The following is a 44,359-nucleotide window of genomic DNA, read 5'->3' as shown; positions in this document are numbered from 1 at the left end:
CCCCCCCCCCCCCCCCCCCCCCCCCCCCCCCCCCCCCCCCCCCCCCCCCCCCCCCCCCCCCCCCCCCCCCCCCCCCCCCGGTGCCGGCCGGCAGCGGCTCGGCGTCGGCGAGCGCGTCGACGTCGTGCTCGTCCGGGCCGCCGGGGTCGACGGTGACCTGGAACGGCCGCCCGGCCTTCCCGCCCTTGACGCCCCAGCAGGACAGGATCGAGCGGTCGGCGATCGACATGAAGTGCGCGTCGCGCAGCACCCGTATGTGCTTCTCGTAGCCGCAGCCGCCGCGGTAGCGGCCCGGCCCGCCGGAGTCCAGGGCCAGGCCCAGCCGCTCGACGCGCAGCGGGAAGCGGGACTCGGTGAACTCGGTGGGCAGGTTCCGCGAGTCCGGGACGACGTGGATGGTGTCCTCGCCGTCGGCGTAGTACCGCCCGCCCGAGCCGCCGCCGAGCACCTCGCGCATGAGGTAGGGGTTGCCGTCGAGGTCGGTGCCGTAGACGCCGGTGTAGCGGATCGTCTCCTGGTCGGCGGGCATCCGGCCGCCGGTGGCCTTGGCCAGCACGCCGGCCAGCACGCCGAGCAGCCGCAGGATGACGAACGTGCGGGCGTTGGTGGGCGCCGGGAAGACCGGCGTGAGCAGCGTGCCCTTCTCCGGGAAGCGCATCTCGATGAGCGGGACGACGCCCTCGTTGACGTCGAGCTCGGCCATCCGCTCGGGCGTCTCGGCCAGGTTGCGCAGGATCGGCGCCAGCCACTTCTTGAGGAAGTTGCCGTCGGCGTAGTCGCCGCAGTGGTTGATCGGGCCCTTCGCCTGCGGGCCGGTGCCGGTGAAGTCGATGACCAGCGGGGTCTCCCTCGAGGAGTCCATGGTCAGCGTGATCCGCTGGCGGTGGAGCTGGGGCTCCTCGACGCCGTCGTGCTCGGCGTAGTCCTCCCAGACGTAGGTGCCGTCGGGGATCTGCGACAGGATCTCCCGCCGGTAGACCTCGGTGGAGTTGGCCAGGATCGCGTCGAAGCACGCCTCGACGGCGGGCACGCCGTACCGGTCGAACAGCTCGCCCAGGCGCCGGGCGCCGGCCAGGCACGCGGAGCACTCGGCGTCGAGGTCGGCGGCCAGCGAGTCGGGCATCCGGGAGTTGCGGGTCATGATCTTCAGCGCCGACTCGTTGGGCACGCCGCGGTCCCACAGCTTGATCGGGGGGACCATCAGGCCCTCCTCGTACACGCTGGTGGCCGCGCTCGGCATGGACCCGGGCACCGCGCCGCCGATGTCGTCGTGGTGGCCGAACGCCTGGATGAAGGCCACGACCTCCGGCTCGCCGGTCTCCGGGGAGGCGGCGAACACGGGCACCGTCACGCACAGGTCGGGCAGGTGGCCGATCCCGCCCTCGGACAGGTAGACGTCGTTGTGGAAGAAGACGTCGCCCACGTTCATGGTCTCGATCGGGTAGTCGCGCACCACCGGGTGCACGAGCGCCGAGTACGAGCGGCCGGTGAGCTTGCGCAGCTGCCGGTCGTGGATGCCGGCACGGAAGTCGTGCGCGTCGCGGATCATCGGCGACCGGGAGGTGCGCCCGATGGAGGTCTCGACCTCCTTCTCGATCGCGGCCAGCGTGCCGGCGACGATCTCGACGAGGACCGGGTCCGCCTCGACCTTGCCGTTCGTCAGGGTCATCAGGACTCCTTGGTGAGCAGCAGGTTGCCGTGGGCGTCGACCGTGGCGGCGAAGCTGGGGTGCACCGGGACGGTGGAGCCGAACTCCTCGATGACCGCCGGACCGCTGACCACGTCACCGGCGCCCAGCCGGGTGCGGTCGTAGGTCGGGGTGTCCACCCAGTCGTCGAAGAAGACCCGGCGGGAGCCCGTGACGGCCCGGTCCGTCCCGCCGTCCCGCTCGGGCAGCCGCACGACGTCCGGGCGGCGGATCGGCCCGATGCCGCTGACCCGCAGGTTGACCCACTCGACGGCCTGGCGCGGGTCGTCGGCGAAGTCGTAGCCGTAGAGCCGGCGGTGCGCGGCGTGGAAGGCCTGCGCGACGTCCTCCGCGGCGGCGCGGTCGAGCCCGCCGTCGGCCACCGGGACGCGCACCTCGAACGCCTGGCCCACGTAGCGCAGGTCGGCGGTCCGCTGCATCCGCTGCTGGTCGCGCCCGAAGCCCTCGCCGTCGAGGGCGGTCTGCGCCTGCGCCTCGAGGTCGCCGAACACCGACTGCACGCGCCCCAGGTCGAGGTCGAGGTGCCGGGAGACGACGGTCTGCACGTAGTCGTTGCGGACGTCGACGGTGAGCAGCCCGAACGCGCTGACGTTGCCCGGGTTCGGCGGCACCAGCGTGCGGGGCAGGGTGAGGATGTCCATCAGCCGGCAGGCCAGCAGCGAGCCCGAGCCGCCGAACGTGGTGAGCGTGAAGTCGCGGACGTCGAGGCCCCGGGCGACCGTCACCTGGCGCAGCGCGTTGGCCTGGTTCCAGGCGGAGATCTCCAGGATGCCGGTCGCGGTGCGCTCGAGGTCCATGTCGAGCTTCGCCCCGAGCTGCTGGAGGCCCTCGCGCGCGGCGTCGACCGACAGCGGGATCTCGCCGCCGAGCAGGTGCGGGGGGATCCGGCCGAGGACGACGTGGGCGTCGGTCACCGTCGGCTGGTCGCCGCCGTCGGGATAGCACATCGGGCCGGGGTCGGCGCCGGCCGACCTCGGGCCGACCTTGAGCGTGCCCTCGGGCGACAACCAGGCGATCGAGCCGCCGCCGGCGCCCACGGTGACGACGTCGATCATCGGGATCTTCGACGGGTAGTCGCCGACCGAGCCCTCGGTGGTCAGCGCGGGCTCGCCGTCGATGACCACCGTGACGTCGGTGGAGGTGCCGCCGCCGTCGCAGGTGAGCACGCGGTCGAAGCCCGCCGTCCCGGCGATCAGCGCTGCGCCCAGGGCGCCGGCCGCAGGGCCGGAGAGCATCGTGGTGATCGGCTGGTGCACGACCTCGCCGGCCGACAGCACGCCGCCGTTGCTCTTCATGACGTAGAAGGGCACGCCCGGCGCGATCTCGTCGAGGCGGGTGCGGATGTTGGTGACGTAGGCGCCGACCTTCGGCTTCACGGCGGCGTCGACGAGCGTGGTCACCGAGCGCTCGTACTCGCGGTACTCGCGCAGCACCTGCGAGCTGATCGACACGACGGCGTCCGGGTGCTCCTCGCGCAGCACCTCGAGCATGGCCCGTTCGTGCGCGTCGTCGGCGTAGGAGTGCAGGAAGCAGACGCCGATCGTGGTGATGCCGGCGTCGCGGAAGAAGCGGGCGGCGGCGACGGCGTCGTCGCGGTCGAAGGGCCGGACCTCGGTGCCGGTGTGGTCCAGCCGCCCGCGCACGGTGCGCACCAGGTCGGCCGGGACGATCCGCGGCGGCTTGACCCAGAAGTAGCTGTTGCCGTAGCCGTCGGGCACCGACTGGCGGGCGATCTCGAGCACCGACTCGTAGCCCTCGGTGGTGACGAACCCGATCCGGTCGAGCTTGCCCTCGAGCAGCTGGTTGGTGGCGACCGTCGTCCCGTGGCTGACCGCGGTGACCGCGGAGCCGTCGAGGTCCAGGAGGCCGAGCACCTTGCGGACGCCGGCGAGGAAGCCCTCGGCGGGGTCGGCCGGGGTGGACGGCGTCTTGGTCGTCGTCGTCCGTCCGGTCTCCTCGTCGACGGCGACGACGTCGGTGAACGTGCCCCCGGTGTCGATCCCGATCCGGACCCGGCGCGCCGCTGCCATGGGCCGATACCTTAGCGCTGAGGGATCTGGGCGGGAAGGGACGCGCCTCGAGTCGCACCCGAGCCGCCCGCAAGCCGCGGTGGCGACGGTCGGGGCGTGACCCGACCCCTCCTGCGCGCCGCGACCCTGTCCGCCGGGCTCGTCCTGCTGTCCGCCTGCGGGACCGGCTGGCCCGACGACGCGGGGGGACCGGTGCCGCCGGGGCCCTACACGGGCGTGACCGACGGCGCGCTGTTCCACGACGCCGTGGACGGGGAGTTCGAGGCCGACCACGTCGCCGGCGACGACGCCGCCGTCTGGGTGCTCGGCGACCGCCCGTTCGACGTCGAGCGCGACCCGCTGCCCCGGCCGGCCGACGTGCTGCTCGCGTACCCGGTCACGGCCGGCGGACCGGGGGAGCCGGTGGCCTTCCCCCGAGGGCGGGGACTGGCCGCGGACGACGAACCCCCTCACCGCCGGCCTGGCGCTGGCGCCCGACGGCGACGCGCTGCTGCTGGCCCAGCTCGCCGACGACAGCGGCACCGACGCGGGCGTGCCCGAGCTGGTGCTGCTGCGCTTCGACCCGGGGAGCGGCGAGGTCACCCGGCTCCCGCTGGCCTGGGAGTGGCCCTTCCAGGACTCCGCGCTGGTGTCGTGGACCGAGGTGGAGTGCGACGCCGAGGGGGCCTGCGTCGCGCGGTTCAGCGAGGGCGAGGGGCAGGAGGCCGACGCCGTCCTGGACGCCGACACCGGCGCCGTGCTGGCCGAGGACCCGCCCGGGGAGGACCTGCGGGGGCACCCGACGCCGGTCGCGGACCTGCGGGTGCTGTCCGGCGTCGCGACCCAGGCGGCGCCGCCGGGCGACTCACCGGGCCACGACTGGCGGATCCCGTGGGTCCGGTTCACCACGGGCGCGGGGGAGTCGGTCGGCCCGCGGGTGCCGCTGTCGACGGTCAGCGCGGAGGTCGTCGACCGGCAGGTGCGCCCCGACGGCACGCTGCTGCTCGCCGTCCGGGAGGAGCGCAGCGACACCACGCGGCTGCTCGCGCTCGCGCCGGGCGATCCCGAGCCGACGGTGCTGGCCGAGACCGGGTGGGCACCGGACCGGGACGCGCTGGCCGTCGACGAGGCGGCCGGCCGGGCGCACCTGCTCGGGTCCTCCGACGTCCTGGTGCCGGTGCTGGTGACCGTCGACCTGGCCGCGGGGGAGGTGACCGACTCGGGGCCGCTCTGTCCCGGGGAGGCCGGCCTCGACCACCTGCGGCTCACCGCGGCCGGCGCCGTCGCCGTCGGGTGGTGCGGGGAGCGGGGCGAGGGCCTGTGGGTGCTCCGGTGAGGCAGCGATACCGGACGGTCCGGGGCCGCCGAGATCGACGGCTGTCGTCCCGGCGTGCTGTGATCGCCTGCGCGGGGCACGCGGTCCCGCCCGCACGGGGAGGGAGGGGACCCGGAGTGCACGGCAGCTGCGGGGACGGCTCCCCCGGGGTCCGGTAGCGCCCGGGTGGACGGCCGGCTGGCACACGAGTTCGTGGAGGGCACCGACGCCCTCGTCTGCGTCGTGGACGCCGACGGGCGCGTCCTGCTGGCCAACCCGGCGCTGCAGCGGTTCACCGGGCGCCCGGCCGACGGCCTGGTCGGCACCCTCTTCTGGGACGTCTGGGTGGTCCCCGAGCACCGCGAGCTCGCGCGGGACGCGGTGGAGCGGGCGATCGCCACCGGTCGCGCCCACCCGCAGGAGGGCGCCTGGCTGACCGCCGACGGGTCCCGGCGCCTGATCTCGATGCAGAACAACGTGCTCACCGGCGCCGACGGCCGCCCCTACGCGGTCGCGTGCGTGGGGATCGACGTGACCGACCAGCGGCGGCGGGAGGCGGTGCTGTCGGAGCGGGCGCGCACCGACCGGCTCACCGGGATCCTCAACCGGGGCGCGCTCTTCGAGGAGCTGGCCCACTGCCTGGACCCGGCGGCCGGCCGCGACTGCGGTGTCCTGTTCTGCGACCTCGACGGGTTCAAGGTGGTCAACGACGTGCACGGGCACGCCGTCGGCGACGCGGTGCTGGTCGAGGTCGCCGCCCGGTTCCGCGCGGAGGCGGGGTCCGACGGGGTCGTCGGCCGGTTCGGCGGGGACGAGTTCGTGGTCCTGTGCCCCGGCCGCGACGAGGCCGAGCTCGCCGACCTCGCCGCCGCCGTGCGCGAGCGGGTCGGCGCGCCGGTGCCCACGGCGGCCGGCCCGGTGGTGGTCGGCGTCAGCGTCGGCGGTGCCGTGGGGCGGCCCGGGGCCGCGCCGGACGAGGTGATCGCCCGGGCCGACCGCGCGATGTACGGCGCCAAGACCCGCCAGCGCCGCCGCTGGGAGCGCTAACGGCGCGGCCGGCCGATCCCGGTGGCGTAGAGGACGGCGAGGACCGCGCCGGACGGGGCGAACCAGATGAACCACGGGTAGGCCGCGTCGCCGCTGCCGAGGGAGACCAGCAGCCAGACGACGACGTTGACCGCGACCGCGGCGGCCCACACGGTGGCGAGCACCCGCATCGCCGTCCCGCCGTCGGTGTCGGAGAAGACCCGGTGCCGCGGCGCCGGGGGCGGCGGGGGTGGCGGCTCGGGCAGGTCGCGGGTGACCCGCTCCAGCTCGCCGCGGGTGCGGGCTGCCCAGGCCGCCGTCACCCGCTCGTCGAACTCGTGCAGGTCGAGCTGGCCGGCGCCGACCGCCCGGTGCAGCCGGTCCTGCACCGCCCTCCGCTCGACGTCGGAGACCCGCACTTCCTCGGCCCGCACCGGCTCGCCCATGCGCCTGATCGTGGCACCGCCGGACCCCCGTCGGGGTCCGTCGAGCGGTGGACGGTTCAGTCCGCGACGGCGCGCAGCAGGCGGGCCAGCTCGGCGCGCTCGGCGGTGGACAACCGGGCGAACAACTCGCGGGTGTCGGCGCGGCGGGCGGCGTCCACCTCGGCCTGCACCCGGCGTCCCTCGGCGGTCCCCCGCAGCAGCACGGCCCGGCGGTCGGTCGGGTCCGGGGTGCGCTCCAGCAGGCCGCGCTCCTGCAGCGCGTCGGCCACCTCGGTCGCCGAGCGGGGCGCGATGTGCAGCGCCTCGGCCAGGTCGGACAGCCGCACGCCCTCCTGCAGGACCACCACGCGCAGGGCGCGGGCCTGGTGGGGCGACAGCGCCCACGGCGCCAGGACGTCCCGCCAGCGCCGGCGCTGGGTGCGGGCGGCGCGCATCACCAGTTCGCCGAGCTCGGCGCCCTCGTCGTCCACGGGGGAATGCTACCGACAGTGGTGTGGTTACCGGAACGTGAGGTAGCCTCAGCAACCACGGAGGTGGTCGCCATCGACGAGATGGGGAGTGGTCGAGGGAGGGGCGGGCCCGGGCGGGCCGTCGACCCCGCGGACCGGGCGCAGCTGGAGCGCGCGCCGGTCTCCCTGCGCCGGGTCGCGGCGCTGTTCCGCCCGTACCGCTGGCAGGTCGGGACCGTGGTGGCGCTCATCGTCACCTCCTCGGTCGTCGCGCTGGCGACGCCGTTCCTCGTCCGGCTGGTCATCGACGAGGCCCTGCCCCGGCAGGACGTGCCGCTGCTGGTCTGGGCGGTCGCCGGCATGGTCGCCGTCACCGGCGTGACCGCCGTCCTCGGCGTGGTGCAGACCTGGCTGTCGACGACGGTCGGCCAGCGGGTCATGCACGGCCTGCGGACGGCGGTGTTCGCGCACCTGCAGCGCCAGTCGCTGGGCTTCTTCACCCGGACCCGCGGCGGCGAGGTCCAGTCGCGGCTCACCCACGACATCGGCGGCATGCAGTCGGTGGTCACCTCGACGGCGACCTCGCTGGCGTCCAACGCGACGACCGTCGTCGGCACGGTGGCCGCCATGGTGGCGCTGTCCTGGCGGCTGTCGCTGCTCTCCCTGGTCGTCCTGCCGCCGGCGATCGCGCTGACCCGCAAGGTGGCGCGGATGCGCCGCGCGGTCACCGCCCAGCGGCAGCGGCACCTCGCCGACCTGCACGGCCAGGTGGAGGAGGGGCTGTCGGTGAGCGGCGTGCTGCTGGGCAAGACCCTCGGCGCCGGCCCGGCCGCCTCGCGCCGGTTCGCCGCGACGTCGGAGGACCTGGTCGGCCTCGAGGTGCGCTCGCAGCTGGCCGGGCGGTGGCGGATGGCCTCGATGAGCGTCGTGTTCGCCGGCATCCCCGCGCTGATCTACCTGTTCGCCGGGCTGCCGGCGACCTCGGACGGCATGACCATCGGCACGCTCGTCGCCTTCACCGCGCTGCAGGGGACGCTGTTCCGCCCGCTGATGGGCCTGCTCGACGTCGGCGTCTCGGTCACCAGCTCGATGGCGCTGTTCAGCCGGGTCTTCGAGTACCTGGACCTGCCGGTGGAGATCGACGACCCGGAGTCCCCGGTCGAGCCGGACCCGGCGGCGGTGCGCGGCGAGGTCCGCTGGGAGGGCGTGGACTTCACCTACCCCGACGGCGCCCGCCCGGCGCTGCGCGGGGTCGACGTCGCCGTCCCCGCGGGCACGACGCTGGCGCTGGTGGGGGAGACCGGCTCGGGCAAGTCGACGATGGCCTCGCTGGTCGCCCGGCTGGCCGACCCGACCGCCGGCCGCGTGACGATCGACGGCCTCGACCTGCGCGACCTGCGGCTGGCCACGCTCGCGCAGGTGGTCGGCGTCGTCGCGCAGGAGACCTACCTGCTGCACGCCACCGTGCGGGAGAACCTGCGGCACGCCCGGCCCGACGCCACGGACGCGGAGATCGAGGCCGCCGCCCGCCGCGCCCAGGTGCACGAGGTCATCGCCGCGCTGCCCGACGGCTACGACACTGTCGTCGGCGCCCGCGGTCACCGGTTCTCCGGCGGGGAGAAGCAGCGGCTGGCCATCGCCCGCACGCTGCTGCGCGACCCGCGGGTGCTGGTGCTCGACGAGGCCACGAGCGCGCTGGACACCGCGACCGAGCGCGCGGTGCAGGCGGCGCTCGACGAGGCCCGCCGCGGCCGGACGACGATCACCATCGCGCACCGGCTGTCCACGGTGCGGCACGCCGACCGGATCGTCGTCCTCGACGCCGGCCGGGTGGTGGAGTCCGGCACGCACGCGGAGCTGGTGGCCCGCGGCGGCCGCTACGCGGAGCTGGTCGCCGCCGGCGACGACGCGGGGGACCTGCTCGCTGCGTGAGCCGACAGCGCTAGGAAGGCGCTCACGCGAGCTCCACGGCCTTCAGGCGGGCGCCGCGGAAGGCGGCCAGCCGCTCGGCCTGCTCCTCCACCGCGGACCGGACGGCGCGGGAGAGCGGCGCCCACGGCTCGACGGCGACGGTCAGCGACGACCCCGCCTTGCGCGGCCGCCAGGCGCCGGCGATCCCGCCGTCCGCGAGCACCGCGCCCGGCCGGCCGAGCACCGGCCACAGCTCCTTGCGACGGGCGGCGTCGGGGGCGAGCGTCTCCCGGTCGCGGGCCTGCAGGAACAGGTCGAACGGGCCCAGCAGGCGGACTCCCGCGGGGGCCGGGGCGCCGAGCCGGCCGGCGTCGTCGGCCAGCACCCAGCGTCGCTGCCCGTCGACCTCCACCTCGACGGCGTCCTCGGGCCAGCGCTCCTTCACGTCCTCCACCGGCGCGTCCAGGTAGCCGGCGACGTGCTGCGGCGTGGCCGGGCCGAGCAGGTGCAGGTACGCCCGGACGACGTCGAGCCGGCCGGGGAGTGTCTCCGCCGGCGCGAACCCCGGCACCGGCTGCAGCACCGGCGGGGAGGTGCCCGGCTGCAGCTCCAGCCCCGCGTGCAGCGCGGCGAGGCGGAACGGCTGCTCGTAGAGGTGCACCGCGTCGCAGGGGCGGCAGAACCGGTTGTAGGGCTCCTCCATCACGTCCGACAGCCGCCGCGACATCTCGCCCTTGACCGTCGGCACGGTGACGATCTCCCGCATCCGCGCGGCGATGGTGTCCAGCGCGGTGAGCACCGGGATGCCCGCGGCCTTCAGCGGCTTCGCGGCGTCGAAGACCCGCTTGGCCGCGTCGGCCTCGGAGAACGGCGCGGTGGCCGCGGCGACGGCGGGCAGGTCGGCGCGGCGGTACAGGTGCGGGGCGCCGCGCAGCGTCCACGCGGTGGCCAGCTCGCCGTCCCCGGGGACGACGCCGCGGATCGCCAGCGCCCACAGCCCGCCGTCGGGACCGGTGTCCTGGACGCCGAGGTCGAGGACGGCCGTGCCGGCGACGGTTCCGGCGTCGCGGTCCAGCTGCTGGGCGGCGACGCGGAAGGCGAGGACGTCGCGGGCGGACGCGGTCTGCACGCCCGGGACCCTAGGCCCGGCCGGGGACGCCGGGCGGCGTCCCCGGCCGGTGCGGTCAGTCGCGCCGGCCCTGCGCGGCGACCGACAGCGGCTCCCACCGGCGCCACTCGGCCAGCCGGGACTCGTAGTCGCGGGTGGCGATGGCCAGGGGGCCGTCGCCGAGGAACACCCGCAGCGGCGGCTCGTCGGCGTCCACGAGCTGCAGGACGGCGTCGCGGGTGGCCAGGGGGTCGCCGGGGTTGCCGGCGCGGGCCTTCCGCTGCTCGGCGGCCTTCTCCCGGAAGGCGTCGTAGGCCGGGTTCGGCTCGGCGTGCCTCGCCGACGAGCCGCCCCAGTCGGTGCCGTACGCGCCGGGCTCGATGATCGTCACCCGGACCCCGAAGTCGGCGACCTCGGCGGCCAGCGACTGGCTGAACGCCTCGAGCGCCCACTTGGACGCGTTGTAGATCCCGATGTTCGGGAAGGCGCTGATCCCGCCGATCGAGGACACCTGCAGCACGTGGCCCGAGCCCTGCGCCCGCATGACCGGCAGCGCGGCCTGGGTGATCCACAGCGCGCCGAACAGGTTGGTCTCGAACTGGGCGCGGGCCTCGGCCTCGGAGACCTCCTCGACCATCCCGAACTGGCCGTAGCCGGCGTTGTTCACGACGACGTCGAGCCGGCCGAACCGCTCGGCGGCCTGCTGCACGGCGCCGACGTCGGCCTCGCGGTCGGTGACGTCGAGCCGCAGCGGCAGGACGGCGTCGCCGAAGCGCTCGACGAGGTCGTCGAGGGTGGCGGTGTCGCGGGCGGTGGCGGCCACGGTGTCGCCGCGCTCGAGGGCGGCGATCGCCCACTCGCGGCCGAAGCCGCGGGACGCGCCGGTGATGAACCAGGTCTTGGGCATGCCGACGGCAGCGCCGCCGCGGGGCGGGGTGTTCCCCGCCCGGGGTCAGCGCCGGGCGCGGCGGACGCTCTTGACGCCGTACATGGCCATGTCGGCGCGGTTCACGACGGTGTCGGGGTCGTCGCCGGGGCCGCCGGTCGCCGTCCCGGTGCTCGCACCCACCCGGACCTCGTCGTCGGTGACGTCGAACGGCTCGTGCAGCGCCTCCTCGATCCGGCGCGCCCGCGCGGCGGCCCCGCCGGGGTCGATGCCCCGCGAGACGACGACGAACTCGTCGCCACCGAGGCGCGCGACGACGTCGTCCGGCCCGGCCAGCGCCCGCAGCCGCCCCGCGACGGCGACCAGCAGCCGGTCGCCGGCCGCGTGCCCGAAGCGGTCGTTGACCGCCTTGAAGCCGTCGAGGTCGCAGAAGACCAGGCTGCACCCGTCGCCGGTCTCGACGTCGAGCCGGGCGGCGAGGACGGCGAACAGCGCGCTGCGGTTGGCCAGACCGGTCAGCGGGTCGGTGACCGCCTGCCGCCGCACCTGCGCCTCGCGCTCGCGGTGCGCGGTGACGTCGATGCCGATGAAGGCGACGGCGTAGGGGGTGCCGTCGTCGCGGGCCAGCACGCTGGTCTGCAGCTCGACGCGGCGCTGCCGGCCGTCGCCGGTGCGCCAGTCGACCTCGCCGGGGATCGCCGGCCGGCCGGACAGGACCATCGCCAACGCGGCGCGGGCCAGCTCGACCTCCTCGGGGAGGGTCACGACGTGCCAGAACGGGACGCCGACGAGCTCGGCGGCGCTGCGGCCGGTGAAGCGCTCGAGGGCGGGGTTGGCCAGCAGGACCCGCCCGTCGCCGTCGCAGACGAGCACGAGGGCCGCCGTCGCCTGCACCGCCGCGCGGGCCAGGCCGTCGAGGGCGGTGGGTGTCACCGACACGGTGGCACCGGGTCCCGCGGCGCGGGGGCCGGCCGGCCGGTCGGGGGTCCCGGCCGGGGACGGCCGTCGGGGTGCGTGCACCGGAGCTCCTCGGGGTGGCTGCTGACCTCCTCTGCATCGGCACCGCCGGGCCGGTCCTCGAGGGCGCCTCCCCCCGTCGGGTGGGCCCGGGTGGCGCGCGCGGCCGGCCCCGGCGTAGGGGCGCGCCGCTAGCGTGGCGGGGTGCTGGACGGGCCGGTCGCGTTCCGCCCGCTGACCCGCGCGGACCTGCCGCTGCTGGGCCGCTGGCTCGAGGAGCCGCTGGTGGCCCGCTGGTGGGCGCACGAGACGACGCCGGAGGCGCTGGAGGCCGACTTCGGGCCGAGCATCGACGGCACCGACCCCGGCGAGGTGCTGCTCGCGCTGACCGGCGGCCGGCCGTTCGGGCTCGTGCAGCGGTACCGGATCGCCGACTTCCCCGAGTACGCCGAGGAGCTCGCGCCGGTGGTCGACGTGCCGCCGCGGGCGCTGTCGATCGACTACCTGGTCGGCGAGCCCGACGTCCGCGGCGGGGGAGCGGGGACGGCGATGCTGGCCGCGTTCGTGGCGGAGAGCTGGGCCGCGTACCCGGAGGCCGACGCCGTGCTGGTGCCGGTGGCCGCCGGGAACGTCGCGTCCTGGCGGGCACTGGAGCGGGCCGGGTTCACCCGGGTGGCCGAGGGGCCGCTCACGCCGGACGACCCGGTCGACCCGCCGGACCACGTCGTCTACCTGCTGCGCCGGCCGCCCGGCGCCTGAGGGTCATGCGGCGGGCAGGGCCACCGGCGGCGTCACGGGGGACAGCGCCTCCGGCGGGCCGGGGCGGCCGTGGTACCAGCCCTGGCCGAGGTCGACGCCGAGGTCGCGCAGCCGGGCCGCCTCGCCCGCGGTCTCGATGCCCTCGGCGACCACCGTCACGCCGCAGCCGTGCCCGAAGGTCACCAGCGACTCGACCAGCTTGGACAGCACCGGGTCGGCGTCCAGGCCGCTGACGATGCTGCGGTCCACCTTGATGACGTCGGGACCGGTCACGACGATGTGCCGGAGCGAGGAGAAGCCGGCGCCGACGTCGTCGATGGCCAGCCGCATGCCGGCGGCACGGAAGGGCGCCAGCGCGGTGCCGAGCGCGTCGTAGTCCTCGACCGGGTCGTGCTCGGAGAGCTCGAGCACGACGCGGTCCAGCGGCAGCTCGTGCAGCAGCGCGGCGAACCCCGGGGTGAGCAGGGTCTGCGGGGACACGTTCATCGCGACGTAGCCGCCGACGCGGTCCAGGTGCGCCGCCGCGCCGCGCAGGGCGAGCAGCTCCACCTCGGCGCCGCGGCCGACGCTGTGCGCCTCCTCGAACACCACGTCGGGGCCCTTGCCCCACTCGCGCGGGAAGCGGCTGAGCGCCTCGGCGCCGACGCGGACGCCGGTGGCCAGGTCGACGATCGGCTGCAGGACGACGCTCGGGCCGCCCGCGGCGACCAGCGGGTCGAGCCGGCCGGCGATGTCGTCGCGGCGCTGCTGCTCGCGCAGCTCGGGCTCGACGATCACCGACGCCGCCGACGCGAGGACCTGCATCAGCGCCTCGTCGCGGCGGGTGAGCTCCTTGTCCGAGGTGAAGCCGAAGGCGCAGAAGGTGCCGTAGAGGCTGCCGTCGGAGAGCGTGACCGGCGTCGAGACGTAGCTGCGGATGCGGGGGATGCGCGCCGAGGGCAGGGACATCGCCAGCGGGTACCGCTTCACGTCGTCGATGACGGCGGGCAGCTTGCCGTCGAGGATCGCCTGGCAGAACGAGGTGTCCCGGGCGACCTCCGCCTTCTCCCGCACGAGCACCGGCACGCGGGTGTCGACCACCTCCAGGTGCTGGGTGGTGCCGTCCAGGCGGCTGAGGAACGCCACGCTCATGTGCAGCGACGTGCGCGCCGTCCGCAGCAGGTCGGCGATCTGCTGCTCGGCGTCGGTGCGCTGTCGGGCCATCGGGTGCTCCTCGTCCGGAAGGGATGACGAGCTCTCTTCGACACCGGTTGTGCGCAACTGGAGTGGACCGGGCGCGGCTCACCCGGACCGATGAGTCCCGGCGCCGTCCGCCGTCTCCACCTCCGACCGCACCCCCTCGGAGGAGAGACCGATGCGCCCGCTCACCGTCACCACGTTCCTGACCCTCGACGGCGTCGCCCAGGCCCCCGGCGGGCCGCAGGAGGACCCGTCCGGCGGCTTCCCCTACGGCGGCTGGCTGGTGCCCTTCGCCGACGAGGCGATGGGGGAGCAGATGGACGCCTGGTTCCGGCCGGCCGAGGACTTCCTCCTGGGCCGGACGACCTACGAGATCTTCGCCGCGCACTGGCCGCACGTGGACGCCACCGGCGACCCGGTGGCCCAGGCGCTGCAGACCAAGACCAAGCACGTGGCGTCCCGGACGCTGACCTCGCTGGAGTGGTCCACCGCCCGGCTGCTCGGCGCCGACGTGCCGGCCGCCGTCCGGGAGCTCAAGGCCGCCGACGGCGGCGAGCTGCAGGTGCACGGCTCGATCGGGCTCGTGCAGACGCTGCTGGCCGAGGACCTGGTCGACGAGCTGCGCACCATCGTCTTCCCGGTGGTCCTCGGCCGGGGCAAGCGGCTGTTCGAGGGCGGCGCCGCGCCGCGCACCTGGGAGCTGGTGTCCTCGACGACGACCTCGACCGGCGCGGTGATGACCGCCCACCGGCGCACGGGCGAGGTGACCACCGGCTCGTTCGCGCTGGAGGACGCCGACACGACGGTTTGACATTCGTACCGACGGGTGTACGGTCCTCCCGTCCCGGTTGGACAGTCCAACCGGGACGGGAGGAGGACCCCGTGACCGCCATCGCTCTCGAGGCGTCGCCGCTCGTCTTCGACCCCGGCTGGCGGTCGTTCACGCACGTGCAGGGCGGCCTGGTCGCCGGGCACCTGATGGCCGCGGCCGCGGACCGCACCGGCGCCGCGCCGCGGGCGGTCACCGCCCACCTGCTCGCCGGGGTCGAGCCGGGCGTGGAGACGTCGGTCGACGCCGTCCCCGACCGGGCCGGGACGACCGGCAGCGTGCGGGCCACGATGAGCCAGCAGGGCCGGGTGCTCGCCGTCGCCCAGGTGCTCACGCTGGCCCGCCCCGCCTCGCCGGTCTCCGAGAGCGCGCCGCCGGCGCCCGGGCCGACCGTGCGCGAGGGCGTGCCGTTCCGGCTGCCGCGGGAGTTCGTGCCCATCGCCGACCACACCGAGATCCGCGCGCTCGGCGCCTCGCGGCCGCTGGCCGGCGGGCCCGAGCCGCGGCTGTCGGCGTGGGTCCGCATCGACGGCGACCTCGAGCCGCTGGTCCAGCTCGGCGTGCTGCTCGACGCGCTGCCGCCGGCGCTGTTCGCCGTCCGCACCACGCCGGCGGTGATGCCGACCGTCGAGCTCACCGCGCACCTGGCCGGCCCGCCGCCGGAGACCGGCGCGTGGGTGCGGATCGACCAGGTCACCACCTGGGCCGACGCCGACGTGGCGGTCGACGACGCCGAGCTGCGTGCCGTCGACGGCTCCCTGGTCGCCCGGGCCCGCCAGACCCGGCGCCTGCTCACCCGCTGAGCGGGGCCGGTCAGCCCTCGAGCAGGCCGGCCTCGTGGGCGAGGATCGCGGCCTGCGTGCGGTTGGCGAGGTCCAGCTTGGTGAGCAGCCGGGAGACGTAGGTCTTCACGGTGGCCTCGCTGACGAACAGCCGGCCGGCCAGCTCGGCGTTGGAGCCGCCGCTGCCGAGCAGGGTGAGCACCTCGCGCTCGCGGTCCGACAGCGTGGCCACCCGCTGCAGCGCCTCGGCCCGGCGCGGGGTCGCCCGGCTGTCCACGTAGGAGGCGATCAGGCCGGCGGTCACGGCGGGGGAGAGCGTCGCCGTCCCGTCGGCCACCGCCCGGACGGCGGTGGCGATCTCGCGCGGCGGCGTGTCCTTGAGCAGGAACCCGGCCGCGCCCGCGGCCAGCGCCGCGTACACGTACTCGTCGACGTGGAAGGTGGTCAGGACGGCGACCTGCGGCGGGTCGGGCAGGGCGAGGATCGCGCGGGTGGCGGCCAGCCCGTCCATCCCGGGCATGCGGACGTCGGTGAGCACGACGTCGGGCCGCAGCTCCCGCGCGGCGGCCACCCCGGCCGCGCCGTCGCCGGCCTCGCCGACGACCTCCACGTCGCCGGCCGCCTCCAGCACGGTGCGCAGGCCGAAGCGGACCAGCTCCTCGTCGTCGACCAGCAGCACCCGGATCCGGCGCCCGTCCCCGCTCACGTGGGCAGCACCGCCTCGACGCCGAAACCGCCGTCCAGCCGCGGTTCCGCGGTCAGCCGCCCACCCAGCGTGCGCACCCGCTCGGCCACGCCGACGAGGCCGAAGCCGCCCCCGGGGACGGCGTCCGGGGTGCGGGCGGGCGGGCCGTTGACGACCCGCACGTGCAGCTCGCCGGGCCGCCGCTCCACGGTCACCCGGACCGCCGCGCCGGGGGCGTGCCTGCCCGCGTTGGTCAGGGCCTCCTGCACGATGCGGTACGCCGCCCGGCCGACGACGGGGTCGACCGGTGCGGCCCCCTCGGCCGGGCCGGTCCAGGCGACGGTCATCCCGGCCTCGCGGGCGGACCCCACCAGCCTCGGCAGGTCGGCCAGCTCCGGCTGGGGACCCAGCGGCGCGTCCTCGTCGAGCTCCCCGGCCCGCAGCACCCCGACCATCTGACGCAGCTCCTCCAGTGCCTGCCGCCCGGCGGTCTGCACCTGCCCGGCCAGCTGCTCCACCCGCGGCCGGTCGCCGGCGGCCACCTCGATGGCGCCGGCCTGCAGCACCATGAGGCTCACCCGGTGCCCGACGGCGTCGTGCATCTCCCGCGCGATCCGCGTCCGCTCGGTCACGACGGCGTCGTGTGCCAGCCGCTCCCGTTCGGCCTCGGCCCGCACCGCCCGCTCGCGTAGGGCCGCGAGCAGCTGGGCGCGGGTCCGCTGCCAGATCCCGAGCGCCGCGGGCAGCACCAGGGCGAGGGCCACGCCGCCGAGGGCGCCCACCGCCTCGTTCGCGGTGCCGATGGTCCAGGGCTGGACGAGCGCGACCGCCCCGAGCACGCCGGCGACGATGCGCACCGGCCACCGGCCGTCGTAGCGGCCCACCGCGTAGGCGGTGAGCAGCAGGCCGACCGACAGCGCCGGGACCAGCGCCGTGAGGGCGGCGCTGACGATGAAGGGCACCACGGGCGCTGACCGCCGGAAGAGGAACAGGGTCAGCACCAGCAGCACGCCGCCGGCGACGAGGACGGCGTCCGGCGCCAGGCGGGCCTCCGGGGTGACGACGCCGACCGTCACGGTGGCCGCGCTCGCCAGCGCGACCAGCGCCTCGAACCCGACGCTGCTCGCGCCCAGGCCGGGCCAGACGCGCTCCCGGATCCCCACGGGGCGGAGCGTATGTCCGGCCGGTGCGCCGGCGGGTCGCCCGTCCGGCGCGGACCGGATCACCTTTCGGATGACACGGCCGCGCCGTCCGTGGACCCCGATCGGCTGCCTCCGGCCGACGCGGGGAGCGGGCCCGGCCCGGCAGGTTCGTCGTCGACAGCAGCGACTCCCCGGAGGCAGCGATGATCGAGGTCAGCGGACTGACCAAGCAGTACGGCTCCCGGACCGTCGTCGAGGACGTGTCCTTCACGCTCGAGCCCGGCACCGTGACCGGGTTCCTCGGGCCCAACGGCGCCGGCAAGAGCACGACCATGCGGATGATGACCGGGCTGGTCCCGGCCACCGCGGGGACCACCCGCATCGACGGCCGTCCCTACGCAGGCCTGCCGAACCCGGCCGCCGTCGTCGGGACGCTGCTCGACGCCTCCGCGGTCCACCCCGGGCGCACCGGTCGGACGCACCTGCGGCTCGTGGCCTCGGCGGTCGGCGTGCCGGCGGCGCGGGTCGACGAGGTGCTCGAGCTCGTCGGGCTCACCCCGGCCGCCCGGCGCCGGGTCGGCGGCTACTCCCTCGGCATGCGGCAGCGGCTCGGCATCGCCGGGGCGCTGCTGGCCGACCCGCCGGTGCTGGTCTTCGACGAGCCGGCGAACGGCCTGGACCCGGAGGGCATCCGCTGGATGCGTGACCTGCTGCGCGGCCACGCGGCCCGCGGCGGGACGGTGCTCCTGTCCTCGCACCTGCTCGGCGAGGTCGAGTCGACCGTCGACCGGCTGCTGGTCATCGGCGCCGGGCGGATCGTGGCCGACGGCCCGGTGGGCGACCTGCTCGGCAGCGAGGGGACCTCCGTGCGGGCCGCCGATCCCGCCGCGCTGACCCGGGCGCTCGAGGCCGCGGGGTTCCACGTGCAACACGGGCCCGACGGCGCGCTGGTCGTGCCCGGCGCCGAGCCCGGCGCGGTCGGCGCGATCGCCGCGGCCGGCGGCCACGTCCTCACCGACCTGCGCCCGGTCCGCCGCGGCATCGAGGACCTGTTCTTCCAGCTCACCACCGCCTCCTGACCCTCCCTCCTCCCTGGAGACCGCCATGGCCACCGTCCTGCCCCCCGTCGTCCCCGCCCCCGGAGCTACCCCCGCGGGCACCCGTCCGCCGGTCCGCGCCGGGGCGCCCTCTCCCACCGCGCTGGTCGGCATCGAGCTCCGCAAGTCCCTGTCCACCCGCTCGGGCCGCTCGCTGGCTGCGGCCTCGGTGCTGCTGGCCCCGGCCGCGACCGCGGTCGTCGCCGCGGCCAGCGAGGAGGGCCTGGCCTCGGTCACCGGCCCCATCGGCGTCATGGGGGTGCTCACCGGCCTGGTGCTGGTGGCGCTCGGCGCGCTGTCCACCGCGGGGGAGTGGAGCCACCGGACGGTGCAGACCACCTACCTGCTCGTCCCGCGCCGCGGCCGGGTTCTGGCCGCCAAGGCGGTCGCCGTCGCCCTGCTCGGGGCGGCACTGGCCGCGCTGTCCGCGGCGCTGACCGCGGGCGTCCTGGCGGTCCTCGTCGACGGCGCGTCGTGGGAGGGCGCCGGGCGCGCGCTTGGGGTGGTCGTGGCCGCCGGAGCGGTGTTCGCGGTGACCGGCGCCGGCGTCGGGGCCGCGCTGGCCAACACCCCGGCGACGCTGACCTCGTTCTACCTCGTCGTCCTCGGGGTCCTGCCCCTGGTGCGGAACTTCGAGCCGGAGATCGGGACGAGGCTGGACCCGGCCGACGCAGTGGTGGCACTGGCGATGGGTCCGGCGCCGACCCGGCCGGTGCTCGTGCTGACCGGGTGGGTCGTGGTGAGCGTGGTCGCCGGCGCCGTGGTCACCCGCCGCCGCGCGGTCGCCTGATCCCGGCGGGACCCGGCCCCATCCCGTCCCTGCCCCGTCCCCGGCGGTCCCGGCTCCGGCCGGGGCCGCCGGTCCGCGCCGGCGTCCCCGCGTCAGTCGCCGGACGCGCGGGCCGACAGGCGGGGCAGGCGCGCCGCGAACCAGGCGTCGTCGTCCTCGGGGAACGGCTCGCCGCGGGGGTCGTCGGAGGAGCCGACGGCCAGGTCCTCGTCGAGGTCCTCGGTGTCGACGCCGGCCTCCTCGAGCACGTCGGCCGGGGCGTAGGCCAGTGACTCGGCCTCGCTGAAGACCTCGCCGTCCTCGTCCCACTCCAGGTCGGCCAGGGCGTCGGGGTCGGCGAGGACCCGCTCGAACGCCTCTCTGCCCTGGGCGACCAGCCAGACGCGGAAGTCGAGGAAGGCGTCGTCGCTCATGCCGCCGGCGGCGACGTACCCGGCGGCCCACACCCGCCACTCGTTGGCCCGCTCGACCTGGTCGTGCAGGTGCCGCGCGAAGGCGACGACGTCCTCCGTCCCGCGGGCGGACAGCTCCTCGGTGAGCGCCTCCACCTGGGAGGCGACCGGGTCGTCGGACCCGGGTGCGGGCCGGCTCCGCTCGATCACGGTCCAGAAGGTGTCGAGGTCCATACCGGGACCGTACGGCCGGGGTGGCCGTGGTCCCGGTAGGGACGCGGCCGGCGGACGATCCAGCGAACCGCCGGCTCAGTCCAGCCCGCCCCGGGCGACGAGCTGGCGGGCGATGACGTCGCGCTGGATCTCGTTGGTGCCCTCGCCGACGATCATCAGCGGCGCGTCGCGGAAGTAGCGCTCGACGTCGAACTCGGTCGAGTAGCCGTGCCCGCCGTGCACCCGGATGGCGTCCAGCGCGACCTTCATCGCCGTCTCGGAGGCGAACAGCTTGGCCATCCCGGCCTCCATGTCCGACCGCTGTCCCGACCCGTGGCGCTCGGCCGCGTACAGGACCAGCTGCCGGGCGGCGGTGAGCGAGGTGGCCATGTCGGCGAGCAGGGCGCCCACCGCCTGGTGCCGCCAGATCGGCTTCCCGAAGCTCTCCCGCTCCTGGGCGTAGCGCAGCGCGTCGTCGAAGGCCGCCTGCCCGACGCCGAGCGCCCGCGCGGCCACCTGGATCCGGCCGGTCTCCAGCCCGGTCATCATCTGCGCGAACCCGCGGCCCTCCACCCCGCCGAGGACGGCGTCGGCCGGCGCCCGGTACCCGTCGAAGACCAGCTCGCAGCTCTCCACGCCCTTGTAGCCGAGTTTGGGCAGGTCCCGCGAGACCGTCAGCCCGGGCCCGTGCTCGACCAGCAGCACCGACACCCCGCGGTGCCGCGGCTGCGCCTGCGGGTCGGTCTTGCACAGCAGCGCGACCAGCTGCGACCGGCGCGCGTTGGTGATCCACGTCTTCGCGCCGTCGACGACCCAGCCCTCGCCGTCCCACCGCGCGACGGTCCGCATCGCCTGCAGGTCCGACCCGCCGCCGGGCTCGGTCAGCGCCATCGTCGCCCGCACCTCGCCGGTGGCCATCCGCGGCAGCCAGCGGTCCTGCTGCTCCCGCGTCCCGAACGCCAGCAGCAGCTTCGCGACGACGGTGTGCCCGCCCATGGCCCCGGCCAGCGACATCCAGCCGCGCGCGAGCTCCGCGGTGACCAGCGCGTAGCAGGGCATGGAGACCGGCGCCTCGCCCCACGGCTCGGGGACCGCCAGGCCGAAGACGCCGAGCTGCTTCATCCGCTCGATCAGCGCCCCGGGGTAGGTGTCCGCGTGCTCCAGCTCGCGCGCCACCGGCCGGACCTCGCGGTCGACGAAGGCGCGCACGGTGGCGACGACGTCGCGCTCCTCCGGGCCCAGCGTGGTCACCGGGCGGTCTCCGCGAGCGCCGCGGTCCCGGTGGCCGACGCCGGCTGCCCCACCGCCGCCGCGGAGAGGGTGAACCGGTCGCCGTCCAGCCGGCCGGTCGCCCGCACCGGCGTGCCCGCGTAGGCCGGCCGGGTCAGCCGGTGGGTGAACGACGTGACGGGCCGGTCGGGGGCGGACCGGCGGGGCACCTCGAGCAGCAGCAGGGCGAGCAGCGGCCCGTGCACCACGAGGCCGGGGTGACCCTCGACCTGGGTCACGTACGGCTGGTCGTAGTGGATGCGGTGCGCGTTGTAGGTCAGCGCGCTGAACCGGAACAGCAGCGGCGGGTCGGGCAGCACCTCGACGACCGGGCCGTCGCCGTCGCCGGCAGGGGTGCCGGCACCGGCCGGGGCGGGGGACGCGCCGGCCGGCTGGGAGCGGTAGACGACGTCCTGCTCCTCGATGACCAGCAGCGCGCCGCCCTCGCGGTACTCGCTGCGCACGGTGACCAGCAGCATCTCCCCGCTCCGGCCGGCCTTGACCTCGCAGCGCGCCAGCGACGACGTCCGCTCGACCACGGCGCCCACCCGCAGCGGCGCGGAGACCTCCATCCGCCCGCCGGCGATCATCCGGCGCCGGTGGGGGAGCGGCGGGAGGAAGTGCCCGTCACGGGGGTGGCCGTCGTCGCCGAGGTCGGCGGTGGCCGGCCGGTCGAGGAAGGTGAACCAGTGCCAACCCGGCGGCAGCGGGTCGCCGTCGGCCAGGGGCGGGGCGGGCCGGTCGAGGACGGCGGCGAACGCGGCCGCGGGCCCGGCCGCGACCGGCGCGGCGTCGGTCAGCGGGCCCGGGGACCAGCCCGCGACGGCGTCGGACAGGAGGGACACGGCGCCATCGTGCCGGGTCGCCGGCCAGGGGCACAGCGCCGCCTGTGACGCCGCCCGCATCCCGGAATGGCCCGGCGCCGGGCGGTGTCGGAACACCCGTGGACCTGTTCTCTCCCGTGAAGCTCGGCGACCTCGAGCTCGCCAACCGCGTCGCCATGGCGCCGCTGACCCGCATGCGCTCCGGCAAGGCCGGCGTCCCCGGCGACCTCGTCGTCGAGCACTACGCGCAGCGCGCCGGCATCGGCCTGATCGTCACCGAGGGCACCTACCCGACCCACGAGGGCCAGGCGTTCGTCGGCCAGCCCGGCATCGTCACCGACGAGCAGGTGGCCGGCTGGCGTCGCGTCGCGGAGGCCGTGCACGCCCGCGGCGGCCGGATCGTGATGCAGGTGATGCACGGCGGCCGCGTCACCCACCCCGACGTCAACGGTGGCCGCCGCGTCGTCGCCCCCAGCGCCATCGCCATCGACGGCGCCGGCCACACCGAGAAGGGCAAGCAGCCCTACCCGGTGCCGCACGCGCTGACCACCGACGAGGTCCGCGAGGTCGTCCGCGACTTCGTCCGCGCCGCCGAGCGCGCCGTCGAGGCCGGCCTCGACGGCGTGGAGATCCACGGCGCCAACGGCTACCTGCTGCACGAGTTCCTGTCGCCGGCGTCCAACGTCCGCGACGACGAGTACGGCGGCTCCCCGGAGAACCGCGCCCGCCTGGTCGTCGAGGTCGTCACCGCGGTGTCCGAGGCGATCGGCGCCGGCCGCGTGGGCCTGCGCATCTCTCCCGAGCACGACATCCAGGACGCCCTCGAGACCGACCACGAGGACGTGCGCGCCACCTACGGCACGCTGGTCGACCGGCTGCGCCCGCTGGGCCTGGCCTACCTCTCCGTGCTGCACCGCGAGCCGGCCGGCGACCTGGTCCAGGAGCTGCGCCGCCGCTTCGGCGGCCACCTGATGGCCAACAGCGGCTTCGGCTCGGTCACCACCCGCGACGAGGCGGTCGCGCTCATCGAGGCCGCGCACGCCGACGTCGTCGCCGTGGGCCGCGCGGCGATCGCCAACCCCGACCTGGTCGAGCGCTGGGCCGGCGAGCACCCGGAGAACGAGATCCGGCCGCACCTGTTCTACGCGTCCGGCGCCGAGGGCTACACCGACTACCCGACCCTGCGCGCGAGCTGAGACGCCGGGAGCCCCCTCCGCTCCTGAGAGGGGGCTCCCGGGTCCAGGGGCCGGTGCTGTCGGCGCCGGCCGTCAGCCGGGCCGCTGCGCACCGCCGGGCCGGAAGTCGGCGCCGGGGTGCCGGTCGGAGCTGAGCCCGACCACGTTGCCGAACGGGTCGACGACGGCCGCGCTGACGATCGGCCCGTGCGGGGTGAGCGGGATGTACTCCTTGGCGCCCATCGACGTGAGCCGCTCGAGGACCGCGTCGAGGTCGTCGACCCGCCAGTACCCGACCGCGCCACCGGTCCCCGGCGTCATGCCCGGCGGGGCGAAGGCGAGGTCGGCGACCGCCAGCGACGTCCCCTCGTCGACGGTGAACGTCGCGTAGCTGGGCCGCCCGCCGGGTCCCGGCCGGGTGAAGCGGGGACCCGAGCCCAGCAGCTCCGTGTACCAGGCGACGGCCGCGGCCACGTCCTCGGCCCAGTAGGTGAGCGTGGCGACCCCGCGCAGGCTCACGCCGTCTCCTCCCTCGGCGCCGGCACCGGGTCCCCAGGTGCCCAGTCCGGAGCCGTCCAGCGGTGGAACACCCGGGCCACCGAGTCGCGCGGGGACTGCCACGTCTCCGGGCGGTAGGGGCTGACGTAGGGCGCGAGGTCCTGCATGACCTTGGCGAAGGCCGGCCGCATCGACTCGTGGTTCTGCCGCACCGCCGCCGCCTTGACCCGGTCCTGCTCCAGGAGGTGCACGAAGACGTCCTCCATCGAGTACAGCCAGCGGCCGGTGACGCCGGTCTCCGTCGGCAGCCCGCCGGCGTCGGACGCGGCGAACACCCGGGCGATGTCCTCCTCGGTGCCCGGCCGCATCCGCTGGACGATGACGGTCATCTCCCGGTCGGGGGAGACCTCGCCCTCGGGCAGCCAGGTGTAGAAGTGCTTGGCCACCGAGTGCGAGGGGTTCTGCCAGTAGCTGGGGTAGGGCGTCACGTAGGGGGCGATGGCCTCGGCGATCGCCTGGAACGCCGGCAGGCCGCGGCGCTGGCCGGAGACCTCCGGGTCCTCCTTGCGCTCGATGACGTGCAGGTAGAGGCCCTCGTACGAGAGCAGGATCCGCCCGACGACGCCGAGGTCCTGCGGCCGGGTCGTCCGGTCGTAGTAGGCGAACACCGGCCCCACCTTGTCCTCGCTGCCGGGGACCATCCGGCAGACGATGACGTTGCGGAACGGCCGCCAGGTGCCCGAGGACCAGGTCGCGGGGGCCGTGGCCGTGGTGGCGAACTCGACCGTGTCGTTCGCCCAGGGCGGTTCCGTGGGCGTCGTCGTGGCGTCGGCCGCGGGGTCTGCCGAGGGGGACGCCGAGGGGGACGCCGGCGGGGTGGTCTGGGTCATCGGGTGCCTCCTGGGGTGGGTGTGGGGGTGAAGCGCAGCGGCAGTGCGAGCAGACCGCGGAAGGCCGAGGCCGCAGGCAGCCACTGCAGCTCCTCCACGGGGACGTCGAGGCGCAGGTCGGGCAGCCGCAGCAGCACCTGCCGCAGCGCCGTCGTCGCCTCCAGCCGGGCGAGCGCGGTGCCCAGGCAGTAGTGGATGCCGTGCCCGAAGGCCAGGTGCTGGGTCGGCCCGCGGTCGAGGTCCAGGCGGTCGGGCCCGGGGGTGAGCTCGGGGTCGTGGTCGGCCGCGCTGAGGACGACGGTCACGATCGAGCCCTGCGGGATGGTCACGCCGCCGATCTCGAGGTCCTCGGTGGCGAACCGGAAGCTCGACACCGGCACCGACCCGTCGAAGCGCAGGAGCTCCTCCACGGCCTCGGGCACCCGGTCGAGGTCGGCGAGCAGGGCGGCCATCTCCTCGGGGTGGGTCAGCAGGGCGACGACGGCGTTGCCGAGGAAGTCCGACGTCGTCTGGTAGCCCGCGAACAGCAGCAGGAAGCAGCTGGAGACCAGCTCCGCCTCCGACAGCCGGCCGTCGCCGTCCCGGGCGGCGATCAGCCCGCTGACCAGGTCCTCCCCGGGACGGGCGCGCTTGGCCGCGACCAGGCCGGTGAAGTAGGCGTGCAGCCGCTCCTGCGCCTGCCCGATCGCCGCCCGGTCCTCCTGCGGGCTCCGCCCGCCGGTGCCCACGGTCCGGATCACCTGCGTGCCGGCGAGGATCTCCTCGTGGTCGGCCTCGGGGATGCCGAGCAGGTCACCGATCACCGCCAGCGGCAGCCGGAGGGCGAACTCGTCGACGAACTCGGTGGACCCGCGCGGCGCGATCCGGTCGAGCAGGCCGGCGACGATCTGCTCGACCCGCGGGCGCATCGCCTCGATCCGCTTCGGCGTGAACGCCTGGGTCACCAGGCGGCGCAGCCGGGTGTGCTCGGGAGGGTCGGAGTTGAGCATGTTGGTGTTGATCTGCCGGGCCTTCTCGCCGAACACCGCCAGGTAGGTGTCACCGGCCCGGTAGAGGTCCTTGGACAGCCGCGGGTCCGACAGCGCCTGGCGGGCGTCGGCGTAGCGGGTGACCAGGAAGGAGTCGAAGCGCGGGGTGCGCACCTTGACCACGGGGCGCTCCGCCCGCAGCCGGGCGTAGACGGGGTAGGGATCGGCGCGGAACTCCGGCGTGTAGATCTCCTGGCCGGGGACGACGTCGTCCGGGGGTGCCGCGGGGTCCCGGGGGGCGGTCTGGGTCATGTCGGCTCCTGAGGGGTGGGGGTCACGCGGCGAAGACGCCGGCGAGGTGGTCGAGGAGGGCGTCCTCGTCCAGCGGGCGGCTGCGGAAGCCGACGTGGCCGTCGGGGCGGACGAGGTAGGCCGCCGTCCCCGCGCCCGCGGTGCCGTAGGCGGCGGCGAAGGCGCCCTCGGCGTCGCGGACGACGGGCAGGTCGACGAGGAACGGCACCCGGGCGTCGGGGGCGGCGACGAGGTAGGCCGCCACCTCGCCGCGGGTCTGCTGCCGGACGGCGACGGCGAGCTTCTCCAGGTCCGACACCTGCTCCTCCGACGCGGTGGCGTCGGCCGCCAGCAGCAGCGTGGAGCGGGTGCCGCGGGTGAGGTCGAACAGCCGCAGGGGGTGGGCGACGCCGAAGCGCCGCAGCCCCTGCACGTCCGGCGCGCGGTGCCCGGGCTCGGGCCCGGCGGTGAAGCCGGGCGTCTCGCCGACCAGCGGGCTGCCGGCGTAGTTCATGGTCATCTGCATCTCGAGCAGGAACTGCGCCTTCTCGTCCTCCATGTCCATCTCGTCGGTGAACGCGATGGCCACGGCCCGGTCGACGATCATCTTCCCGGCGGGACGGCGCTCGGCCTCGTAGCTGTCCAGCAGGCCGGGCGCGGCCAGCCCCCGGACGGCGAGGGCGAGCTTCCAGCCCAGGTTCCAGGCGTCCTGGATGCCGGTGTTCATGCCCTGCCCGCCGGCCGGCGGGTGCAGGTGTGCGGCGTCGCCGGCGACGAAGGCCCGCCCCCCGCGGTAGCGGTCGACGATGCCGTGCTTGATCCGGAAGATCGACGACCAGCGCAGGTTGCTCGCCGTCGTCCCGGGCGGGCCCAGGTCGTCGATCGCGGCCTGCATGTCGGCCAGCGTCGGCGGCTCGTACTCCTGCCAGAACCCGGGCGGGACGACCCCGGAGCCGACCGCGTCCTGCCACCGCTGCGGGGCCAGGGTGGCGATCCGGTAGCGGTTGCGGCCCTTGAGCGGGACGCAGACCAGCATCCCGGTGAAGTCGTCCTCGTTCTCGATGCGCACGAAGCGCACCAGGTGCCCGGCGGGCAGGTCCCAGTCGACGTCGACGTCCCCGAGCATGAACAGCTGCGGGAACATCGACAGCCCGCCCTCGAAGCGGAGCCCCAGCCCGGAGCGGACGGCGCTGTGCGCCCCGTCGCAGCCCACGAGGTACTGCGCCCGGGTGGTCTCCCCCTCGCCGGAGCGGTGCCGCAGCTGCGCGGTGACGCCCTCGTCGTCCTGGGTGAACGCGACCAGCTCGACGCCGCGCTCGACGACGACGCCGAGGGAGGTCAGCCGGCCGAGCAGGATGCGCTCGGTCTCGTACTGCGGCAGGCCCAGGTGGGCGTAGGGCAGCTCGTCGAGGCCGGCCCAGTCGACCTGGTGGGTCTGCTCGCCGTTGACGAACACCGTCTGGCCGTGCAGCCAGATGCCGGCGTCCATCGCCTCGGTGACGATGCCCTGGTCCTCCCAGATCTCCATCGTCCGGCAGTGGATGCCGATCGCCTTGTCCGCCTGCGTGGACGCCTCGGGGCGCTTGTCCACGACGCGGACGGCGACGCCGCGGCGGGCCAGCTCGATGGCGTGGGTGAGGCCGGCCGGCCCGGCGCCGACGACGAGCACCTCGACCGTGCGGCCGGTGGTGCGTGAGGCCTCGCCGAGGTCGCCCGGGACCGGGAGCGCCGCCGCGGCGGCGTGCCCGTCGTCGGGCTTCTCGACGAACTCCTGCACGCTGGCGCTGGGCACCGTGGTCACCGGCGGCCCGGCCACCACCTCCAGGTCCGGTTCCGGCGCCACCGGCACGGCGGCGGGGACGGGGACGGCGTCGGCGGTCACCGACGGCGGCTCCGGGCGCACCCGCAGCGCGAACACCCGGCGGTCCTCGCCCCGGGCCAGCCAGCGGCCCAGCGGCCCGGCGGTCCAGTTCGCCGGCTCCGCCGTCCAGTCGGTGAAGTGCTGCTCGGAGTCCCACTCGGCGACCACGTGGTAGCGCCGCCCGTCGGGCTCGCGCAGCAGCTCCTCGCGGGCGTGACCCGGGGCGCTGCGGGCGAGCTGCGCGGCGGCGAGGTAGGCGAGCTCGAAGGCCTCCTGCTCCCACGGCTCCACGGCGACGGCGGAGTCGACGCGCACCCGTGCCACCTCGACGTCGCCGCCGGGCGGGAGCAGCGGCGGGAAGTCGGTGTCGGCGTCGGGCCGCTGGCGGATCTCGAGCACCTCGCGCCGGAACTCCACGGAGTGCCAGCGGGCCAGCGGCGCCCCGGCCGCCATGTGCGAGGGGTCCTCGACCCACTGCACGAAGTGCTCCTCGGACTCCCACTCGGCGAAGATGTGGTACCGGAGGCCGCTCGCGTCGCGCAGCAGCTCCTCGCGCACGTACCCGCTCGAGTCGCCGATCCGCTGGGTGACCGTGGTGTAGGCGCGCTCGAAGGCCACCTGCTCCCCGGGCTGGACGCTGGTGGAGAAGTCGATGCGCACCGGCCGGCGCCGCTCGGCCTCCACCGTCGCCAGCACGGTGAAGGTGGAGCGGGTGGCGTCCTCGCGCAGGTCGCGCAGCGCCTCGGTGAGCGTCTCCCGCGCCTCGCTGCGGCCGAAGGCGTCCACCGACGCGCGGTCGGTCCAGTCGCTGACGATGCCGAACCAGCGCGGGTCGCCCTCGTCGCGCATCAGCTCCTGGCGCAGGTTGCCCGGCACCCGGGCGATCTCGGCCGCGGCCCGGTGCCAGGCCGCCTCGAACGCCGCCTCGCAGCCCTCCCGCGCGCGCATCCGCAGGACCGTCCGGACGCCGGCCGCGTCCCTCCTCCCGGTCGCCGGTGCCGTCATGCCGGGGCCTCCACCGGCCGCCCCGCACCGGGGACGACGGCCAGCACCTCGTAGGTGTTGCGGGCGGCGTCCTCGCGCAGGTCGCGCAGCGCCTCGGTGAGCGTCTCCCGCGCCTCGCTGCGGCCGAACCCGTCGACGGCGGCGCGGTCGGTCCAGTCGCTGGTGATCACGAACGTGCGCGGGTCGTCGGCGTCGCGCACCAGCTCCTGGCGCAGGTTGCCCGGCACCCGGGCGATCTCCGCCGCGGCCCGGCGCCAGGCCGCCTCGAACGCGGCCTCGCAGCCCTCGCGGGTCCGCATCCGCAGCATCGTGCGGATCGCGGCCCGCTCACCCGCGGCGGTCACGCGGCCTCCTCCGCCCGGTGCCGGCGCAGCACGAGACTGCTGTTGAACCCGCCGGCGCCGCGGGCGACGACCACCACGGTGTCCAGGTGCTGCACGCGGCCGGCGCGGACCAGGTCGACCCCCGGCGGCGTCTCGACCGGGTCGTCGAGGAAGGCGGTGCCGGGCACGATCCCGTCCCGCATCGCCAGCAGCGCCGTCGCCACGTTCAGCGCCGACCCGCCGGCCATGAGCCGGCCGGTCCACGACGACGGCGCGGTCACCGGCACCGGCGCCGCCCGCCCGCCGAACACCGCGCCGAGCGCCTCCAGCTCCAGCCGGTCCAGCTCCGGGACGCCGGCACCGTCGGCGACGACCAGGTCGACCTCGTCCGGGGAGACGCCGGCGTCGGCCAGCGACAGCCGGATCGCCCGGGCGTACTGCGTCGCGTCGGGCGCCGGGTCCTCGTGGTGGTGGGCGTCGTGGGTGGCGCCGTAGCCGGCGACCTCGCCCCACACCTTCGGGGCGCCGCGGGCCGCGGCGGCGCCGGGCGCCTCCAGCAGCAGGATCGCCCCGCCCTCGCCGACGACGTGCCCGTTGGCCCGCCGGTCGAAGGGCTTGTAGGCGTCCTCCGGGCGCGCGGCGCCCGACAGCCGGCCGCCGGTGGCCTGGCACAGCACCGCGTACGGGCACAGCCCGGCCTCGGTGCCGCCGACCAGCACCGCCGGGGTGCCGCGGCGGACCACCCGCCGCGCCCAGCCGATGCTGTCCAGCCCGCCCGCGCCCTCGGTGACCACGACGCCCGAGGGGCCCTTGAAGTCGTCGCGGATGGAGACCTGGCCGGTCGAGGCCGCGTAGAACCAGGCGATCGACTGGTAGGCGCCCACCGACCGCGGGCCCTTGGCCCACAGCCCCTGGATCTCGTGCTGGCTGAACTCGTTGCCGCCGGAGCCCGAGGCCAGGAACACCGAGGTGGCGTAGACGTCGTCCTCGGGGGCGGTGTAGTCCGCGTCCTGCGCCGCCAGGGTGGCCGCCGCCAGCGACATCCACGTCCACCGGTCGGTCTGCACCATCAGCTGCGGGGAGACGTGGTCGGCGGGCACGAAGTCGCGCACCTGCCCGGCCAGCGGGACCCCGTACCGCTCGGCGTCGAAGCCCTCCAGCGGCCGGATGGCCGGCTCCCCGCGGACCAGCGAGGCCCAGTGCTCCTCGACGCCGACGCCGGTCGGGGCGACGACGCCGATCCCGGTGACCAGCAGCCCGCTCACGACTCCCTCCGGGTCGGGCTGGCCAGCACGATCGCCGACTGGAACCCGCCGAAGCCGCTGCCCACCGAGATGGCGACGTCGACCTTCTGCTCCCGCGCCACCTTCGGCACGTAGTCGAGGTCGCACTCGGGGTCGGGCACCTCGTAGTTGGCCGTGGGCGGCAGCACGCCGCGCTGCACCGCCAGGGCGGTCGCGGCGATCTCGATGGACCCGATGGCGCCGAGCGAGTGCCCGACCATCGACTTGATCGAGCTCATCGCGACGCGGCTCGCGGCGGTGCCGAGGCTCTTCTTGACCGCGGCCGTCTCGTGCCGGTCGTTCTGCTTGGTCCCCGAGCCGTGCGCGTTGACGTAGCCGACCTCGTCCGGCGCGATGCGGCCCTGCTCCAGCGCCCGGGTGATCGCCTCGGCCATCTCGGTGCCGTCGGGCTTGAGCCCGGTCATGTGGAAGGCGTTGCAGCGGTTGGCGTAGCCGGTGACCTCGCAGTACACCTCCGCGCCGCGGCGGCGGGCGTGCCCGAGCTCCTCGAGCACGAGCACCGCCGCGCCCTCGCCCATGACGAACCCGTTGCGGCGGGCGTCGAAGGGCTTGGAGGCGTGCTCGGGGTCGTCGTTGCTGTCGGTGGTCGCCCGGATGGTGTCGAAGCAGGCCATCGAGATCGGCGAGATCGGGGCGTCGCTGGCCCCCGCGAGGACGACGTCGGCGTCGCCGTCCTCGACCAGCTGCGCGCCGTAGCCGACCGCGTCGATGCCCGACGTGCAGCCGGTGGAGACGACGGTGGCCGGGCCGTGCGCGCCGAACCGGACGGCGAGCTCGGTGGCGCCGCAGCTCGGCACCAGCGCGGAGGCGAGGAACCGCGTGGCGTACCGCGGGTCGACCTCCCACAGCCGGCCCGAGTCGCTGACCTGCACGTACTCCTGCTCCAGGCGCATCGTCGCGCCGACCGCGCTGCCCAGCGTCACGCCGACGCGGTCGCCGTCCGGGCCGTCGTCGGCGCCGAACCGCAGCCCGCTGTCGGCGACCGCCTCGTCCGCGGCGACCATCGCCATCTGGACGAACCGGTCGTTGCGGAACACCTCGTGGGCGGTCAGGCCGAGCTTGCGGCCGTCGAAGTCCACCTCGGCGGCGACCTGGGAGCGGAACCGGGCCGGGTCGAAGAAGGTGATCCGGCGGGTCGCCGTCCGTCCCTCGGTGAGCATGTCCCAGAAGCCCTCGCGGCCCATCGACCCGGGGGCGACCACCCCGATGCCGGTGACGACGACCCGGCGCCGGTCGGCGCTCACCGCTTGCCCGGGGGCAGCTCGGTGTCCACGTGCCCCAGCTCCGGCCGCGGCGCCAGCGGACCGCACAGGAAGACGAACGTCGCCGTCGTCCCCGTGTCGTTGACGATCCGGTGCTTGACGCCGATCGGGATGTGGACGGCGGACTCGCTCACCAGCCGGCGCTCCTCGCCGTCGAGGGTGACCAGGACGTCGCCCTCCTGGCAGTAGAGGAACTCCTCCGAGTACGGGTGCCAGTGCTCGGTCACGACCTCGCCGGGCTCGAGGGTCAGCGTGCCCATGAAGCCGGCGGTCGAGCCCACGCTGGCCGGGGAGAGCAGCACCCGGATGTCCCCGCCGCGGCGGCGGTTGGGCGCGGTGTCGGCGCGGTGGACGGTGGGGCCGCAGCGCGTCGGGGTGGCCGGCGCGTGCTGGATCGTCGTCATGTCTCTCCTCGGGAGCGGGTCAGGTGGGGAGCGAGCCCGCGAGCGCGGGACCCGGGACGTCGGTGGGGGCGGGCGTGCCCGGCCCCGCGGCCAGGTGGACGGGCAGGTGCGGGTGCACCTGGGCGACGAGCGGCCCGAGCACCGGGACGGCGCCGATCTCGACGACCGACGTCGCGCCGGCGCCGGCCAGCGCCCGGGAGGTGGCCTCCCAGAGCACCGGCGCGGTGAGGTGTCGGCGCAGCGCCGAGCGCAGCCGCCGGGGGTCGCGGGTCGGCTCGCCGTCGGCGTTGGGGACGACGGGCACCAGCGGGACCGACCAGTCCAGGTCGGCCAGCGCGGTCGCCAGGTGCGCGGCGACCGGTTCCATCAGCGGGCCGTGGCACGGCGCCCGGCCGGGCAGCCGCACCAGCTCCAGGCCCGCCTCGCGGACGACCCCGGCCGCGCGGGCGAGCTCGGTGCGGCCGCCGGAGAGCACCGCCCGATGCGGGGCGTCGAGGGCGGCCACGCACAGCGGGCCGTCGTCGCCGACCGCGGCCACGGCGGCGCGGGCCACGCCCTCGGCGCCGGGACCGAGGACGGCGGCCAGGCCCGCGCAGGAGGGCCTCGGGGCCAGGCACAGCAGCTCGGCGCGCCAGTGCACCAGCTCGACGACCTGGTCCAGCTCGAGGGCGCCGGCGGCGACCAGCGCGGCGAACTCGCCCACGCCGTGCCCGGCGACGACCGCCGGGAACAGCCCGCGGGCAGTCAGGCTGCGGTAGCCGGCCACCCCGGTCACGACGACCTCGAGGTGCGCCGCGACGGGGTCGGGTGCGGTCGCGGGGTCCCGCCACCAGGCGGCGACGTCGCGGCCGACGACGGCGTCGACCTCGGACACGGTGGCCGCGGCCACCGGGTCGGCCAGCCACGGGTCGACCATGCCCGGGCGGGAGCCCTCCTCCCCGGGCAGGACGACCGCGGGACCCCGCGCCGCGGTCACCCCACCGCTCCTCGGTCCGCGGCGGCCTCGACCTTCTCCCGGATGATGCGCATCTGGACCTTGCTGTTCGCGTCGATCCGCCGGGTCATCGTCTCGGTGTCGACCGGAGCCTCCGGCCGCATCCGGAAGTCCTGCACCCAGCGCATCCGGGTGCCGCCGTCCTCGGCCGTGTAGCTCCAGTGGATGTCCATGAACTCGAACGGACCGGGCTCCACGCGGCGCGCGCGCACCTCGTGCGTGGCCGGGTCGAGGGTCCGCTCGGACACCCAGCTCCACACCCGCCCGGACTCGTCGGGGTGCATGGTCAGCCGGAACCGGAACCAGGTGTCGGTGGACTCGAGGACCTCGACGCTGCGGTACTCGGTGAACAGGTCCGGCCAGGACCGCAGGTCGTTGGTCATCGCCCAGACGTGGTCCAGGTCGGCGTGGATGAGGATCGAGTTGTCGGTGTGGCCCACGGTCAGGCCGGGCTCGACGGTGCTGCTCATGTCGGGGAGCTCCCTCGGGACGGTGGGGTTCAGGCCGGCTGCGCCTGGGCCGCGGACACGGCCTGGACGATCTCGCCGAACGTGTAGTTGTCGGGGCTGTCGTCGGGCATCGCGGTGCCGAAGCGGTCCTGCAGCTCGGTCTGCATGGACAGGAAGGCCAGCGAGTCCAGGCCGACGTCGGCGAAGCGGGCGTCCGGGTCGTCGGTGTGCGACTCGGCCGGCAGCCCCGCCTTCTCGGTGAGCAGCTGCATGAGGTCGGCCTGGGTGAAGGCAGCGGACATGGGAGGGTCCTCCTCGGGACGGGAGTGGGGGACGGACGCCGGACCGGCGGGGTCGCCGGCCGGGACGAGGTGCAGTGCGCCGCGCGAGGCGGGCAGGGCCGGCTCCCGGGACGCGGCGATCGCCGCGGCGCGGGCCACCAGGTCGGGCAGCCGGCGGTCGAGGAACTGGACGTCGTGCCGGTCGGCGCGCACGTCGGGGTCGCGCAGCAGCGCGCGGTGCAGGGCGGCGGTGGTGTGCACGCCGGGGCCCTCGACGCGCAGCTCGGCCAGCGCCCGGTCCATCCGCCGCACCGCCTGCTCGCGGTCGGGCGCCCAGACGACGAGCTTGCCCAGCAGCGAGTCGTAGTGCGGGCTGACCTCGTCGCCCTGGCGGTAGCCGGTGTCGAAGCGGGTCCAGGGCCCGTCGGGCAGGCGCAGCACGTCGAGCCGGCCGGGCGCGGGGGCGAAGCCGCGGGCGGGGTCCTCGGCGTTGATCCGGCACTCGATCGCCGCACCCCGCACGACGACGTCCTCCTGGCGCAGCCGCAGCCGCTCCCCGCCGGCCACCAGCAGCTGCTCGCGGACCAGGTCCACGCCGGTCAGCAGCTCGGTGACCGGGTGCTCGACCTGGATGCGGGCGTTCATCTCCATGAAGTAGGCCCGCCCGGCGTCGTCGACGAGGAACTCCACGGTCCCGGCGCCGGTGTAGCCCACCGACAGCGCGCCGCGGACCGCCAGCTCGCCCAGCGCGGCCCGCTGCTCGGGCGTGAGGTGCCCGGCCGGGCCCTCCTCCAGCAGCTTCTGGTGCCGCCGCTGCAGCGAGCAGTCCCGCTCGCCGAGGTACACGCCCGAGCCGTGGGCGTCGCAGAGCACCTGGACCTCGACGTGCCGGGCACCGGAGAGGTAGCGCTCGACGTAGACGGTGGGGTCGCGGAACACCGCCCGGGCGACGGTGCGGGTGGTGGTGAACGCCTCGGCGAAGTCGGCGGCGTCGTGGACCACGGTCATGCCGCGGCCGCCGCCACCGGCCGCGGCCTTGATGATCACCGGGTAGCCGATCTCCGCGGCGACGGCCAGGCCCTCCTCGGCGGTGCGCACCGGGTCCACCACCCCGGGCAGCAGCGGCAGGCCGGCCGCGGCCATCAGCCGCCGCGCGGTGGCCTTGTTGCCCATCTGCTGCATGACCTCCGGCGGCGGGCCGACGAAGGTCAGCCCCTCGGCCTCGCAGATCTCGGCGAAGTCGGGGTCCTCGGAGAGGAAGCCGTAACCGGGGTGCACCGCGTCGGCGCCGCTGCGCAGCGCCGCCTCGACGACGTTGGGCACGTGCAGGTAGCTCGCCCGCGGCGCCGGCGGGCCGATGTGCACCGCCTCGTCGGCCATCTCGACGACGGCGGAGTGCCGGTCGGCCGTGGAGTACACGGCGACCACCTCGATGCCGAGCTCCCGGCAGGCGCGGGCGACCCGGACGGCGATCTCGCCGCGGTTGGCGATCAGCAGCCGGCCGATCACCGCGGTGCCCCGGACGGGCGCAGCAGCACCAGGACCTGGTCGTACTCGACGGACTCGGCGTCGCCGACCCGGATCTCGGCCACCGCGCCCGCGGAGTCGGCCACGATCGGGTTCATCAGCTTCATCGCCTCGACGATCCCGAGCGTCTGGCCGGCCTCGACCTCGTCGCCGACCCGCACGAACGGCTCGGCGCCGGGGGAGGGCGCGGCGTAGAAGGTGCCCACCAGCGGCGCCCGGACGGCGACGGTGCCCTCGGGCACCTCGGGCTCCTCGCCCGCCGGCTCCGGGACCGCGGCCGGCCCCGGCGGCGGGGCCACGGCCTGCAGCCCACCGGGCACCGGGGCCGGCGCGGCGGCCGCGGGGACGGCGTCGGCCGCCCACTCGACCTCGACCGCGCGGTCCCCGCTGCGGACGGTCAGCCGGCGCAGCGGCCCGGGCAGGGTGCGGGCGAGCTCGACCACCTCGTCGTGCAGGCTGCGGGCCTCGTCCCCGGGCACCGGCTCCTCCCCCGCCTGTCCCGGCCGCGCCGGCAGCTCAGCGGGCCGCATCCCCGCCACCTCCCTCGGGTGCCGGCGCGACCACGCGCAGCGGCCGGTCGCCGTCGCCGCCGATGCGGGTCAGCCGGGCGGCCCGGGTGCCGAGGAGCGTGCCGACGTCGAGCCGGGTGAGCTCGTCGAGCTCGCGCACCAGCGCGGCGCGGACCAGCCCGGCGGCCGCGAGCGGGTCGGCGTCCGCGCCGCCGGGCGGCTCGGGCACCACCGAGGTGGCGATGCCGCTGGCCCGCAGGTGCGCCGCGCCCAGGCGCATGGCCCGCGCGGCGGTGGGCGCGGCGGTCGCCGTCCGCCAGAGGATCGCGGCGCAGCCCTCCGGGCTGATCACCGACAGGTAGGCGTTCTCCAGGACCAGCAGCCGGTCGGAGGTGCACAGCGCCAGCGCGCCGCCGCTGCCGCCCTCGCCGGTCAGCACGGCGACGACGGGCACCCGCAGCCGGCTGCTGCGCATGATGGTCTCGGCGATCGCGTGCGCCTGGCCGCGCTCCTCGGCTGCGGGGCCCGGGTGTGCGCCGGGGGTGTCGACCAGCGTGACCACCGGCAGGCCGAAGGTCTCGGCGTGCGCCATGAGCCGCATCGCCTTGCGGTAGCCCTCCGGGTGCGGCATGCCGAAGTTGCGCGCCACCCGCTCGCGCACCGAGTGGCCCTTCTCGTGGCCGATCACCACGACCGGGCGCCCGTCGAGGACGGCGACCCCGCCGACGACGGCCGGGTCGTCGGCGAACGTGCGATCGCCGTGCAGCTCGACGAAGTCGTCGAAGACGGTGTGCAGGTAGTCCAGCGTCGTGGGTCGGCCCGCCACCCGGGCGCGCTGGACGACGTCCCAGGCGTCCGCGTCCTCCGCGCCGTCCTCCGCCGGCGTGACCTCCCGGGTCGCCTCCGGTGCCGGTGCCGGGGCGGTGACTGGGGGAGGAGCGGGGCGGCGGCCGTGCAGCTCGAGCAGCCGGATCAGCAGCGGGCGCAGCTCCGCGCGGCTCTCCACCCGGTCGACCAGGCCGTGGGCCAGCAGGAACTCCGCCGTCTGGAAGTCGCTGGGCAGCTCGGCCCGGATGGTCTCCTGCACCACCCGCGGGCCGGCGAAGCCGACGTGCGCGCCCCGCTCGCCGACCAGGACGGCGGCCAGGGTGGCGAACGACGCCGACACCCCGCCGTAGGTGGGGTCGGTGAGCACGCAGACCGACAGCAGGCCGGACTCGTGCAGCTGGGCGAAGGCGTGGCTAACCCGCGCCATCTGGAACAGCGAGAAGACGCCCTCCTGCATGCGGGCGCCGCCGCTCGCGCAGACGGTCACCAGGGGCAGGCCGCGCTGCAGGGCGAGGTCCGCGGCCGCGCTGACGCGGCGGCCCACCTCGATGCCCATGCTGCCGCCGAGGAAGCCGAAGTCCATCGCGGCGAGGACCACCGGGGTGCCGCCGATGCGGGCGGTCCCGAGGACGACGGCCTCGGTCTCGCCCGAGCGGGCGGCAGCCTCGTGCAGGCGGTCGCGGTAGTCGCGCAGGTCGGTGAAGGCCAGCGGGTCGGCCGGCCCGGGCGGGCAGGCGTGCTCGTCGAAGCTGCCGTCGTCGGCCAGCAGCGCGATCCGCGCCCGGGCGCCCAGCCGCAGGTGGTGGTCGCACTCGGGGCAGACCGACAGGTTGCGGTCCAGCCGCTTGCGGTAGAGCAGCCAGCCGCAGCTGGGGCAGCTCACCCAGTCCACCGTCCCGGGCGCCGCGGCGTGCGGCCGGGCCGGCGTCGTCGCGGTCACGACCGCTCCGCCGACCACTCGTAGAACCGGCGCGCCATGGCGTCCCGCGGCGACCGCCAGTTCGGGTCGTAGGCGACGATGTAGGGCCGCAGCTCCTCGCTGACCGCCCGGAACGCCGGCAGCGACTGCGCGACCGCCATGGCCTCCTGCTCGGGGCGGTCGAACTCGATCAGGTGCACGTAGAGGTCGTGGAAGGTGAACAGCTGCCGGCGCCGCACCCCGATCTCGTACGGCATCGACGTCGCGTCGGAGCGGGCGAAGACGTCGGCGACCTTGTCCGCGTCGGCGGGGGTCATCCTCGCGATGATCATCGTCTGGTGCACGGGCACTCCAGCGTCGCTGTGGGCCGGCAGGGGCCGGCGGACCGGTGCGGCCGGCGGGCCGGGGACGGATGCCGGACGACGCTAGGGCGGCGGGGCAGCACCCCGACAGCGCCACGGGTCGGATCCGTCGAGCCCGCCCGGGGGAGGGGGCGGCCGGTCGCCGGGGTGGGCACCGGTCGGAGGGGTGGCGCGTCGCCGGGTGCAGCGCCCGGGGGCGGGGGCGACGCCCACCTTCCGGAGCGGGGGACCACGACCCGGGTATGAATCCGACGGCGAATCGTGCTCACCGCGTCGCAGACCGGTGGCGGCAGGTCACCGTCCGTCGCTAGCTTCCGGGTCCTGGGACCAGCGGCGCCGGGCGCCGGACCTGAGCGGAGCAGACGCATGGGCGGCGAGCCGGAGGGGACCGTCCCGCCGGTTCGCGACGGGCTCCGGCCCCCCGGTCCCCCGGCGCAGGTCCTGATCTGCGACGACCACGAGGTGCTGCGGCACGGGTTGCGCGCGGTGCTGCGCTGGGCGCCCGACCTCGTCGTCGTCGCGGAGGCGGCCGACGCGACGCGGGCGCTCGAGCTCGCCGCCGAGCTGCACCCCGACGTCACCCTGCTGGGCCTGGGCGCCCAGGGGCCCGCGATGACCGAGCTGGTGCGGGCGCTGACCGCGACCGGCACGCGGGTCGTGCTGCTCGGCGAGGCCGGCAACGGCGGCGACCTGGTCGAGGCCCTGCGGGCCGGGGCCCGCGGCTACGTGTACACCACCGTCAGCTCCGACCGGCTGATCGAGGGCGTGCGCTCCGTCGTCCGCGGCGAGACGCTGCTCGACGCCGCCGTCACCGGCGAGCTGCTGCACCACCTCGACGGCGCGCGGAGCTCGGCGGGGGCCGACGAGGCCGGCGGGCGCAACCCGCTCACCGCCCGGCAGCAGGCCGTGTCCGAGCTGGTGGCCGAGGGCCTGACCAACGCGGAGATCGCGACCCGGCTGCAGGTCAGCCGCGCGACCGTCAAGGGCCACATCACCGTCGCCCTGCGCCGGCTCGGTCTGCGCGACCGGACGCAGCTGGCCATCCACGTCAACCGCACGGCCCACCCCGGCCCCGGCTGGGAGGCCGGCCCCATCGGCAGCTGAGTTCCGTGTGCAGCCCGTCACTCCGAGTACAGGCCCGACGTGCGCGCCGGGAGGACGGCGGCGCCCCGTGCACACGAACCTGGACGCAACCTGTGAAGGGCGTGCACATTACCTGGCAACGTCGGACGGTTGCGCGCTACCGTTCGGCACGTCCGACTGAGACGGACGGGTCCCACCCGGTCGGAGATCCCGCCCGGAGCCCGTCAGCCACCCGGACAGGGGGAACGCATGAGTTCCGACGACGTCCTGCAGGGCCCGGGTCCCGCAGCGTTCCGGCCGAGGCGGCCGGCCGGCCCGGCACCGGGCACGCCGATCCCGGGACCGACCGCGCCACCCGGTCCGCGCCCGCTGACCATCCGTCCGCCGTGCAGCCTCGTCCGCGTGCTGTTGTGCGAGGACCGGGAGGTCTTCCGGCTGGGGCTGCGGGAGGTCCTCGAGGCGCAGCCGGACATGGCCGTCGTCGCCGAGACCCACCACCTGCCCGGGGCGCTCGCCGCCGTCGACGAGGTGCCCGCCCAGGTCGTCGTCGCCCGCCAGGGTCTGGTGCAGGGGGCCACGCTGCCGCTGCTGCGCGCCCTCTGCCGCCGGGGGACCGCGGTCCTCGTCCTCGCCGAGCCGCGTGAGGAGGCCGGTCCCGAGCTCGTGCAGGTGCTGCGGGCCGGCGTGCGGGGCTACCTGCCGCGCTGCTCGGCCGCCGCGCGGCTGGTCGAGGCCGTGCGCGCCCTGGCCCGTCACGAGCCGGCCATCGACTCCTCGGCCACCAGCCAGCTGGTGCGCTACCTGACCGACCCCGCGCCGCCGGACGAGGTCCCCGGCCGCCCGCTGGACCGGCTCACCGAGCGGCAGCGCGAGGTCGCCGAGCTGGTGGCGCAGGGGCTGAGCAACGAGGAGATCGCGCGGCGGCTGTTCCTCAGCCTCGCGACGGTGAAGAGCCACCTCACCGCCTCGATGCGGCGGCTGGGCCTCCGCAGCCGGACCCAGCTGGCCATCCTCGTGAACCGGGAGCACTCGCCGGCGGCGTGACGCCGACGGCGGGGCCCGTCGGTCCGTGTCCGACCGCGGGTGTGCGACCTGCGGAGGAGGGGCTCGTCCCCGGGTCGGGTCCGCGGTCCCTGCGGTGGTCGGCACCGTGCCGTCCGGACCCGGGTCGTCCGACCTGGGACGGGTCCCGCGTTCATCCCTGCGGCTGTCTGGACGCTGCGGCGCCGTCCGTGGAGGGTGTGCCGCACCGCCCGGACCCCCCGGGCTCCCGTCCCCGTTCCCGAGCTCCTCCGCTGGGCGCCCCGCAGACCAGGAGGCCACCCCATGGACCCCTCCACGAGGTCGCGGGTCCGTGGCGGAGCCGCACGCCTCGCGGCCGTCGTCGGCGCGGGGGTCCTGATCGTCGGGGCGCTCCCGGCCGGTGCCGCCGCGACACACGACGGCCCGCGCACGCTCCAGGTCGGGCCCGGTCAGGAGTACGCCGGGATCCAGGACGCCGTCGACGCGGCACGCTCCGGCGACACCATCCGGATCGCACCCGGGAACTACCGCGAGGCCGTCTGCGTCCACGGCAAGGGCCTGACCATCCGGGGCGCCGGTGCGGGCGTGACGAACCTCGTGTGGCCCGGGTGGCGGACCGTCCGGGACCTGCCCGCGGTCCCGTCGACCCCCTGCTGGGAGGCGCAGGAGCGCGCCGACGCCGACGGCGACCCGGACACCCTCGCCGACGACGTCTCCGCGCTGTTCTTCCTCGACCCGGACGGGCCGGTGCTGGTCGGCGGCCTGTCGACCCGCAACCACCCTGCCAGCGGGATCGTCGCGTGGGGAGCCGACGGCTTCCGGGTGGCCGGCACGTCGGGCTCCGCCCACGACCGCCACGGCATCGCCGCCTTCGACTCGACGGGGATCCGGATCACCGACAACAGCGAGGTCGGCCTCGACCGTGGCACCGGGGCGGCGCCGGACTCGGGCACCGCCGGTGTGGCGATCGGGGACTCCGACCGCGCCGACGCCACGGTCTCCGGCAACGACGTCGAGGGCTACGACGTCGGGATCTCCCTGCGGGAGGCGCGCGGTGGCCGGGTCACCGGGAACGCCCTGACGGGCAACTGCATCGGCCTGCTGCTCGTCGACGACGTCGCGACCGAGGTCCCCGACGCCTCGCGGGACGTCCCGAGCGGCGGCTTCGGCATCACCGGGAACACGTCGACGGACAACGACCGGTACTGCCTCCGGGGCAGGGAGGGCGACGAGCACGTCTCCGGTGTCGGCATGCAGGTGGTCGACGCGGACGACGTCACGGTCGCGGGCAACGTCATCGCCGACAACACGGCCGACCTGCCGGCCGGCGTGCCGGCGCTGACCGGCCCGGCCGGCGGGCTGACGCTGCTCACGCGGCCCGCGTCCGGCGCCGGTCCGCTGGCGGACGTCCGCGTGTCCACCAACTACTTCGGGGACAACCACGCCCTCGTGCCGGTGGGCACCCCTCCGCCCCGGTCGGTCCTCGTCGACATGGACGTCTTCGTCGGGGACCCCTCGGTCGCCCCGTCGCTCCCGCCCGGTGGGGCACTCGAGTTCCGGGACAACCGCTGCGACACGGGCCTCCCGCCGGACATCTGCGGCGAGCCCTACCCCGTCTAGCGACGGCGGCCGAGCAGCCAGCCCACGAGGACGCCGAGCAGGGTGAGCCCGGCGCCGCCGAGCGCCCCGACGGCGAGGGTCCGCGCGTCCGCCGACGGGGCCGCGGCCGGGGCCTCCGCGCCGCGGAAGACCTGCGGCTCGGGCGCGGCCGGCGCCCCCGCGGGGACGGCCGCGGGCGCCTCGGTGGAGCTCACCGCGGCCGACGTCGCGCGGGCGGCGGCGGGCGCGGTCCCCACGGGGGCGCCCTCGGTGAGCTCGCGGTCGATCGCGGCGAAGAACTGCCCGGCCATCCGCTTGGCGACGCCGGTGATCATCCGCTGGCCCACGCCCGCGACCGGCCCGCCGACGACGGCGTCGGCCGACCAGCTGAGCGTCGTCCCCTCCTCGTGCGGCTCCAGGGCGATGTCGACCTTCGCCCGGACGTTGCCCGGGGCGCCGGCGCCGGAGGCGTGCATGACGTAGGACGAGTGCGGCTGCTGGTCGGTCAGCCGGACCTCGCCGGCGTAGGTGCCGCGGATGGCGCCCACGCCGACCGAGACATCCATCCGGTACTCGTCCTCACCGGTGCGCTGCAGCGACTCGCAGCCGGGGATGGTCCGCGCGAGCACGGCCGGGTCGGTGACGACCCTCCAGACCTCCTCGGGCGTGCCGTGCAGCACCGCCGAGCCGTCGAGGTTCACGCGGGCACTCCCGTCTGGAGGGACGCCCGCGTCCGCTCCGCCGTCTCGTCTCTCATCAGGTCGTACAGCTCGGTCGGCGAGATCGGCATCGATGCGATCCGCCGCCCGGTGGCGTCCTCGATCGCCGAGGCGATCGCCGCCGTCCCGGGGATGACCCCCGCCTCGCCGGCGCCCTTGATCCCCAGGGGGTTCAGCGGCGACGGCGTCTCCTGGTGGTCGATGACCACGTCGGGCACCTCGGAGGCGTAGGGCATGAGGAAGTCCATGAACGACGCGTTCTGGAGCTGCCCGTCGGCGTCGTAGGCCATCCGCTCGTACAGCGCCCCGCCCACGCCCTGGGCGACGCCGCCGTGCACCTGCCCCTCGACGATCATCGGGTTCACCACGTTGCCGCAGTCGTGCACCACCGCGTACCGGACGACGTCGATCTCCCACGTCCGCGGGTCGATCTCGACCACCGCCGCGTGCGCGCCCGAGGCGAACGTCGAGCGGATCGGCGAGTAGTAGTCGCGGTGCTCCAGGCCCGGCGCGTCCCCGGGGGCGACCGGCGGCTTGCTGTCGTCGTGCGTGGCGAACTGGGTGGCCTGCTTGGCCGCCTCGTCGAAGGCGTAGCGCAGCGGGTTGGACAGCACGGCGACCGTGCGCAGCGGGATCGACGCCCCCGGCGTCCCCTTGACCTGCACCAGGCCCTCGTCGATCTCCAGGTCCCCGGGGTCGGCCTCGAGCACCTCGGCGGCGATCCGCAGCGCCTTCTCCCGCACGCCGCGGGCGGCCAGGGCGACGGCGTTGCCGCTCATCACCGCGGCGCGCGAGGCGAAGGTGCCGACGGCGTAGCCGAAGCGCCGGGTGTCGCCGGTGTGCACCTCGACGTCCTCGATCGGCACCCCGAGCTCGGAGGCGACGATCTGCGCGAACACCGTCTCGTGGCCCTGGCCCTGTGACGTCAGGCCGGTGGAGACCAGCACCTTGCCGCTGCCGAGGACCTGCACGTGACCGCCCTCGTAGGGCCCGGGCCCGGTGCCCTCCACGTAGAGCGCCATGCCGACGCCGAGCAGCTTCCCGCGCGCCTGCGCGTCCGCGCGCAGCGCGGCGGCCTCGTCCCAGCCGACCAGCGCGACGAGCTTGTCCAGCAGCCCCGGGTAGTCGCCGGAGTCGTAGATCACCGGCCGGCCGTCCTGGAACGTGAGGCGGTGGTCGTAGGGGAACTGGTCGGGCGTGATCAGGTTCCGGCGGCGCACCTCGGCGCGGTCGAGGCCGAGCGCGTCGGCGATGCGGTCCATCGTCCGCTCCATCGCGTAGCAGCCCTGCGGCCGCCCCGCCCCGCGGTAGGGCGTGACGATGACGGTGTTGGTGTAGACGCTCTCGACGACCACCCGGTACACGGGGATGACGTAGGGGCCGACCAGCTGGGTCGCCGTCACGATCGGGACGATGATCCCGTAGGGCGTGTAGGCGCCGTTGTCGTGCCAGACGTGCACGTCGAGCGCGGTGATCCGGCCGTCGTCGTCGTAGCCGACGGTGATCTCCTGGCGCTGCTGGCGCTCGTGGGCGCTGGAGACGAAGTGCTCGCGCCGGTCCTCGGCCCACTTGACCTCGCGGCCCAGCCGGATCGCCGCCATCGGCACCAGCAGCTCCTCGGGCCACGGGTGCACGATCTTGACGCCGAAGCCGCCGCCGACGTCGGGCGCGATCACCTCGACCCGGTCCAGCGACAGTTCGAGCTTGGCGGCGATGGCCGCGCGCACCGACGTCGAGGCCTGGGTGCTGGAGTGCACCCGCAGGCTGCCGTCGTCGGCGTCCCAGCGGGCGTGCACGCCCTTGCCCTCCAGCGGCGTGCAGGCGCTGCGCTCGATGTACTGGGTGAACGACAGCGTGTGCGGGGCGGCGGCCAGCGCCGGCTCGACGTCGCCGGTCTCCTGGTGGTGCCGCGCCGCGACGTTGTCGGGGATCTCCTCGTGGACGGTGGCGCGCGCCTCGCGGGCGGCGTCCACCCCCACGACGACCGGCAGCTCCTCGTAGGTGACGACGATCCGCTCGGCGGCGTCCTCGGCCACGTACCGGTCGGTGGCCACGACCATCACGACCGGCTCGCCGACGTGGTTCACCTCGCCGTTGGCCAGCGGGTAGCCGGTGCGGGGCGCGTGCAGCTGCGGGTGGGGGATGAGCACCGGCAGCGGCTCGGCCATCGGGCCGGTGAGGTCCTCGTAGGTGTAGATCGCGACCAGGCCCGCGCCGGCGCGGGCCGCCTCGACGGCGCCCCCCCCCCCCCCCCCCGGGGCGGGCGGGCTGGGCACCTACGCCGCGGCCCGCCCCCCCGCCCCCAAGAC

At 75.9% G+C, this 44,359-nt stretch carries 41 protein-coding genes; 12 read left to right on the top strand and 29 right to left on the bottom strand.

The features are described 5' to 3' along the window. Both ACI798_RS20395 and ACI798_RS20390 read right to left on the bottom strand, forming a co-directional pair. A partial coding sequence (locus tag ACI798_RS20395) for a hydantoinase B/oxoprolinase family protein (protein ID WP_457048801.1) occupies nucleotides 1–1,669 on the bottom strand: 1,669 nt, incomplete at its 3' end. Further along, nucleotides 1,669–3,738, bottom strand: coding sequence for a hydantoinase/oxoprolinase family protein (locus ACI798_RS20390; RefSeq protein ID WP_457048800.1), 2,070 nt, complete (start codon nucleotides 3,736–3,738; stop codon nucleotides 1,669–1,671). The genes ACI798_RS20395 and ACI798_RS20390, both read right to left, overlap by 1 nt. Nucleotides 3,739–4,270: 532 nt before the next feature. Here ACI798_RS20390 and ACI798_RS20385 point away from each other — a divergent pair. Together ACI798_RS20385 and ACI798_RS20380 are read left to right on the top strand one after the other, a co-directional pair. Continuing rightward, a complete protein-coding gene (locus ACI798_RS20385; RefSeq protein WP_457048799.1) occupies nucleotides 4,271–5,053 on the top strand; it encodes a hypothetical protein in 783 nt (260 codons plus the stop codon). Between the two features lie 165 nt (nucleotides 5,054–5,218). Continuing rightward, nucleotides 5,219–6,079 (top strand): GGDEF domain-containing protein, encoded by an 861-nt coding sequence (locus ACI798_RS20380; protein WP_456942613.1) that lies wholly within the window; start codon nucleotides 5,219–5,221, stop codon nucleotides 6,077–6,079. Here ACI798_RS20380 and ACI798_RS20375 read toward each other — a convergent pair. Together ACI798_RS20375 and ACI798_RS20370 are read right to left on the bottom strand one after the other, a co-directional pair. Continuing rightward, nucleotides 6,076–6,504, bottom strand: coding sequence for a DUF1707 SHOCT-like domain-containing protein (locus ACI798_RS20375; RefSeq protein ID WP_457048798.1), 429 nt, complete (start codon nucleotides 6,502–6,504; stop codon nucleotides 6,076–6,078). The genes ACI798_RS20380 and ACI798_RS20375 overlap by 4 nt on opposite strands. A 56-nt stretch (nucleotides 6,505–6,560) precedes the next feature. Next, complete coding sequence (locus tag ACI798_RS20370; RefSeq protein WP_457048797.1) at nucleotides 6,561–6,974, bottom strand: MarR family winged helix-turn-helix transcriptional regulator; 414 nt, start codon at nucleotides 6,972–6,974, stop codon at nucleotides 6,561–6,563. A 63-nt stretch (nucleotides 6,975–7,037) separates the two neighbouring features. On the opposite strand from ACI798_RS20370, the gene ACI798_RS20365 reads away from it, so the two are divergent. Further along, entirely contained in the window at nucleotides 7,038–8,885 is a 1,848-nt protein-coding gene (locus tag ACI798_RS20365) for an ABC transporter ATP-binding protein (protein WP_457048796.1), read from the top strand. Between the two features lie 22 nt (nucleotides 8,886–8,907). Here ACI798_RS20365 and ACI798_RS20360 read toward each other — a convergent pair whose 3' ends face one another. The 3 genes from ACI798_RS20360 to ACI798_RS20350 are packed head-to-tail and all read right to left on the bottom strand — an operon-like array spanning nucleotide 8,908 to nucleotide 11,791. Next, nucleotides 8,908–9,993 (bottom strand): winged helix DNA-binding domain-containing protein, encoded by a 1,086-nt coding sequence (locus ACI798_RS20360; RefSeq protein WP_457048795.1) that lies wholly within the window; start codon nucleotides 9,991–9,993, stop codon nucleotides 8,908–8,910. A gap of 55 nt (nucleotides 9,994–10,048) precedes the next feature. Beyond that, nucleotides 10,049–10,879, bottom strand: coding sequence for an SDR family oxidoreductase (locus ACI798_RS20355; RefSeq protein WP_457048794.1), 831 nt, complete (start codon nucleotides 10,877–10,879; stop codon nucleotides 10,049–10,051). Nucleotides 10,880–10,924: 45 nt separating this feature from the next. Then, entirely contained in the window at nucleotides 10,925–11,791 is an 867-nt protein-coding gene (locus ACI798_RS20350) for a diguanylate cyclase domain-containing protein (RefSeq protein WP_456942607.1), read from the bottom strand. Nucleotides 11,792–12,019: 228 nt separating this feature from the next. Between ACI798_RS20350 and ACI798_RS20345 the strand changes: the two genes are divergently transcribed. Beyond that, nucleotides 12,020–12,574: a GNAT family N-acetyltransferase gene (locus ACI798_RS20345; protein ID WP_457048793.1), complete on the top strand. Its 555-nt coding sequence runs from the start codon at nucleotides 12,020–12,022 to the stop codon at nucleotides 12,572–12,574. A gap of 3 nt (nucleotides 12,575–12,577) precedes the next feature. Here ACI798_RS20345 and ACI798_RS20340 read toward each other — a convergent pair whose 3' ends face one another. Beyond that, entirely contained in the window at nucleotides 12,578–13,777 is a 1,200-nt protein-coding gene (locus ACI798_RS20340; RefSeq protein ID WP_456942605.1) for an EAL domain-containing protein, read from the bottom strand. 151 nt (nucleotides 13,778–13,928) lie between these two features. On the opposite strand from ACI798_RS20340, the gene ACI798_RS20335 reads away from it, so the two are divergent. Both ACI798_RS20335 and ACI798_RS20330 read left to right on the top strand, forming a co-directional pair. Next, the gene (locus ACI798_RS20335) at nucleotides 13,929–14,564 is read left to right on the top strand and encodes a dihydrofolate reductase family protein (protein ID WP_456942604.1); all 636 of its coding nucleotides are present in this window, start codon (nucleotides 13,929–13,931) and stop codon (nucleotides 14,562–14,564) included. A gap of 71 nt (nucleotides 14,565–14,635) precedes the next feature. Continuing rightward, entirely contained in the window at nucleotides 14,636–15,385 is a 750-nt protein-coding gene (locus tag ACI798_RS20330) for a thioesterase family protein (RefSeq protein WP_457048792.1), read from the top strand. A 10-nt stretch (nucleotides 15,386–15,395) separates the two neighbouring features. On the opposite strand, the gene ACI798_RS20325 is transcribed toward ACI798_RS20330, so the two are convergent. Both ACI798_RS20325 and ACI798_RS20320 read right to left on the bottom strand, forming a co-directional pair. Next, nucleotides 15,396–16,070, bottom strand: coding sequence for a response regulator transcription factor (locus ACI798_RS20325; protein ID WP_457048791.1), 675 nt, complete (start codon nucleotides 16,068–16,070; stop codon nucleotides 15,396–15,398). Continuing rightward, on the bottom strand, nucleotides 16,067–17,212 hold the full coding sequence (locus ACI798_RS20320; protein WP_457048790.1) for a sensor histidine kinase: 1,146 nt from the start codon (nucleotides 17,210–17,212) through the stop codon (nucleotides 16,067–16,069). Before ACI798_RS20320 ends, ACI798_RS20325 begins: the two co-directional genes overlap by 4 nt. A gap of 182 nt (nucleotides 17,213–17,394) precedes the next feature. Between ACI798_RS20320 and ACI798_RS20315 the strand changes: the two genes are divergently transcribed. Both ACI798_RS20315 and ACI798_RS20310 read left to right on the top strand, forming a co-directional pair. Continuing rightward, nucleotides 17,395–18,270, top strand: coding sequence for an ABC transporter ATP-binding protein (locus tag ACI798_RS20315; protein WP_456942600.1), 876 nt, complete (start codon nucleotides 17,395–17,397; stop codon nucleotides 18,268–18,270). 25 nt (nucleotides 18,271–18,295) lie between these two features. Then, nucleotides 18,296–19,078: a hypothetical protein gene (locus tag ACI798_RS20310; RefSeq protein WP_456942599.1), complete on the top strand. Its 783-nt coding sequence runs from the start codon at nucleotides 18,296–18,298 to the stop codon at nucleotides 19,076–19,078. Between the two features lie 92 nt (nucleotides 19,079–19,170). On the opposite strand, the gene ACI798_RS20305 is transcribed toward ACI798_RS20310, so the two are convergent. The 3 genes from ACI798_RS20305 to ACI798_RS20295 all read right to left on the bottom strand — a co-directional run bounded on the left by ACI798_RS20305 (nucleotide 19,171) and on the right by ACI798_RS20295 (nucleotide 21,797). Further along, nucleotides 19,171–19,704, bottom strand: coding sequence for a DUF4240 domain-containing protein (locus tag ACI798_RS20305; RefSeq protein WP_456942598.1), 534 nt, complete (start codon nucleotides 19,702–19,704; stop codon nucleotides 19,171–19,173). Between the two features lie 75 nt (nucleotides 19,705–19,779). Further along, nucleotides 19,780–20,934: an acyl-CoA dehydrogenase family protein gene (locus tag ACI798_RS20300; protein ID WP_457048789.1), complete on the bottom strand. Its 1,155-nt coding sequence runs from the start codon at nucleotides 20,932–20,934 to the stop codon at nucleotides 19,780–19,782. Then, nucleotides 20,931–21,797: a hypothetical protein gene (locus tag ACI798_RS20295; RefSeq protein ID WP_457048788.1), complete on the bottom strand. Its 867-nt coding sequence runs from the start codon at nucleotides 21,795–21,797 to the stop codon at nucleotides 20,931–20,933. Before ACI798_RS20295 ends, ACI798_RS20300 begins: the two co-directional genes overlap by 4 nt. Nucleotides 21,798–21,895: 98 nt before the next feature. Here ACI798_RS20295 and ACI798_RS20290 point away from each other — a divergent pair, with 98 nt between their 5' ends. Beyond that, the gene (locus ACI798_RS20290; protein ID WP_456942595.1) at nucleotides 21,896–22,972 is read left to right on the top strand and encodes an alkene reductase; all 1,077 of its coding nucleotides are present in this window, start codon (nucleotides 21,896–21,898) and stop codon (nucleotides 22,970–22,972) included. 72 nt (nucleotides 22,973–23,044) lie between these two features. Here ACI798_RS20290 and ACI798_RS20285 read toward each other — a convergent pair whose 3' ends face one another. From ACI798_RS20285 to ACI798_RS20220, 14 genes are read right to left on the bottom strand one after another with little or no spacing between them, the layout of a single operon-like run. Further along, entirely contained in the window at nucleotides 23,045–23,470 is a 426-nt protein-coding gene (locus ACI798_RS20285) for a VOC family protein (protein ID WP_456942594.1), read from the bottom strand. Further along, nucleotides 23,467–24,339, bottom strand: a complete 873-nt coding sequence (locus tag ACI798_RS20280) for a TcmI family type II polyketide cyclase (protein ID WP_457048787.1) — start codon at nucleotides 24,337–24,339, stop codon at nucleotides 23,467–23,469. Before ACI798_RS20280 ends, ACI798_RS20285 begins: the two co-directional genes overlap by 4 nt. After that, nucleotides 24,336–25,619 (bottom strand): cytochrome P450 family protein, encoded by a 1,284-nt coding sequence (locus ACI798_RS20275; RefSeq protein ID WP_457048786.1) that lies wholly within the window; start codon nucleotides 25,617–25,619, stop codon nucleotides 24,336–24,338. The genes ACI798_RS20280 and ACI798_RS20275 overlap by 4 nt, the downstream gene beginning before the upstream one ends. A 22-nt stretch (nucleotides 25,620–25,641) precedes the next feature. Then, entirely contained in the window at nucleotides 25,642–28,464 is a 2,823-nt protein-coding gene (locus ACI798_RS20270) for an FAD-dependent monooxygenase (protein ID WP_457048785.1), read from the bottom strand. Further along, nucleotides 28,461–28,808, bottom strand: coding sequence for a putative quinol monooxygenase (locus tag ACI798_RS20265; protein WP_457048784.1), 348 nt, complete (start codon nucleotides 28,806–28,808; stop codon nucleotides 28,461–28,463). Before ACI798_RS20265 ends, ACI798_RS20270 begins: the two co-directional genes overlap by 4 nt. Further along, the gene (locus ACI798_RS20260) at nucleotides 28,805–30,052 is read right to left on the bottom strand and encodes a beta-ketoacyl synthase N-terminal-like domain-containing protein (RefSeq protein WP_456942589.1); all 1,248 of its coding nucleotides are present in this window, start codon (nucleotides 30,050–30,052) and stop codon (nucleotides 28,805–28,807) included. Before ACI798_RS20260 ends, ACI798_RS20265 begins: the two co-directional genes overlap by 4 nt. Then, nucleotides 30,049–31,335, bottom strand: a complete 1,287-nt coding sequence (locus ACI798_RS20255; RefSeq protein WP_456942588.1) for a beta-ketoacyl-[acyl-carrier-protein] synthase family protein — start codon at nucleotides 31,333–31,335, stop codon at nucleotides 30,049–30,051. Before ACI798_RS20255 ends, ACI798_RS20260 begins: the two co-directional genes overlap by 4 nt. Then, the gene (locus tag ACI798_RS20250) at nucleotides 31,332–31,757 is read right to left on the bottom strand and encodes a cupin domain-containing protein (RefSeq protein ID WP_457048783.1); all 426 of its coding nucleotides are present in this window, start codon (nucleotides 31,755–31,757) and stop codon (nucleotides 31,332–31,334) included. The genes ACI798_RS20255 and ACI798_RS20250 overlap by 4 nt, the downstream gene beginning before the upstream one ends. A 19-nt stretch (nucleotides 31,758–31,776) precedes the next feature. Next, on the bottom strand, nucleotides 31,777–32,733 hold the full coding sequence (locus ACI798_RS20245; RefSeq protein WP_457048782.1) for an ACP S-malonyltransferase: 957 nt from the start codon (nucleotides 32,731–32,733) through the stop codon (nucleotides 31,777–31,779). Next, nucleotides 32,730–33,221 (bottom strand): SRPBCC family protein, encoded by a 492-nt coding sequence (locus ACI798_RS20240; protein ID WP_457048781.1) that lies wholly within the window; start codon nucleotides 33,219–33,221, stop codon nucleotides 32,730–32,732. The genes ACI798_RS20245 and ACI798_RS20240 overlap by 4 nt, the downstream gene beginning before the upstream one ends. 29 nt (nucleotides 33,222–33,250) lie before the next feature. After that, nucleotides 33,251–34,990: an acetyl-CoA carboxylase biotin carboxylase subunit gene (locus tag ACI798_RS20235; protein ID WP_457048780.1), complete on the bottom strand. Its 1,740-nt coding sequence runs from the start codon at nucleotides 34,988–34,990 to the stop codon at nucleotides 33,251–33,253. Then, nucleotides 34,987–35,538: an acetyl-CoA carboxylase biotin carboxyl carrier protein gene (accB, locus tag ACI798_RS20230; protein WP_457048779.1), complete on the bottom strand. Its 552-nt coding sequence runs from the start codon at nucleotides 35,536–35,538 to the stop codon at nucleotides 34,987–34,989. The genes ACI798_RS20235 and accB overlap by 4 nt, the downstream gene beginning before the upstream one ends. Beyond that, the gene (locus tag ACI798_RS20225) at nucleotides 35,525–37,285 is read right to left on the bottom strand and encodes an acetyl-CoA carboxylase carboxyltransferase subunit alpha (protein WP_457048778.1); all 1,761 of its coding nucleotides are present in this window, start codon (nucleotides 37,283–37,285) and stop codon (nucleotides 35,525–35,527) included. The genes accB and ACI798_RS20225 overlap by 14 nt, the downstream gene beginning before the upstream one ends. After that, the gene (locus ACI798_RS20220; protein ID WP_387991358.1) at nucleotides 37,282–37,596 is read right to left on the bottom strand and encodes a TcmI family type II polyketide cyclase; all 315 of its coding nucleotides are present in this window, start codon (nucleotides 37,594–37,596) and stop codon (nucleotides 37,282–37,284) included. The genes ACI798_RS20225 and ACI798_RS20220 overlap by 4 nt, the downstream gene beginning before the upstream one ends. 396 nt (nucleotides 37,597–37,992) lie before the next feature. Between ACI798_RS20220 and ACI798_RS20215 the strand changes: the two genes are divergently transcribed. From ACI798_RS20215 to ACI798_RS20205, 3 genes are all read left to right on the top strand, one after another. Continuing rightward, the gene (locus ACI798_RS20215) at nucleotides 37,993–38,730 is read left to right on the top strand and encodes a LuxR C-terminal-related transcriptional regulator (protein ID WP_457048777.1); all 738 of its coding nucleotides are present in this window, start codon (nucleotides 37,993–37,995) and stop codon (nucleotides 38,728–38,730) included. 381 nt (nucleotides 38,731–39,111) lie between these two features. Continuing rightward, nucleotides 39,112–39,753, top strand: coding sequence for a LuxR C-terminal-related transcriptional regulator (locus ACI798_RS20210; RefSeq protein ID WP_456942580.1), 642 nt, complete (start codon nucleotides 39,112–39,114; stop codon nucleotides 39,751–39,753). 282 nt (nucleotides 39,754–40,035) lie between these two features. After that, the gene (locus ACI798_RS20205; RefSeq protein WP_457048776.1) at nucleotides 40,036–41,352 is read left to right on the top strand and encodes a right-handed parallel beta-helix repeat-containing protein; all 1,317 of its coding nucleotides are present in this window, start codon (nucleotides 40,036–40,038) and stop codon (nucleotides 41,350–41,352) included. Here the strand turns inward: ACI798_RS20205 and ACI798_RS20200 are convergent. Together ACI798_RS20200 and cutA are read right to left on the bottom strand one after the other, a co-directional pair. After that, complete coding sequence (locus ACI798_RS20200) at nucleotides 41,349–42,032, bottom strand: SRPBCC family protein (protein WP_456942578.1); 684 nt, start codon at nucleotides 42,030–42,032, stop codon at nucleotides 41,349–41,351. The two genes, ACI798_RS20205 and ACI798_RS20200, sit on opposite strands and share 4 nt — an antisense overlap. Further along, entirely contained in the window at nucleotides 42,029–44,326 is a 2,298-nt protein-coding gene (gene cutA, locus ACI798_RS20195; RefSeq protein WP_457048775.1) for an aerobic carbon-monoxide dehydrogenase large subunit, read from the bottom strand. The genes ACI798_RS20200 and cutA overlap by 4 nt, the downstream gene beginning before the upstream one ends. Nucleotides 44,327–44,359 lie beyond the last annotated feature (33 nt).

This window comes from Geodermatophilus sp. SYSU D01045 (assembly GCF_054050295.1).
This window is presented reverse-complemented; position numbering and strand designations above follow the sequence as displayed.

What these genes read in the sequence shown, in the direction of transcription:
- ACI798_RS20335 (WP_456942604.1), top strand. Translation starts at nt 13,929, where the DNA reads ATGCGCCCGCTCACCGTCACCACGTTCCTGACCCTCGACGGCGTCGCC.
- ACI798_RS20270 (WP_457048785.1), bottom strand. Translation starts at nt 28,464, where the DNA reads ATGACGGCACCGGCGACCGGGAGGAGGGACGCGGCCGGCGTCCGGACG.
- ACI798_RS20280 (WP_457048787.1), bottom strand. Translation starts at nt 24,339, where the DNA reads ATGACCCAGACCACCCCGCCGGCGTCCCCCTCGGCGTCCCCCTCGGCA.
- ACI798_RS20305 (WP_456942598.1), bottom strand. Translation starts at nt 19,704, where the DNA reads ATGGACCTCGACACCTTCTGGACCGTGATCGAGCGGAGCCGGCCCGCA.
- ACI798_RS20310 (WP_456942599.1), top strand. Translation starts at nt 18,296, where the DNA reads ATGGCCACCGTCCTGCCCCCCGTCGTCCCCGCCCCCGGAGCTACCCCC.
- ACI798_RS20315 (WP_456942600.1), top strand. Translation starts at nt 17,395, where the DNA reads ATGATCGAGGTCAGCGGACTGACCAAGCAGTACGGCTCCCGGACCGTC.
- ACI798_RS20215 (WP_457048777.1), top strand. Translation starts at nt 37,993, where the DNA reads ATGGGCGGCGAGCCGGAGGGGACCGTCCCGCCGGTTCGCGACGGGCTC.
- ACI798_RS20340 (WP_456942605.1), bottom strand. Translation starts at nt 13,777, where the DNA reads ATGGCCCGACAGCGCACCGACGCCGAGCAGCAGATCGCCGACCTGCTG.
- ACI798_RS20375 (WP_457048798.1), bottom strand. Translation starts at nt 6,504, where the DNA reads ATGGGCGAGCCGGTGCGGGCCGAGGAAGTGCGGGTCTCCGACGTCGAG.
- ACI798_RS20220 (WP_387991358.1), bottom strand. Translation starts at nt 37,596, where the DNA reads ATGATCATCGCGAGGATGACCCCCGCCGACGCGGACAAGGTCGCCGAC.
- ACI798_RS20240 (WP_457048781.1), bottom strand. Translation starts at nt 33,221, where the DNA reads ATGAGCAGCACCGTCGAGCCCGGCCTGACCGTGGGCCACACCGACAAC.
- ACI798_RS20250 (WP_457048783.1), bottom strand. Translation starts at nt 31,757, where the DNA reads ATGACGACGATCCAGCACGCGCCGGCCACCCCGACGCGCTGCGGCCCC.
- ACI798_RS20390 (WP_457048800.1), bottom strand. Translation starts at nt 3,738, where the DNA reads ATGGCAGCGGCGCGCCGGGTCCGGATCGGGATCGACACCGGGGGCACG.
- ACI798_RS20275 (WP_457048786.1), bottom strand. Translation starts at nt 25,619, where the DNA reads ATGACCCAGACCGCCCCCCGGGACCCCGCGGCACCCCCGGACGACGTC.
- ACI798_RS20205 (WP_457048776.1), top strand. Translation starts at nt 40,036, where the DNA reads ATGGACCCCTCCACGAGGTCGCGGGTCCGTGGCGGAGCCGCACGCCTC.
- accB (WP_457048779.1), bottom strand. Translation starts at nt 35,538, where the DNA reads ATGCGGCCCGCTGAGCTGCCGGCGCGGCCGGGACAGGCGGGGGAGGAG.
- ACI798_RS20355 (WP_457048794.1), bottom strand. Translation starts at nt 10,879, where the DNA reads ATGCCCAAGACCTGGTTCATCACCGGCGCGTCCCGCGGCTTCGGCCGC.